This is a genomic window from Salinibacterium sp. NSLL17 (assembly GCF_015864935.1).
Lineage (GTDB): Bacteria > Actinomycetota > Actinomycetes > Actinomycetales > Microbacteriaceae > Rhodoglobus.
The window spans coordinates 171,049-227,601 of record NZ_JADYWH010000003.1 but is presented as its reverse complement, the minus strand read 5'-3'; the positions used below and the strand labels follow the sequence as shown (position 1 = coordinate 227,601).

Here is a 56,553-nt window from a genome sequence, read left to right as displayed (position 1 = left end):
AACTTCGCTCTCGCGTTGCCACGCGCCACCGCAAAATTTGTTGTGCCGTTCCAAATTCTTTTCACGACGGTGTTCAAGCCAGCTGTGAGCCTGCTCAACAACACCGCAAATGCGATCCTCCGCTCTGTGGGAATCGAACCGAAAGAAGAACTTTCGGGCGCACGCACGGCAGAGGAACTCACGTCGCTCGTTCGCCGTTCGGCTAGCCAAGGCAGCCTCGAAGCGGACACGGCCACCCTGCTCGCGCGCACCCTCGCCTTTGCCGATCACACGGCGCAAGACGTGATGACGCCGAGGCCGCGGGTGGACAGCATCGACCGCACCGACAGTGCGCAAGACGTCATTGACCTCGCTAAGCGCACAGGCTTCTCTCGCTTTCCCGTAATCGATGACAGCATCGACGATGTTGTGGGCTTTGTTCACATCAAGCAAGCTGTTGCGGTACCGCACAAGAAGCGTGCCGACGTGCCCGTCTCTGCGCTGCAAACCGAAGCGCTTCGGGTGCCAGAAACGATGCGACTGGATGCCCTCCTCTCCGAACTGCGCGGACGTGGCTACCAAATGGCTGTTGTCGTTGACGAATACGGTGGAACTGCCGGAGTCGCCACGCTCGAAGACCTCGTGGAAGAGCTCGTCGGCGAAGTGTCTGACGAGCACGACCGTTCGAAAGCAGATGTGGTGCGCTCGCGTGACTGGTTCACCTTCCCCGCAATTCTGCGCCCCGATGAGCTTCTTGAGCGCACGGGCGTTGAAGTTCCCGAAGAGGGACCATATGAAACGGTTGCGGGGTGGCTCATGAGCGAACTCGGCCGTGTGCCGCGCACCGGCGACACCATCTCCGCCGCCGGCGGAGTGTTCCGCATTGAACGACTGGAAGGTCGACGCATCGACCGCGTGAGGTTTACCCCCGATCCGATTGACGCCACAAGCGATGCCGAGGTGGTGCGCTAATGGACGTCTGGGGAATCATCTGGCTTTTCGTTCTGCTCATCATCAATGCCTTCTTCGTGGGGGCAGAGTTTGCCGTCATTTCGGCGCGACGCTCACAGATTGAGCCGCTTGCGGCATCCGGTTCACGTTCGGCAAAGACCGCGCTGTGGGCGATGGAACACGCGACGCTCATGCTCGCGGCGTGCCAACTGGGCATCACCGTGTGTTCGCTGCTGATCCTGAATGTGTCAGAACCGGCTATTCACCACTTGCTCGAGGTGCCGTTGGCGCTGACCGGGCTAAGCGAAGAACTGATCAGTACTGTGGCGTTTATTCTCGCGCTGATCATTGTCTCGTTCTTGCACGTCGTGCTCGGCGAAATGGTGCCCAAGAACTTGTCGTTCTCGATTCCCGATCGTGCGGTGCTCATCTTGGCGCCGCCGCTCGTGTTCATCGCGACAGTCTTCCGCCCCATCATCGTTGCCCTCAACGCGATCGCGAACGGCATCCTGCGACTCTTCAAGGTTGTGCCGAAGAACGAAGCGAACAGCGTATTCACTCTCGACGAGGTCGCCACGATTGTTGCCCAGTCGAAGCGAGAAGGCGTGCTGATGGATGCCGGTGGCACTCTCACCGGTGCGTTTGAGTTCACCTCCAAAAAGGTTCGGGATGTCGCAATCCCGATGTCGGGGCTCGTCACGCTGCCCGAAGCTGCCGCACCTGCCGATCTCGAAAAGGCGGTCGCGCAGCGTGGATTTTCGCGCTACATCCTGCTGAATGATGCGGGGGAGCCCACGGGCTACCTGCATTTGAAGGACGTCATCGACCTCGACGAGAGTGAATTCTCGGAGCCAGTGCCGCCTAAGCGGATTCGTCAGCTCATTTCGATGTACTGCGAGACTGACCTCGAAGATGCGCTGGCGACAATGCGTCGTTCGGGAGTGCACGTTGCTCGCAGCTTCGATGCCACCGGCGAGACAACGGGTGTGCTGTTCCTCGAAGACATCATTGAAGTGCTCGTCGGCGAAGTGCAAGACGCCACCCGGCGTCGCTAGCGGCGTTCTCAACTATCGTTGACATCCATGGAGACTGAGCTGATGTGGGGTGCTGCTGAGGCGGCACGTCACATCGCTCTGCCCCAAGACTCTGATGACAAGTACTCCCGCGGGGTGCTTGGGCTGATTACAGGGTCGGCGCAGTATCCGGGAGCCGCCGTTATCGGTGTCGAAGCCGCTGCTCGAACCGGAGTCGGAATGATCCGCTACCTCGGTGCTGAGCGTGCCGAGAACCTGATTTTGCAGCGTCGCCCCGAAGCGGTCATGGCTGACGGCCGGGTGCAGGCCTGGCTGATCGGGTCGGGCATGGACCATGCCGACCGTGAGCCGAATGCCGAGAAACGCATTGCCGCGGCGATCAGTCAGAACGTGCCCATTGTGCTCGACGGGGGAGCCCTTGACGTAGTGCACCGAGTGAACACCCCGACGGTGATCACCCCGCACTACCGTGAACTTTCCCGGCTGCTTGGCGAACCTGTCGACGATATCGCTGCGGCGCCGCGTGACTGGGCGCAATCCGCCGCGACCACACTCGGCTGCACCGTGCTGCTCAAGGGCCACACGACGTACATCTCCGACGGAACAACGACAGTCGCGGTTGCGGCTGCACCGGCCTGGTTGGCTACCGCTGGCGCCGGTGACGCTCTCGGCGGCATCCTCGGGGCTCTGGTCGCAACTCACAGTGACGCGGTGCTCGCCGATCCGGCACAGCTCGTGGGGCTCGCTGCCGCCGCGTCTTACGTTCACGGCCGCGCCGCGCAGGCCGCCAGCGCTGGCGGCCCGCTCACCATTCTCGACCTGTGTGCTCACGTTCCGCCGATCGTCGCGGAACTTGCGGCGATCGCTGGCGGCACTGCACCTGCTTCTGCAGCGGCGTGCTGAACCGCCACACCGTCAGCGCCTTCGCGCTCTGGCTTCTCTTTATCGCCGTGCATCTCGTGCTGGGGCTGCTCAACCTTCAGGGCCCCGGAAACCCCTTCGGGGACGTCACTATCGTGTACGCCGGCTGGGCGCAGCAGGCCTACGCCTCGGGCATCGTGGTGGGCGTCGATATGCCGTGGGTGTATCCGCTGCTCGCGATCGTGCCGATTCTCGCGTCTGTCACCTTCGGCATCGGTCACATTGGCGCGACCTGGCTGGCCCTCGTGATGCTCCTCAACCTCGTCGCGCTTGGTTTTCTCACCCGCTGGGGTCGCTCGCGCGCGGGAGTGATTATCGGATGGTGGTGGCTGGTTTTCTTGCTGGCGCTCGGCCCGATTGCGCTCGGTCGCATTGACGCGGTGACGGTAGCTGTCGCGCTTGTCGGAGTGCGGCTGCTGAGCAGGCACCCGCGAGCGGCAGGAATCGTGTTGGCGTGTGCCACCTGGATCAAGGTGTGGCCTGCAGCACTCCTGCTCGCGGCGTTCATCACGCTGCGCCATCGCTGGGCCATTGCGATCGCTGCCGCGGGAACGACTGCCACGGTCGTGGTGTTCGCGCTGTTGGCAGGCTCCGGGATGAACATCTTCAGCTTTGTCAGCGAGCAGACGGGCCGCGGCATCCAGATTGAATCTCCCGTCGCCGCGTTCTGGCTCTGGCAGGCCGTCGCCGGCGTGCCCAACACTTTCATCTACTACGACGCCTCGATTCTCACTTTTCAAGTGACCGGAGCTGGAGTGCAACTCGCGGCGGCCCTCATGACACCGCTGCTGGGAGTGGTCATTCTCGTGATCGCTGTGCTGGGCCTGAGAGCAACGCGCGCGGGCTCCTCAACTCTCGGCGTTCTTTCGATGGTGAGTCTCGCCCTCGTAACCGCGCTCATCGTGGTCAATAAGGTCGGTTCGCCTCAGTTTGTTGGTTGGCTCGCGGTACCGATCGTTCTTGGGCTGCTCACCGCTCGCGCCGAGGGGTCGCTTCGGTTCCAGATGCCCGCAGTGCTCGCCCTCATCATTGCCGCCCTTACCCAGCTGGTGTATCCGTACTTTTATGACCAGCTCTTGGCTGCCGACCCCATCATGGTTGCCATCCTGACAGTGCGAAACGTGCTCCTTCTCGCCCTGTTGGTGTGGGCAATCGTGCAGCTCATACGGCTCGGTTCTCGCTCGTCTGCGAGCGGGGAACACACGCCCCAGCTGTTCTTCTCAACCCCCTACAGCCCGCCCCTCGAACGCCCCACGGCAAAGGAGTCAGCATGATCGTCGCATTCTCAATCGCACCCAGTGGTGGTTCCGACGGAACCGATTCGGTCCACGATGCCGTAGCGGCCGCCGTAAAAGTGGTGCGCGACTCGGGGCTTCCGAACCAGACCGACTCGATGTTTACGACCATCGAGGGAGACTGGGACGAAGTCTTTGCCGTCATCAAGGCCGCGACAGAAGCTGTCGGGCAATTTGGTTCCCGTGTCTCGCTCGTGCTGAAGGCCGACATCCGCCCCGGTCGCACCGGGGAGATGACCGGCAAGGTTGAGCGCCTCGAGCAGGCGATCATCCGCGCTGAGAGCTAGTTGCTGAGCGCCAGTCGCTGAGCGCCAGCATCAGCATGTGCGCGAGCACGCAACGCGCGCAACCCGCACAACGCAATCGCCTTGTCCCACACGCAGTGGGACAGGGCGATTGCGTTTAAGCGTGGTGCCGAGCGGTGCAGCCTAGAGGTGGTGCATCGTGTCGGTCTCGATGAGGATGCCGTCTTCGAGGGCGCGCTTGCGCAGCGCTACCTTGGTGCCAACATCGAAGCCTGCGACGCGGTACTTCTCGCGAATGCGCTTGAGGTAGCTCTTGGCGGTCTCTTCAGAGATGCTGAGTTGGTAGGCGACCGACTTGACGGGCTCGCCGCCGCCGTAGAGCGCCATGACGCGACGTTCTTGGGCGCTGAGCTTGGGGGCTCCACCGATTTCGTCGGCGTTGATCGCCAAGTCGAGTTCGGCGGAAATGAACGACTCACCCTTGGATGCTGCGCGGATCGCTTCCACGATCATGTCAGCGTCTTCGCTCTTGACGAGGTAGCCGAGGGCACCAGCGGCGAGAGCTTCGCGAACCACGTTGGGCTCGGAATAGGTGCTCATGAGGACGACGCGCACGTTCATCGACTTGAGGGTGTTGATCTTGAGCGAGACCGGGATGTTGTCTTTGAGGTCGAGGTCGAGGAGCACAACGTCGACGGGGAACTCGGGGTGGATCGTGAGTTCGGGCCACGTCGGCACGGCAACAACCATGTCGATGTCGGCGGCGGCCTGGCGAATCCACTCGGTGAGCGCACCGAGCAACATTCGGTGGTCGTCAACGATGGCGAGCCGGATGCGCTTTGTTGGTTCAGTCACGATTAGGTCCTCTGGTCGTTCGTCTTATCTTACGAAAATTATTGGTCGGCGGGGTTCTCGACGAGGCATTCAATGTCGAGGCGCACGCTGGAGTTCTCGATGGAGTCGGTATAGGTTCCGACCTTTGCGACCGCTTCCCACGTGGAGGCGTCGACACGATTTCGTGCCACTCCGGTTGAGCTGATCGAAATTCCGACCGCCACTTTGTCTTCGAAACCGGGCGCCAAAACGGTAGTTGATGGCGCGATTGTGATGTGGACGGAGTTCTTGGCTCCGCGTTTGGTGGTGTCGGTCACAAAGAGCCACGCAGTGGACAGCAAGCCATCTCGCTGGGTGGGGTCGAGCAAACCGGCAAGGCTTCCCTTGTCGGTGAGTGTTACGGATTTGCCGAGCAGGTCAGACTCGGTGATCGCGTGATAAAGCCAGGTTTCGCGGCGGCCCTCAATGAGGTGCAGCCGCAATTCGGTGGCGAGGGATGCTGCGGTCGACGCAATTTTGGGTTGCAACGGCAGCTTGGTTGAACCGTTTGCCACGGAGTCGAGCAGCTTTTCAGCGGCGAGGTCGAGGCGGGCAAGTTCTTCGGATGCCATCATGCCGACGGCAAAGCGTGGGGCCGTGAGGGTGCTCTGTACGAGCACTCGGTCGAGCTCGACCTGCACGAGTTGGCGGAAGTTGACGATGAGAGTGAGCCCGATCACGGTGGGGAGCACGGCGAACGCCACGGTCGTAATCTGAGGAGCGATGTTGTCGTTGGTCAGGGGCACATTGACCACGATGGCGGCGACTAAGCCTGCGCCGACGGCAGACACGGCGATGATGATGTCGGCGCTGGGGCGAACCGTCAGCACAAGAAGCAGCGCCATTCCGGCCGCAACCGCGGAGGTCGCGTGGCCGCCGATGTTGTGCAGATCCCAGATGGCGAAGATGTCGAGCGCCATGACGGCGGCGAGACCCACAAGGAAGAGCACGAACATCCAGAGTGGAAGTTGGCCGCTCGTGAGCTGCACCACCGTTATGGTGCCGATGATGATGATGATCAGCAGCACCCACGCGATAGCCGCGGTGACAGGGTTGGGGTAGATGTCCCATTGGATCACGAGCCACACAAGACCGTAGATCGCGCGAAGGCTCACCAAAATGGCCGCTCCGACGCCGACGAAGCCCGTGCCGAGGCTAATGAGTCGGGGAGTGTCGTCGCCCGCGAGGCGCCGGACAGCGGCGCTCTTGGCATGGCGTGGTTTGCCGCCGACAATGACGCCGAGAGTGTTTTCTTCGGGGGGAGCGTAGGTCATCGGGGAACCTCCAAGACGACGGTCGTTCCGGAACCGGGCGTGGAGAACAGCCGTGCTTGCCCGCCGACTTCTTTCAACCGTGCGACGACGGACTCTTTGAAGCCGAGGCTTGCCGAATCTACATCGTCGAGGATGAAGCCGACACCGGAGTCGGTGATCATGGCGCGAACGGTGGTGTTGTCTTCGGTGATCGTGACGTGAGCTTCTGTAACGCCGGAATGGCGGCGAACGTTTTCGAGACACTCAGCGAGCGCGAGAAGGAAGGCATCGAGGACGTCGCTGGGGAGCAGAACTTGACCGGTGCCGTGCCAGCTGACTTCGAGGCCCATGCGGCCGAAGCGCTGCTTAACCGACTCGAGCGTGGTGCCGAGCACCGTCTCGCTCACAGGGGCGCTGAGGTTGTAGTCGCCGGATGCTTGCGGTGTGGGAGTGGCACCGAGACGCAGCTGACGCAAGAGGCGGGCATCGTCGCCCGCTTGCTGACGCATTGCCTCTGCTGAGACGCCGACACCGGAGTGGGCGAGCAGGGTGAGGGTGGCCAGAACGGTGTCGTGAAGTAGTCGAGCACCCTGGCGGCGCTGGGCTTCAGTCTCGCTTGCTTGGCGTTCTGCCCGGTGGGCGCGACCGATGCTGGCGATGCGGCGCACGGCTTGGGGGACGCCAGAGCTAATCCAGAAGCCGATGAGTGCCGCGAGGATCCAGCCGAAGATCACGAGGGCGAGAGTGCGCACGGGCGGTTGGAACGGCGCGAGCGAAATAATCGTGACGCTCGCGACGGCGAGAAAACTGACGAGCAATACGATGCGGCGCAGCAGCGTGGTCGTCAAAACGATGGCAAGACAGGCGAGAGATGCTGACGAGAGCTGGGCAACAGCAGAGAGCCCTGCTTGGCTCGGCCCGCCCGGCGTGCCCGCGATCAGAAGGATTGCGATGATGCCCACGACGAACGAGGGGATGACCCAGCCGATCGAGCGGCTGTTTCCCGTTTGGAACTGCAACACGGCCATGACCGCATAGAGCGGGAGGCACAGCAGCAGTGTCACTGTCGACACAGCCCCCGGGATGCTCAGGCACACGACCGAAACGATCAGAAAACTAAGACTCGCTACTCGCGCAGTGCGCTGAAGTAGGCGATCTCGTTCTTTTGTGGTGAGGTCCATTTGTGGCAATGTTTGCACACTCCGCCCCTCCATCGGGGGTGACGCACCGCCATTTGTCATGAGAAAGCGACATTTTTTCGCCCAACACGCTCGGTACGGGGTAATTCTCAGGAGATTTAGAGGGCGAGCAGGCGTTTTAGCTGGGCGCTCACGAGCGCATCTTCAATCAGGAAGCCGTCGTGACCGAAGGGCGAATGGATGACATGCGGCAGCGCTCCATCGATATTGCCTGGCAGGTGCTCGGCAATGATCTCTTGGCCGGACACGGGGAAGAGTCGATCGCTGTCGATGCCCAGCACGAGCGCGGGCATCGTGGCGCGCGCCAGCGCTTGAGCGACGGTGCCGCGACCGCGCGCAATGTCGTGGGAGCTCATTGCTTCGACGAGGGTGACGTAGCTGTTGGCATCGAAGCGGCGCGCGAATTTGTTGCCGTGAAAGTCGAGGTAGCTTTCGACGGCGTAGCGGCCGCCCTTGCCCCACGGGCTCACGTCGCTTTGCCACGTGCGGGCAAAGCGTTCATTGAGCTCGTCGGAAGAGCGGTAGTTGAGCAGTGCGAGGCGACGTGCCAGAGCGAGCCCGCGATGGGGCCCGTCGCCATCGGCGGCATCGTAGTAAGCACCATCAGCGAAGGCAGGGTCAGTACGCAACGACTCGACCTGAACTGAGTTGTGAGCGATCTGGTCGGCTGTGGAGACCGGCGGTGCGGCCAAGATGGCTACTTTGTCGAGGCGATCGGGATGCGCGACCGCCCATTCCAGCGCGTGCATGCCGCCCATCGAGCCACCGATTACCGCCGCCCACTTGTCGATGCCGAGGGCATCGCTCAGGGCGACCTGGGCGGCTACTTGGTCGCGGATCGTGATGAACGGGAAGCGGGCGCCGAACTCGGCTCCGTCGGGGGCATGGGATGCCGGACCGGTGCTGCCCTGACAGCCGCCCAAGATGTTGGGGGAGACGACGAACCAGCGGTCCGTGTCGATGGCTTTGCCTGGACCAACAAGATCGTTCCACCATCCGGCGGTAGCGTGTCCGTTTCCGGGGTTGCCCACAATGTGGCTGTCACCGGTGAGGGCGTGGGCGACGAGGATCGCGTTTGACGCGTCGTCGTTGAGAGTGCCGTGCGTTTCGTAAGCGATACGCGCTGAGGGAAGGCGGCGGCTGAACTCCAAAGCGAGATCGGTGACGGTGACGAACTGACGGTGACCTACCGGATCGCCCTCGCGCCACGCGCCCGTCGCCGGGGGCTTGCCGAGGAGCGAACGCACGTTTGCGTCAGTGATGAATGCCGAAGGAACAGTGTCTTCAGGTGTCTGCCAGTCCATGTCGTCTTAAGTATCGCGAACTATTCTGTGTGGCACGAAATTATTACGGAGCCGGTGGCTGCCGACCGCGTTAACGAGGCAGTGGCGGCAGCGCTCCGAAGAGCACTGCCGCCACTGGTGAAGCCAGCAGTCTTAGACGCGGGCGCGTGCCTCTGCGGCGGTAGCGCGTGCGGCATCAAAACCGGTTTGCAGGTCGGACTTGATGTCCTCGATGTTCTCGAGGCCCACCGAGAGTCGCACCAGTCCTGGTGTTACTCCGGCGGTCAACTGCTGCTCGGGGGAGAGCTGCGAGTGGGTCGTCGATGCGGGGTGAATGATGAGGCTGCGCACGTCACCGATGTTGGCGACGTGGCTGAAGAGCTCGACACTGTCCACGAACGAGCGGCCAGCATCCACTCCACCCTTGAGTTCGAAGGAGAGAACTCCACCGACACCCTTAGGCGCGTACTTGTTGGCGTTCGCGTACCACGGGCTCGAGGGCAGTCCGGCGTAGTAGACCGTGTCAACGTCGTCGTGGCTGTCGAGCCACTCGGCGATTGCTTGAGCGTTCTGCACGTGACGCTCAATGCGCAGGCTGAGTGTTTCGATGCCCTGGATGAGCGAGAAAGCGCTGTCGGGGGAGATGGCCGAGCCAAGGTCGCGCAGCAACTGAACGCGGGCCTTGATGATGTACGCGATGCCATCGCCAAGAACGCCGGTGTAGCTGGCGCCGTGGTACGACGGGTCAGGCTCGGTGAGACCGGGGAACTTGTCGACGTTCTTCGACCACTCGAACTTGCCGCCATCGACGATGACTCCACCCAGAACCGTGCCGTGGCCGCCCAAGAACTTGGTGGCCGAGTGAACGATGATGTCGGCGCCGTGCTCGAACGGACGAATCAGGTACGGAGTCGCGATGGTGTTGTCGACGATCAGCGGAACCCCAGCAGCGTGGGCGACGTCGGCGACGAGCTCGATGTCGAGCACGTTGATACGCGGGTTGCCGATGGTCTCCGCGAACAGGAGCTTGGTGTTGGGGCGGATAGCGGCAGCCCACTCGGCGGCGTCATCCTGATTCTCAACGAAGGTGGTCTCGATGCCGAGCTTCGCGAGCGTGTACTTGAAGAGGTTGTAGGTTCCGCCGTAGACGGACGACGACGAGACGATGTGGTCGCCAGCCTGCGCAATGTTGAGCACGGCGAAAGTCGTTGCCGACTGGCCGGAAGCGAGCAACAGCGCTGCGGTTCCGCCTTCGAGCGCGGCTACGCGCTGCTCGACGACATCCTGGGTGGGATTCTGGATGCGGGTGTAGATGTTGCCGAATTCGGCCAGCGCGAAGAGGCTCTTCGCGTGATCCGCGTTGTTGAACACATAAGCGGTCGTCTTGTAGATCGGTGTCGCCCGCGAGTTGGTCGTGGGGTCAGGCTGCGCGCCCGAGTGGATCTGCTTGGTTTCAAAGTTCCAGTCGCTCACGGCGGCCTCCTAGGTCGGTTGGTGGATCGGGATGTCCGCCACACTGTGAGCCTAAGCAGGCCCCGTGGGGTGGTCAATCACTCGTGAAATATGTCGTAACTCACCGTTTTTTAGTAGACAGATCTGTCTCTTTCGGTAATGGGGCGAATACCCAGTTGGGTTTGGGCTCAATAATGGGCCGGAAAATCTTCTTGATCAGCGGAGTCGACAGCACGAGCGCGATACCGATGGAGCCGAGCACCATGCTCACGAGCCACATAGCCGAGGACCGTTCATCCATCAGTAGTCCGCTTTCGCGCAGTGGATAGAGGACGAAGCTGTGCAGGAGGTAGACGTACATGGTGGCCTGGCCGGCATCCGTTATCCACGTGTGGCGGCGAGGCACCAGGGCGAAGAACGCTGCGCTCAGCAGGATAGCGAGCGCGATGAGGCCGAGCCGGACCGCACCAGCCCACCACTGGTCTTCGCCAAGGCCCTGGTAGGAGTCGTCGTAGAAGAACCAGAAGCGCAGATTGATCGTGCGCCACAGTTCAATGTTGCTGAGGATGATGGCGATCCACCCGAAGAAGATCGTGACGGCGAGTGCCCGAATGAGCCAGACCGAGCGTTCGGCGACCTTCCAACGCTCCATGAGCTTCCACTCATTGAGTTTCCACCCCAGCACGAAGAAGGGAAGGATGCCGATGGCGCGAGACAGCGAGAAGGTGCTGTCAACGTTGTCGAAGTACCCGACACCGACAGAGCCGATGATTGCCCACAGCAGTGGCCAGCGCAATAGTGCGAGGTACGGGAGCACCAGGCGGAAAATGCCGAGAGCGAGAAGGAACCAGAGCGTCCAGCTGGGCTTCGACGGGTTGAGGTCAGTCGTGCCCTCCGCGAAGAACTTCACGATCGACCAGATGGCTTCCATGATGAAGTACGGCAGCAGAATATCGGTGAGAACCCGACGCATCTGAAGCGCCGATGGCGGGCCTGGCTTGGAGAAATAGCCACTGATGATCGCGAAGGCGGGCATGTGGAACGCATAGATAAAGAGGTACAGCGCTAAGGCGTTGTTGGAGTCGTACGTGAGCCGCTGGATACCGTGGCCAATCACCACGAGGGTGACGGCGAGAAAGCGGGCGTTGTCCCAGTGGGGGAGTCGCACTTTGGGGGCGCGCGCAGGCGGCGAAGTGGTGAGAGAAGCTCCGGTCATTCGTCGAAGTGTAATCTGCGAGGCCGTGAGGTTCGTGTGCCTTTTCTCCAGTTGTGGGAACTAGATTGAACCGACCGTTCGCTGCAGGAACCCTTCGAGGAGACAAATGACTACCGTGCTCGTTACCGGCGCCTCGGGCTTCATCGCTAAACACATCGTCCGCGAGCTGCTGAAGCATGACTACTCGGTGAAAGCCGCAGTGCGCTCACACACGCGACAAGCTCAAGTCGAGGCGTTGTTTCCCGGTGCCGACCTAAGCTTTGTCTCCCTCGACCTGCTCTCCGACGAGGGCTGGGCCGAGGCGATGGTGGGGGTAGATGTGCTTCTCCACACCGCGTCACCCTTCCCGGTCGATGAGCCTAAGGACCCGCAGGAAATCATTCGCCCCGCTGTCGAGGGCACTCGGCGGGCGCTCGTCGCCGCGCAGGCCGCCGGCGTGCATCGTGTCGTCCTCACCTCCAGTTGCGCCGCAATCTATAAAGATTCAGCCAAGCCGCGAATGGATGTGTCGACGCCCGCGAATTGGACAGACCCGAAGCATCCCGACACCACCGCCTATGAGGCATCGAAGACCTTGGCGGAGCGAGCTGCGTGGGCATTCGTAGCCGAGCACCCCGAGATGCAACTCACGACGATCAACCCCGGTGCCGTCTTCGGCCCGCCCATGGATGAGCACTACGCCACCTCGTTGGCGTATGTTCAGCGATTCCTCGGTGGCGTCGACCCGGCGTACCCCAAATCGAACCTGCCCATCGTGGATGTTCGTGACGTTGCCCGCATGCACGTCACAGCAATCGACAGTGCGGTGGCGATCGGCAAGCGGTATCCCGCGAACGCAGGCGCGATGATGATCACCGAAGCCAGCACGGTGCTCAAGAATGCCTATCCGCAGCGCAAGATCACCACCCGTCAACTGCCCGACTGGCTGGTGAAAGTTGTTGCTCCCTTCAACCCCGCAGTGCGGGCGCTTGCCGGCTCCATCCAGCGCAACCTCGATGTTGATGGCTCAGATGCCCCGCGTGACTTGGGCTTTACCTATATTTCCTCCACCGATGCGATTCTGGCGTCGGCCGAATACCTCGTCGCGAACGAACACTAAAGCCTGCTTGCCTGCCGCGTGGGCGGCATCCGGTGGCTGGCCACTGCTCCAAGCCACTACCGTTAAAGCATGGCGATCAAGCGAGTAGTAGTTACCGGCGCAAGTTCAGGAATCGGCGAAGCGACTGCACGTCGTTTTGTGAAACATGGCTGGCAGGTGGTTGCTGTCGCGCGACGGGAGGAACGGCTTGCGGCGCTCGCGGCCGACACCGGCGTTGACACCTTCGTTGCCGACGTGACAAAACAGGATGACGTCGAGGCGCTCGCCGCCTACCTGCGTGAGCTTGGCCCGATCCACGCCCTCGTCAACAATGCCGGTGGTGCGCTCGGCGTCGCGAGTGTTGAAGAGAGCGACGCGGATGACTGGATCCGGATGTTCGACGTCAACGTCGTGGGAACCAAGCGAGTAACCAGTGCACTCTTGCCGCTGCTGCGCGAAGCGATCGTGGAGGGCGACACGGCGAGCATCCTCATGATTACGTCAATTGCCGCCACCGTGCCTTATGAAGGCGGCAGCGGCTACAACGCAGCCAAGTTTGCCCAGCACGCCCTCACCGCTGTGTTGCGGCTCGAGCTTGCGGGGGAGCCGATCCGGGTGATCGAGGTTGCTCCCGGCATGGTGAAGACAGAAGAGTTCGCGCTCGTTCGTTTCGGTGGCGATGCTGCCAAGGCCGACACCGTCTATGAGAATGTGCCCGACCCGCTGGTTGCCGATGACATTGCCGAGGCAATTGTGCACGCTCTTGAGCTGCCGCCGTTCGTCAACCTCGACCTCGTCACGATTAAGCCGGTTGCTCAGGCTGCACCCTTCAAAATGATCCGCGGTGAGCTGAAGGTTCGTTAGTCGTTGCTATTTCCGGGGGCTGTCGTAGGTTCGGCGCTCTCGGTCGCAGTGCCGTGTGTTCCTACTGTTGGCACGAGCTCGTCGATCTCATCCACCACGTCGGCGAACGCTAGCTTCGGCACCAAGAACAACAGCACGGCGGCGACGAGTGCACCAACCCCGCAGATCGTGAAGACCGTCAGGTAACCGAACAGGCTTGAGGCGGTTTCGGTGACGGCGGATGCAGCGCCGGCCAGAAGCACGATGGCGAAGATCGCCGACGCGAACGAGCCACCAATCGTCTTGGTCGTGTTAGTGAGAGCGGTCGCGATGCCCGTCTGGCCTCGCGGAGCAGCGGCTGCGGCCGCAGCGGGCAGTGCACCGACGAGTGCACCCGAGCCAAGACCCGCAATGCTCATGTTGAGGAAGACGCTCAGCACTGTCGCGTGGAACGGCAAGAACATCAGGTAGCCGGTTGCGACAAAGAAGGTGGCCACGATGAGCGCGACGCGCGGGCTCTTCCACTTCGACAGAATCGGGAAGAGAAGTGCTCCCACAATCATCGAAACGAGGTAGGCGCCGATGATGTACGAAATCTCATCGGATTCCATTCCGAGGCCGTACCCATTGATCGGGTCGGTGCCGGCGAAGGTCGCGAGCGGTGCCTGGGCGCCGAGCAAGCTGATGCCGACGAGCCCCGCCGTGAGTTGGATGGGCCACATGCTCGGGTCGCGCAGCATCCGAAGATCGATCGCTGGGTCTTTTTGGCGCAGTTCGTAGCGGCCCCACGGAATGAAGGTCGCGACACCGGCGAGCATGATGACGTACACCCACAGAGCCCCTGGTCCGTTGATGCGCAAGAACGTAAGCCCCGATGTGATGAGCAAGAGGCCGATCGTGAGGATTACGAAACCCCAGAAGTCGAGACTGCGGCCCGGGAGCGGTTTCGATTCGGGAACGCCGAACAGGATCACGAAGAAGACGATCGTTACGGCGATCGCGGGGATCATCAGAGTCTGTTGAACGTTTTCGCCGAAGGCTTTGAAGATGCGGCCGCCACCGAGGGCGCCCATGATTGCACCGGCTTCGAGGGCAACCACCAGGAATCCTGCGGCCCGACGGGTCTGTGATGCGCCCATGCCGGTGACGCGTCCACGGTCAAAGATCAGTGCGACTTCGAGCGGGAGCCAGACGACGTAGAAACCTTGCAGAGCCCACGCGATCAAGAAGCTCGTGAAATCACCGGTGAAGGCGAGCCACCAGGTTGCGCCGGCGGTGAGAACGGTCGAAATGAGCAGGATGCGCTTGTGGCCGTGCATGTCGCCGAGCTTCGCCAGAATCGGCACCACAATGGCGCTCAGCAGCAGCTGCGCAGCCTCGAACCAGTTGAAGTCTGCATCGCGGATGCCGAGGTGATCGACGATGTCAGGGATCAGTGGGATGTAGTACCCCTGAATGATTCCGCTCACCAGCTCGACAAAGAAGAGGTAGCCGATGAGGCCCATCGTGATGGCCCCGGATTTTCCGCGCAGGAATGACATGAACGGATGCTATCGGTAGACCGGGCGCGTATTAGCGTAGTGACATGGACTTGAGCAGTGTCGACCCCGGGTGGTCTCGCGAATTACACCCGTTAGGGGTACAACTGGATACTGTTCAGGCATTTCTTGACGACGAGACCGCCGCTGGCCGCGACTGGCTCCCGGAACCGGATGCCGTACTGCGGGCGTTCACAGCACCATTCGATGACGTGCGAGTGCTCGTCGTCGGCCAAGACCCGTATCCGACGCCGGGGCACGCCGTGGGGCTCGCATTCTCGGCCGACCGGGCGGTGCGACCGCTACCGCGGAGCCTCGCCAACATTTACAAGGAACTGCACGACGACCTCGGCATCTCGCCCGCGGCGCACCCTGACCTGAGTGCGTGGCAACGCCAAGGCGTGCTGCTGCTCAACAGGGTGCTGACGGTGCAGTCAGGGGAGACGGGCTCGCATCGTCGTCACGGCTGGGAAGAGATTACGGCCCACGCGATTCGGGCGCTCGCGGCGAGGCCGCAGCCACTTGTTGCGGTGCTGTGGGGCAAGGATGCGGCATCCGTTGCGCCGTTGCTGGGGGATACGCCGGTGATCGTGAGCGCGCACCCGAGCCCGCTGTCTGCCCGCCGCGGGTTCTTCGGCTCTAAGCCGTTTAGTCGAGTAAACGCTGCGCTCGAGGCGCAAGGGGCTGCGCCTATCGACTGGCGAATCGACCCGTCACCAGCCCCATAAAATGAGAGTCTCGTCACCCTCGGGGCGAGACAGTCTTCACCATTCGCATTCTTTGTCACGACACCTCGGGAGCACCCATGGCACACCACTTCAGAGACGCAATCGCGGCAGATGATGCGGCGCTCGCCGAAATCTATGGCCATTACGTGAGCACGACCGTTGTGACCTTCGACATCGTCGAGGTCACGCCCGAGATCATGACTGCCAAGCGAATCGGCGTCGAAGAGTCAGGGCTACCGTTCATCGTTGCGGTCGACGACACCGAGCAGGTGCTCGGCTATGCCGCCATGTTCCCGTGGCGCCCCAAGGCTGCCTACAAGCACACCGTCGAAGGGTCGATCTATTTGTCGCCGGCCGCCACCGGTCAGGGCGTGGGCGGCGCACTGCTCACCGAACTGCTCGATCGCGGACGGCAGATCGGTATCCGCGAAGTCATTGCCGTGATCTCGGATGAGGGCACCGAGGCTTCCGTGCACCTTCACCAGAAGCTGGGCTTCGAATCGATCGGGCACCTCAAGCGCGTTGGCTTCAAGTTCGATCGTTGGGTCGGCACCTTCCTGATGCAGAAGTCGATCGACGCGTAGCGCATCGCCCACGGACAAAAACTTCACGAACGCACGGATGCCCGGCCTCCCGCGAAGGGAGAGCCGGGCATCCGTGTCTCTGAGTTGTTTTAGCGACCGCAGCCTTAGAGCTACGCCGCGTTGCGCGGAGTTGCCCGCCGTAGCAGCACGAACCCAGCCACGCCGCTGATCGCGGTGAGTACGAGGCTCCAGGCGGCGACGCCGAGTACGCCGAGGTCAACGAACGTGTCGCCGACAGCAAACCACGAGTCGGTGAAGGTCACCAACGCAGCCAAGCCGACGAGGAGCGCCCCGACGATGATGAAAAACACGGTGACGCCTGTTGCCTTCCACCGCACCCAGACAGCAGCAATCGCTGACCCGAAGAAGAGGAAGAACAGGAACAGGACGAACGTGACGAAGATGCGTTCGGGCAGGTTGTCGCCGAAGTAGACGGGGGCGAACATCGTGCCGCCCATGCCCCAGCCGTTTGTTGCGTTTTCGATCACACCGAGAATGGCGAGGCCCGTCGTGTAAATCACGGCGAGAATCACAAAGGCGAGAGCGCTGCCGAGGTAGTAGTCACGACGAGTGACGCCATAGCCGAGTGCAAACGGGAACGTGATGCTGATCGCTTGAATCGCCACCACCATCATGTAAATGAAGATGAAGAAAGTGGATCCACCGAATTCTGTTCCCTGCAGTGCGCCTACTCTTTGCTCGGGGGAGAGAGCCGAGTAAATCAGCCACCAAATCGTGAGCGACCCCACAAAGATCACGCCGAGAATGATCCACGGCAAGCCGAGGGTCGTCCACGGGTTAGCGAAGTGCAGCTTGGCCACGCGCGTGATGCGCTTCAGGGGGCTTGCCGGCTGGGCGAGAGCCGTTGTTGTGGTCGTCATGCGCTGGCCTCGAATTCCTTGGTTTCGGTGCGGGTGAGTTGGATGATGAGCTGCTGCAGCGACACCGGTGACAGTTCCAGCCCGGCAGCGTGCGCGTCGCGGCGCTCGCTTTCGCTGAGTCCGGCAACGGTCACGGAGCTGAGCCCGCCGATGCCGTCGCGGTGCAGTACTTCGCGGTTGCCGATAAAAGTCTCGACGGCGGTCTTCATGCCGACAACGTTGGTGGCGCGATTGCGGAGAGTTTCGGCATCCTCGTTGATGAGGAGTTTGCCTTCGTCGATCACGAGAACGTGTTCGAGCAGGTTGCTGACTTCGTCAATGAGGTGAGTGGAGAGGATCACGGTGCGGGGGTGGGTGGCGTAGTCCTCAAGAAGGCGGTCGTAGAAGATTTGGCGAGCCACGGCATCCAACCCCAGGTAGGGCTCATCGAAGAAGGTGAGCGGTGCGCGTGAGGCGAGGCCGACGATGACGCCGATGGAGGAGAGCTGGCCGCGCGAGAGTTTCTTGATGCGGCGGTCGAGGGGGAGGCGGAAGTCGGCGATGAGGCGATCGGCAAAGTCTTGGTCCCAATTGGCGAAGAACCAGGGGGCAGTTTTGAAGACGTCTTTGGGGCGGAAGTCTTCGGGGTAGCGCTGGCTCTCTTTGATGAAGCAGGTGTTCTGCAGAACCTTGGCGTTCTCGACCGGGGGTTGGCCGAACAGTGAGATGGTGCCGCTGGAGGCGAACTCTTGGCCGGTGAGCAGCTGCATGAGCGTGGTCTTGCCGGCACCGTTGCGACCGAGGAGGCCGTAGATCTTGTTCTCTTCGACGGTGAAGCTCACGTCGTTGACGGCATTTACTCTGCCGAAGTGCTTGCTGAGGTTAGTTACCTCGATGGTGAAGGTCATGAGTTGTTCGCCTCCTTGGCGATCATCTGGGTGAGTTGGGCGGAGTCGATGCCGAGCTTTTCTGCTTCGGCCAAGAGGGGGCGAACGTACTCGCTGCTGAAGCTGTCGCGGCGGGCACCTTTGAGTTGTTCTTGAGCGCCGGCGGCGACGAACATTCCGATTCCTCGTTTCTTATAGAGAATTCCTGCATCGACGAGCACGTTCACGCCTTTGAGGGCGGTCGCGGGGTTGATGCGATAGAAGGCTGCGAACTCGTTGATCGAGGGAGCCTGGCCTTCTTCGGGCAGTGCGCCGGAGATGATGTCGTTCTCAATGTTCTCGGCGACCTGCGCGAAGAGGGGGCGAGAGTCATCCATCTGAGCCTCCTTTCTGAGTGCGGGCGGTGATCTAGCGGTGCCGCGGTCTTGCGGTCACAGCGCGGTGGCTAGTTGGTTAGTTGGTGATGTAACTAACCAACCAGCATCGCGGGTTGTTGTCAACCCCCTTAGGCTGAATCCGTGTCAGAACTTCATCGCCTCACCGCCCTTGAGCAGCTCCATCTCGTGCGATCGGGCGAGCTGAAGCCCAGCGAACTCGTGGAGTGCTACCTCGATCGCATCGAACGCCTCAACCCTGAGTTGGGCGCCTTTACGGTCGTGACTCCGGATGCTGCGCGCCAGCGTGCTGCGGAGCTTGAGGCCTCTGGCTCCCGTGCCTCCGCCCTCTGGGGTCTGCCCTCGGGCGAAAAAGACTTGTGGGCCCGCGCCGGAGTGCGCACCGCCTATGGATCGCGCGCCTTCGCTGACTTCGTCCCCGAGGTGTCGGACGAGATCGCCGACGTTCTCGATGCCGCCGGCGCGATCAGTCTCGGCAAGACCGCGACCCCCGAATTCGGCCTTCCCGCCTACACTGAGCCGCTCTCGGATGCTCCGGCCGTGAACCCCTGGGACACCTCGCTGGGCTCCGGCGGCAGCAGCGGGGGAGCGGCCGTCGCCGTTTCGGCGGGGCTCTTGCCTTTCGCGCCGGGCTCGGACGGCGGTGGCTCGATTCGCATCCCCGCCGCCGCGACCGGACTTGTCGGACTCAAGCCTTCGCGTGGTCGTGTGCCCGCGGGCAGCGGTTTCGGCAGTCTCGGCCAGCTTCCGGTGACCGGGCCGCTGGCTCGCACGGTGGCGGATGCTGCGTTGCTCCTCGATGGCATCGCTGGCCCCTCGCCCTTCTCGGTTGGTCCGCCAACGTGGGACGGCGGCGCGTTCCTCAACGCCGCGATCCGCGGCGAGGGCACCTTCAACATCGGCGTCATGACAACCTCGCCGTGGGATGACACCTACGAGATCAGCGTCTCGTCCGAAGCTCAGGATGCCCTCGCCCTCGCTCGCACCGCACTCGACCAGCTCGGCCACGGCAGTGAAGACTTCGCGCTCGACCCCTCACCCGAATTCGCCGAAGCCTTCACGGTGCTGTGGCAAGCAGGAGCCGCCGGAATCCCGCTCGATGGCGAGCAACTCGAGCTCGTGGAACCCCTCACGAAATGGCTCATCGAAAGCGGACGTCGGATGAGCGCGCGCGACGTGGGCGTCGCCATCGCGACGCTGTCTCGGTTCGAGCGCAGCGTCATCCGCCAGTTCTCGACCTACGATGCCGTGCTGACCCCGGCGATGGCCATGACGCCGCGCCCGCTCGGCTGGTTTTATGCCGAGGATGCCTTCGAGAACTTTGCGAAGCAAGTACAGTACACGCCCTGGACAAGCTTCGTCAACGTCTCAGGCCTGCCCGCAATCAGCCTCCCCGTGCACGAAACCGCGGAAGGGCTGCCGATGGGCGTGCAACTCATTGGCCGCCCCGGTCGCGAAGACGTGTTGCTCGCGATTGGTGCGCAGCTCGAGCGCCGCTTCCAGTGGGGCTCGCGGCATCCGGCGGCATTTGGGGCTTAGTCGAGTGGCCAAATTTGACTTCCGCGAGATCGCAGGGTGCCACCGAGCTTCACTGCTGCGTCGGCGTGCGCCGCGCACTTCAGACCATCGCCTCGAGACCTTCTAAGAGAACGAATTCTGTGCCGAGAGCTGGCGGGATAGTTGATTGAGCGCCGCGAGAACGGGCGACCCTGCGAATTGCGACTTTTGGCCAGTGTGCTCGAACGATAGGTGATTCGGGCGGGTAGCCTGTGGCCGCGCGTTCAGCAGCGCAGCCACAGGAGAACTATTCCAGGTCAATAGATCCGTATGCCACTAATGGTCTGGGTGGGGATGGACTTGGCCTGCCATTTGCTGAAGTAGGTAGTTCCATTTGAGCCTTGTACGTATCCGGCATTGTTTCCGGAGCTGATGGAGTAAACCCCGTATAGCGTGACTGATGCGTATCCGGCATTTGCCCAGCAGGTGGTGCTGGTCGATACAAGATTGAGGTATTGAGATCCGCAACTCCATCGGTTAATTGCATTAGCGGATGTGCTACCTCCAACTAAGAGCGCAGCTGTTATGCCGACGGTGGCAAGCATTGCAGGAATTTTTCTCGCAGTCTTATTCATTTTTACCCCGTAATTGGTCTTGTCATGAGAGAGCCACATGACATCTAGACCTGAATCTATCTCACAGAAACGACGTTGACAAGATCTCAGATTTGCCCATCACGAACGGAAGCGCTCGACCGAACGTCATTCTGTGTCGATCGACGGGTCCGAGATGCTATCGCGCCATGTTCGGAGTTCGGGTTCATGGCCGAGGATGTAGGTTTCGTCTTCGATGACCTGAGCATCTAGCACGGCAGCTATAAGGTTCGTTACGCGTTTGCATCGCAGGTCGGCCATTGCCACCGCGATCTGCCGAGGAGAAGGCTTAGTTTCCTGTACGTAGGAGAACAGAGGGTCGAGAGGTGTGGCGAACGTATACCCTTCGTTAGTCATACACGCACTCCAGCCAGCGATCGCTTGAACTACGTTCTCATTGTCGAAGACGGGCTTCGGGCCTCCGTCGGGCAGTGAGGCATAGCTAAAGCTGAGCAACGGGTCGTTGTCCCCCTGGATTAGATGGCCGCACTTCTTGGCGGAGACCTCCGGGAGATCGGCCACGTAGATCACAGGAGTCGGCTGCGGCCGTTGGTAGCCGAACTCTTCAGCCGAGGCAGGATCGAAAAAGCCCCATATATCTCCTCGTAACTTACGATCCTCTACACCACTCTTGATGAAGGCGCGCAGATCATCCGGGTCGCCGAAGGTGAACTGATGGTCGACGCCGGTCGATGCGAGGCAGTCGTTTACCGTCCCCTCAGCCTTCTCGATATCAGTGAGAATTTCATCCACAGTGAGCATGTACCCATCGATTGGGCGCGCTATGTCGCTCGGATGGGCTACAACCGGGCTGGATGAGTAGTTCTGCGGAACAGAGGCGCATCCGGTCACGGTGCTCATGATCAGGACAAATATAGAGACGGTGGCTCGTTGGCGAACGAGCAAGCACGACTTGATTAATACTTCCCTACTCACGTGCTTCTTTCTTTCGAGGTTAGATCTAGAGTGTCCTGTAGCACTTCATTCTGCAAGTATTTTTCATTTTTGATTCGGAGACAGATGACTTCTCGATCCACTAAGCGGAATTCGCCCACTTGGGGCTTCAACCGAATAGCAGCCGAAATCAGCTGGTTACTCGGCGCTTCGGGGATGGCGATATTGGTTTCGGCACATATAGCCCTATCGCCGGGGCGGGGGGAGATGATGTTTCTTGACGGGGATTCTATGATCGTCCCGCTTTTCTCCCGCTCACTGCTCGAGGGAACCGCAAGTGACTGGGCGATGTCGGCTGTTTTTTTCGTGCCCGAACTGGTTGCGTTCACAGCTCTGCTTGCAACGGGTTTAGAGATCCATGTCGTTCAGTTTCTCTCTGCTTTTCTAAATTTCATCGGTCTCTATGTAGTTTTTCGAACTTGTTCGTCATGGCTGTCTCCGAATTTTTGGCGTCAGTCCGGCGCAGCAATGGCAGGTTATCTGGCGGTCTGCGTTCTCGCGCTACTGGAGGGGGGAGGTGATCGGAATAGCTTCGAACTCGCTTCGCTGCTTGCGATGACTACGTACTACGCAGCAACTGTTCTGGGTTCAGTCCTTGCTGTTGGGCTGGTTCAGAAAATTGTCAGTAGCGTTCAGAGGCGCTCTGTTTTAGAAGTAGCCTTACTGCTGCTGGTCATCATCTCTGCGTTTTCTAATCCGATTTTTATCGCGTGGGCGATCTTTCCGCTCGTCTTCCTAATGGTGTACCTGAACATCCTGATGTCATGGCAGGCGTCAAGCCGGCGAGTCATCGTGATTCTGCTTGGTGGATCAATAGTCGGGTATGCGCTAAGGCTGCCTCTCGCGCCCTGGGTCGTTGCCGATAGTGAAAACTACTTCCGCCCGTCTCGGGCTCAGGAGTCTGTCTCCTATTACTGGAATCTACTAATGGATCGTGCGGTATCTGAGGGAGGTGTGGCGGCCATCACGCTGACCTTGGCTCTGATGATTCTCGGGGCGGTCTTGTCTGTGAAATTCGTGCGTAAACACGCGGTCGGGCCAGCGATCGTAGCCACTTACTCATGGCTCGCCCCGATTTCTACGACAATCGGGTTCGTGCTCTTGGGGACAGAAGCAGCTCGATACCTTCAAATGTGGGCCTTCGCGCCGGCGCTTTCACTGATCGTTTTAGTGAGCGAAGTCCTGCCTCATAGCCTCAGGAATGCCGCACGCAAACTCGCGCTCATTCCGGCAGCAGCCATAGGAATCATTGCTGTTTCCTTTGCCGGAATCGCTCTTCCCTCGGCTGTGACGGCCTTCACGACCTCCGATAGATCGCTTGCTTGCGCGGTGAATTGGGTGAATAATACCGAGCGGTCGGGGGCGGGGCAATTCTGGAGTGTCCGAGCGATCAAGACCTATGCCGATGATCCGAGTCAACTGCTCCAAACTGACGACCGGCTAAATGGGTACAGCTGGTTGGTGGATCGAAGAGATTTCTCGCAGCGCACTGTCTCCTTTCTCATAACTGACGCACAAAGTTCCCCGTTTGCGCTGCCGGCGGGTTACGAGAACTTGCCTTCATCGAACATTGACTGCGGGCGCTTCCAAATCACAGATTTCGGACACGCAAATATTCCAGTCGGCCCTCTTTGGCCATGAAGTGCGATAAGCATTCGAGGCAATAAAGCCACGCCCGCTGGAGGTGAGGGGCGCATTATGAAGAGCTGTGGCACCGACTCGATCCGGCACCTCAGCGGGCTGCCTTTGCATTGAGCACGCGGAGCCGGGCTTAGCAGGCGCCGAGCTCCAACGCTCGAGATACGCGAGCCAAGAATTTGGTGTCGGCTAGGCGTCCGCACCGCTGCCGCGGCCAAGAAAGTGGCTGGCGCGCCGAGCCCCAGAACTCTCTGCGCTGCCCCTAAAACCGCCACTGACCGCAGAAACCTTGACGGTTGATCGGGCGCGGTGTTGCGGCTGCTAGTCAGGTTGGGGCTATCGCGGAACTAAAGAGCTGTCTATATCTCACGGTCGGCGTCTGATAGCGATCAGTCGAACAGCATCATGTGCGCGGATTGGCGAAGAGTGCACTTCAGCTGCGCGGCCACGATCGTGGCAGGTATGCCCAGACAATCTGCGCAGCGATCAAAACCACGATCAGAAGTGCGCTGGCGGCCATGAGCCAGATCGACCAATCCCAGACTGTCGATATCCATTCAGTTGCGGGATGGCTCCAGTCGAGTCCTTGCGCGCGCAACCGAAGTGAATCCGAGGATGCCGAGATAGAACGCAAGGTTGATCCCCAAGCTCCAAAATGCGGCGATTATTGCTCGCTTCATGGAACCAGCGTAGGTTCCGAACCCCTTTTGAACAAGATGAATTCTCATAATCACGTATGGTGGCGCGAGGGAAACTGAAGCCGTAGCATGCAGCTTTCACCGACCGAGGACGTTCAGATGGACCGTTAAAAGTCGCGGCTTGGAGTCCGCCGAGAGGGCTTCGCGATTTAGGTAAGGCATGCCTATACTGGGATCAATGTTTCCCGAACTCTTCACACCGCAGATCGCCTGGAGTCCCCAGTCGGCTGACCGCGTGCTGCTCGCGGGAGACGAGACCTCGATTGACGCAATTTCGATGATCCTTGCGACATTGCCGGCCCGTTCACGCGGCCAAGTGTTCATCGAGGTTGACTCGGCTGACGACATCCAGCCGCTAACGGCTCCGGGTCGATTCAGCGTGTGCTGGCTTCTGCGCGAACGCGGCCAAAGCGTAGCCCGTTCGGTCGACGCGTGGCTCAGCGAAATGCTGCCGGTGAGCGCATTCGGTGAGAGCACCGTCTACGCGTGGGTTGCCCATCAGGGCCCCGCACGCCTGCTCAGCTCCAACTAGCTCGAACCCAAAATTTGCCGCTGAAGCAAAACAGCTGAAGGTGGAGAATATCTCAATTGTGCGTGTTTCCGGGTGCAACCATTCCCAGCCGCAGTAGTCTCTGGGCATGACGATGATTCCGGCCCCGACAGCGCGTGATCCCAAGCCAACTCCCGAGCGGATTCTTCAGCTTGCTAATCGGGTGCTCACGGGGGACATCATCCTGCCTGAGTTCCAGCGCCCTTTCGTCTGGAAGCGGAAACAGATTCTCGAACTGATGGACTCGATCTATAAGAACTACCCGATCGGGAGCCTTCTGGTGTGGGAATCGAAGCAGGATCTGGCGAGCAAGAGGTCGATCGCGGACTTGCAGGTTGCAGACCGAAGCGAAGGCTATCCGGTTAACTACTTGCTTGATGGGCAACAGCGCCTCTCCGCGATCTGTGGGGTGATCCATTGGGTGCCCGGAGATCCGCGAAGTGTGTGGAACGTTTATTTTGACTTGAAAACGAATAAATTTCAACACACCGATCGCGTCGATGACCTGCCGGTGCATCAGATCCCCTTGAGGAGAATGGCGAACGCTCCGGATTTCTACCGCCGACTGACTCCGATTGACGATGAAGCGATGCGTGCGCGTGCGGATCTACTTTTCACGCGCTTCTTGGAGTATCAAGTTCCCTTGGTCACTCTTGGGGATATGTCGATTGAGGATGTAGCTCCAGTCTTCGAGCGGATCAACTCGACTGGTACCCGACTGACCATATACGACTTGATGCGCGCGGCGACCTGGAGTCCGGAATTCGACCTCGGGGCAACGGTCGAGGGTATTAAGAGCGTTCTCCAGGCGAAAAAATACCACTCACTGGACGATAAGACTTTCTTGCGCACTCTTGGCGCGGCCGCGGGTGGGGATTTCTCTGCTCAAAGTATCGATGCTCTTCGAGATCTTCCTCTCGAAAAGCTAACCGCGGCAGCTGAGGCTATGAAGGCGGGTACGCTCAGGGCAGCTGATTTTCTTGCAACAGAGATCACCGCGCCGCGTGCAGAGGCAATTCCGTATTCCAATCAGTTCGCTGTGCTGAGCGAGGTTTTTCGGCTAGTTCCTACTCCGAGTACTTCTCAGCTCGCTGAAGTAAAGCGCTGGTTTTGGAAGACGACTTTGTCTAGCTACTTCAGCGGCTGGGACAGCGGGCAGATGACCCAAGACACACGAACGGTGAGAGAATTCGCAGCGGGCAGATCAGACTCGCTCGGGGATGGAGGAATCATGCCCAGTAACTCATTGTGGAAAATGAAACCGTTTCGCACTAACAGTGCGGCGTCGAAGATGCTCGCGTTGATGTTGGCGGAAGGCATGCCGCTTGATCTTGTAAACGGCCAGCGAATCGATGTTGATAAGTCGCTTGCATGGTCAAATGACAAGGAATATCACCATTTTTTCCCACAAGCCTTCTTAGCGCGCAAGGGCATCAAAGCAAGCCAGTCAAACGTCGTTGGGAATATTGTTCTACTCACGTCGATTAGCAATATAAAGATCAAGGACAAGGCTCCTAGCGAGTATCTCGCTGAAATTATTGCTGCCTCGGGCCGTGAAGCTCTTGTAGATCGGCTTCAATCGAACCTTGTCCCGGAGGATGCTCTAGATATGGCACTTCGAGATGACTACGAAGGCTTCCTCACGATCCGCAGCGAGTACCTTCATGCGCATGTAATGAACCTGACCGGATCGGTCGACGCTCGAAGCAGTACGCACGAGCTGCTGGACGATTCAATCGATGACAGTAACGACTGATTCGTTCGGCGTACGCCTGAATGTCCGCTAGTTTTTCGTGATGCCTTTCGGCGCACGCGATGATTTCGCGCGCACATAGCCACCCAACTCCAGCCCCGCCTCCACCTCAAAGCGGTTCGTCAGCGGGTTCTGCCCCGCCAGCAGATACAGCGGAATAAACCACAACCCGTACGTGCGCCACTGCTCGCGGTGCACAGCCTCATGCGCGAGCACGTTATCGCTCGCGTTGTCGCAGGTCAGATACACGGCGCCAATCGTGGTGCCGCCGCGACCAAAGGCCCAGCGAGGCACGTGCTCGGCAACGATAACGCCGCCTTGAGAACGCACCCGCAGTCCGCTCAACACGCCACCCCACAGCAGCCCGGATGCCGTAGCAAACCAGTAACCGGGTCGCGTAACAACGGGGTGCAGCAGCACTCGCTGAGCGCGCGGACTGTGTTCGGCGCGCGCCAAAGCGCGCCCGAGTCGCGTGCCCAGCGTTAGCGCTCGGCTCACGGGCGCCCGATGGTTTCGAGCAGTCGCAGCCACACCTCACTGATCGTGGGGTACGAGGGAACCGCGTGCCACAGGCGCGCGATGGGAACCTCGCCGACGATGGCGATGGTGGCCGAGTGCAGCAACTCCGCGACATCCTGACCCACAAAAGTCGCGCCGATAATGACCTGACGTTCGCGATCAATCACAAGTCGTGCGTGGCCTTCGTAGCCGTCAGCCTGCAGGCTCGCGCCGGCAACCCAACCAATGTTGTAGTCGACGACCTGAGCGTCAATGCCCTGCTTCTCGGCGTCGTGAGACATGACGCCCACCGAGGCGACTTCGGGATCGCTAAACGTGACTTGCGGCACAGCGCCGTGGTCGGCGGTCGCAACATGCGCACCCCAGGGGGCGTCATCCACGGTTTCGCCCTTAGCGCGGGCAGCAATCACGTCACCGGCAGCACGCGCTTGGTACTTGCCCTGATGGGTGAGCAGCGCGCGGTGGTTGACGTCACCCACGGCGTACAGCCAGTCGGTGTCGTGCACGAGCATCGTGTCGTCGACCGAGAGCCAGTCGCCTGGGGTGAGGCCGACTGTCTCGACACCGATGTCGTTCGTGCGCGCGGCGCGACCAGTAGCAATGAGAACTTCGGATGCCGTAAAAGTGGCATCGTCAGTAGTGATCACGACGCCGTCAGCGGTGCGTTCCACGCTCGTGGGGGAGGCCGCAACGATCGTGACGCCGCGCTCTTTGAGCGCCTTCTCCACCATCTCGCCGGCGAAGTCTTCCTGACCGTTGAGGAGTCCGCTGCGGGCAAACAGAGTGACCTCGGCACCGAGGTCGAGGTAGGCAGTAGCCATCTCGACGCCTACAACGCCGCCGCCGATGATGGCGAATGATTCGGGAACAACTTTCACCGAGGTCGCTTCACGCGGGGTCCACGGCTTTGCATCGATCAACCCGGGAATGTTGGGAAGCTTCGGGTCAGAGCCGGTCGCGACGACGACGGCATGATTCGCGGTGAGGGTCGTGACGGTTCCGTCGTCAGCAGTGACGGTGACCTTCTTCTCTCCGTCGAGGCGAGCGTGACCACGCTCGAGCCCGATTCCCGCTTTCTTCACCCACTTCACTTGACCTGCGTCATCCCAATTGCTGGTGAAGCTGTTGCGACGCGCGAGGAGAGCCTCGACGTTGATGCCACCGGTGACGGCTTCGGCGGCGCCCGGTAGCTTCTCGACAGCACGAAGTGCGAGACCGCTGCGGATGAGGGCCTTCGATGGCATGCAGGCCCAGTACGAGCACTCACCGCCCACGAGTTCGCTCTCGATCAGTACGACGCTGAGCCCGCCCTGAACGGCGCGATCTGCAATGTTTTCACCAACCGCTCCGGCTCCAATGACAATGACATCCCAGTTGTTCTCGGTCATTTCGAACTCCTTCGCGTTGGTGGTGCGCGTGTTGCCGGGGTTGGTTGCGCCGGCGATCCTACTTGCCGATGAACTCGGCGGTTGTGCGGGTCATAAAGGCTTCCATGCCAATTCTGGCATCTTTACTCTGGGCAACGGCTACGAGTGCGGGCTGAAGGCCAGCCTCAGCGGCTGCATCGCCCTCGCGGATCGCTAGGTTCGCATTAGCCAGCGCGGCTTGCACCGCGAGCGGGGCCTGGGCTGCGACGCGGTGCGCCAGTTCGAGGCCGCGCGCATACTGCTCACCGTGCGGAACAACCTCTTGCACCATCCCGATTCGGTACGCCTCGGCAGCATCGAAGCTGTCGCCGGTGAGAATCCAGCGCATCGCATTTGACCAGCCGACCTGGCGGGGGAAGCGGATGGTGGCTCCACCAAAGGGCAGGATGCCACGCGATACTTCGACCTGACCGAAGACGGTCGAATCAGCGGCGACGGCAATGTCGCTCGCGAGCAGCAGCTCGATACCGAGCGTGAGGCACGTGCCCTGCACCGAAATCACGACGGGCTTCGAGAGCTTTTCGCCCGACACCTGCCACGGGTTGATGCCGCCCTCGGGAACCATATCGAGCCCATCCGCTCCGATGCGGGGGCCGATGTCGGCAAGGTCGAGGCCGCCAGTGAAGTGGTCGCCGTGAGCAAAAACGAAACCTGCCCGCAGCTCGGGATCGCGCTCAAGCTCGCCATAGGCCAGCGCCAGTTGCTGCAACATCTCCATGTCGGCGGCATTGCGCTTGTCGGTGCGATTGAGTCCGATGAGCAAGACGTGACCGTCTCGCTCCACAGTGATTTTCGGCGTGCTGGTGTTGGCGTCAGTCATGTCTTCAGACTACGACTCACCGACTGTTCTGTCGCCGGATGCTGGCGATAAGCTCATACCCACACCAACTTTTCGGAGGCTCCTGTGTTGCGTTCCGCAATCCTCGTACTTACGCTCGCGTCGACGGCGCTCATCGCCGGCTGCTCGAGTGAGCCTCCGGTAGAAGTCCCCGCGAGTGAGATCGCCGCCACGGCAGCAGGCGCGCTCGAACAATCCACGGGAGAACTGCCCGAAATGGACTGCGGTGACGACAGCATCCCGCTCAAGAACGGCACCAAGCTCGATTGCGTTCTCACCGACACCACGCTCGGTGAAGACTTCGACAGCCGTGTCACCCTCAGTGATGTCGACGGCGCGAACTACTCGGTTTCTGTCGAGGTTTCTGAAGAACCACGCGAATGAGTGTTGGCGCTGCTCAGGGCGCCAATCAATCGCAAAATGGTCGGCAGATCATCCACGGCATGGGCTGCGGATGACGGAGCAAACTCGGTAATGCCCGCTCCCGCAAGCGGGAACTTCGCGAGCACCGCGCGAATGGCTTCGGTGAGCGCGGACGCTTCGAGCCCGAACGGCACGGGGGAGCCGAGCCCGGCTAGTGCGGCAGGATCGAGCACGTCGAGGTCGATGTGCAAGTAGACGCTGTCGGCACCGGTGGCGGTGATGGCCTCGAGCAACGCTTCCGTTGAGAAGGTGGCAGGGCCCAGCATCCGGATGTCGGACTGCGTGATGTATTCATCTTCAGCAGTGTCGATCGAGCGCACTCCGGCCAGAATGACCCGATCAGCGCGCACCGGATGCTCGGGAACAAGTTCTGCCGGCCCATCACCCAGCAGGGTGCGCAACACCATGCCAGTGAACGCGCCAGACGGGCTGGAAGCCGCGGTGTGCAGGTCGGGATGCGCGTCAAACCACACCACGGCCGGTTGCTGAGCACTCACATGCTCGATTGCGGCGAGTTCAACGCCACAGTCGCCACCAATCGTGAGGTGAGGTGTGTCATCGGCAGCGAGAGCGTTGCGGGTGCGATCACGCACGAGCAGCAGCGAACTGTAGCGGTGGATGCCCGTGCCCTGGTGGTCGCCCGCCTCAAGCGGGACATCGACGGAGCGAGTCGCTGCGGAGGGAAGATCTCCCCGAATCGACTCGGCTCCGTCGACCAGCTGCATGGCTCGAGAAGAACCCGAACCCTGCCACTGGGGCACGACAACATAAGTGAGTGCCATGGTGTGAACTTTCGTGCGGGCGAACTATTCGCCGGCGGTGAGTGCCTGGGCGCCGCCAGCCTTCAGGGCAGCGAGTCGTGCTTCGACTTCGGTGACCTTGCCGAGGTCTTCGAGACCTTCGAACTGAGCATCGAGGCTGGATGCTGCAAGCTCCTGCTGACCGAGAACCTTGGCTTCTTCGCGACGGATCTTGTCCTCGAAACGACCGAGGTCGCTCGTCGGGTCGAGGAGGTCGATCGACTTGAGGGCATCGTGAACCTGCGACTGAGCTTCGACAGTCTTGGAACGGGCGACGAGCTCGTCGCGCTTTGCGGTGAGCTCGCTCAGCTTGGCGCGCATTCCGTCGAGGCCGCTCTTGAGCTGGTCGACGACCTGCGTCTGGGCAGCGATCGTGGGGGCAGCGGCGCGAGCTTCGTTCTCGGCAGAAACCTGACGTCCGATGGCGATCTTGGCAAGGTTGTCGAACTTGTCGGCGTCAGCGGCATTGCCGGCGGCGCGAAGTTCGTCTCCCTTGACGCTGGCGGCAAGAGCCTTGCGGCCCCAGTCCGAAGCAGCGTTGCGGTCTTCAACGTGGTCCTGCTCCATGAGGCGCAAGTTGCCGATGGTCTGAGCGACGGCGCTCTCCGCATCCGCAATGGAGTTGGTGTAATCACGAACCAGCTGGTCGAGCATGAGCTGCGGGTCCTCAGCCTGATCGAGGATTGAATTGATGTTCGCCTTCACCATTTGTGAAATACGACCGAGAATCGACTGCTTTGCCATGCGAAGTGCCTTTCGTGAGTTTTCGAAGAAACCGTACTTAGAATCTACCGCCGCGACTGCGACCGCCACCACTGCGTCCAGAACTTCCACCGGAACGTCTACCGCCGCCACCCGAGAATCCGCCCGAGCGGGAGCCCCCGCCCCACGAACCGCCACTGGACGGTCGTGACGACCGCGACCCGAGGCTGCCACCGATCAAACCGCCGATGATGCCGCCCAAGAGGTCGCCACCACCGCTGCCGCCAACCGCGCCACCCAGGCCGCCAAGCATTCCCGAACCGGAACTGCTGCCCGTCGAGAATTGCGACACCTCACGCTGAGCGAGGTCATAGGCGCTTGCTGCCAACTGATCAGCCTGACGCGCATGCGTCAACGCCGTCACGGGATCGGAAGTCTGCAACGCCAACGCCTGCTTGAACTGACGGTCTGCTTCGCTGATTCTCGTTCGCGCCGTCGCCCCCACACCGCCGCGGCGGGTGGTGATGAACTGCGCCGTGGTCGTAATGCGGGACTGCGCTGCGGCCAAAGCCGCCGACAGCTGCGTAGCGGCGTGGGCGAAGGCAGCTTGCTGATCGCGCACGCCGACAAAAACTGTCTCGAGCGCCGCATTGGCATCACCCAAGATGCTGAGGCTCGCTACGGGGTTGTTCGTCGCGGACTGCGCCGTCGCGAGAGCCGCTTCGGCAGCCGCGATCGCCGGCTGCAACGCTCCGGCAGTGGCATCGCTGGGCAGCGCGCGAGCAGCAGCAATATCGCCCGTGGTGTCAGTGATCGTGGCCGCAAGCTGGGTCTCGGCAGACTCCAGCTCTGTCACCAAGGAATCAACGGCATCCATGAGTTGGATGGCCTGGCCAAGTTCTGCCTGAGCGGTGCGAACACCGACGGCGGCCTCGCTCGGCTTCTGGGCCTCGATGGCAGCGCTGGCGGCGGTGGAATCGGCAACGGCCGAGGCGAGCAAGGCGCGAGCGCGTTCACCATTGTCAGTCACGGCTTCGATAGCAACCGGCGCATAGCGACCTCGGAGCGCTTCGAGGGCGCTCTCGGTTGCGGGCAATCGCTCCGACGCCTTCGCGATCAGCGCGGACGTTTCGGCGAGGGCTGCGGGAGCATTCGTTTCGAGCTTGCGCAGCTCGTCGAACGCGGCCGCTTGAGCATCAAGCAAATCGTCTGCGCGCTCACACAGCTCGATAATCTCGATCGTCATCGCCCGCTTCTGCTCAGCAGTCTCGGGCTCACTGTCATCGAGCTTCTGACGGATGCGGAACGCCTGCGCCACCGCAGCGCTCGCCTCTTTCAGCGATGCTGCGAAGTTAGTCGTGGCCGCCGCGCCAAACTGAGCCTCAGCAAAACCGAGCTCTTGCTCGCTTGTCTTGAGAGCGTCATCCAGCTCGACCAGCGCACTGCCGGCCCGGCGGTCGAGTTCCTCTTGCGACACGCTCTCGACAGGGGCGCCAGCAGCGGCACCTGTGTTGCCGCGGCGGCGAACGCGGTAAAACACGTAAGCGCCGACACCGATCACGGCCACCCCGCCCACGATCGGCAACACCGAAATGCCGCCACTCGACGACTCGGTCGTGCCGGATTCCGTGCCTGTGCCGGAGTCGCTGCCTGTGCCGGAGCCCGCAGCAGAATCGCCGGCGAGTGAGTCAGCGCCCGCGATCGCAGCCTGACCCCAGTTATCGTCGCGCAGTTGCGACTCAATGGCGGCTTCCGCTGCATCCAACTCGGCATCGGTCAGGGGAGCATCGGCGGCAACGGACAGCGCGTACTGGCGCTGCGAGACGGCAACCGCGAGCAGCAAATCGTCATCACCGAGCCCGTTAGCTTCGGCTGTCGCATCCGCCCAATCAATGGGAGAAGCCGGGTTGGTGAACTCGTCGACATAGACAACAAAGAGTTGGATGCCGGCCCGGTCATACAACGAATCAAGCGCGTCGGTGACGTCGCCGCTATCGCCCGCAAGTACTCCCGCGGAATCGACGACATACGCGCCATCGAGGCTCACCGGGTCATCGGCCAGGGCAGGGGTTGCAGCGAGTAAAGCTAATGCCGCAGCGAGGGCGAAAACGGTGCCCAATCGTGCCTTCACAGGGTGCTCCTTCGTCGACAAAAGTGACACGGCGAGTCTAACGACAGGAACCTTGGGTTATTGCAGAACGATCGGCATCTGTTCGCTGCGCACCTCAGCGGCGGCGCCGTCGGCAGGGTCGGTGGGAACGAACGCGAGTGTGCTGCTGACCGCATACGTGCCGGGGTCAACCATTCCGCCCGTGTCGATCGTCGTGCAGTCGTAGATGGCGATTGCCACAGAGAACTCGATGCTTTGGCCAGGCTGCAAATTCACCGGCATGACCGAGAGAATCTGCGCATCGGGGCTGTGGGAAATCACGATGGAATCGTCGAGGAGATTCACGTCAGGCACCGACGCGGTTGTTCCCTGCACGGGGGCATCCGAGTCATTGGTCAGTCGTACCGTTCCGAAGGCGCTGCCCGACGCCACGACTTCTGCCGGTAGTTCGAGTTCGAGCGTCAAGCCGAAGGGCGACGCGGACTCCACCGGAATTGTTGCGCCGCACAGACCCACAACGCGAGAATCATCGGGCGCAGCCTGCGCTGCTCCCGTGTCAGCCGAATCTGCTGCAGACTCCGGCGCAGAGTCGTCCGCCAACATGCTCACCGCGGTATCGCTGCTCGAGAACAGAGGAATAACGTTGGCTCCTGTAAAGATCAGCGAACTCACTGCGAGAGCCCCCACCACGCCCACAGCCCACTGGCGCGGTCGACGACGTGACTTGCTTCGTGAAATTACAGCCGCAGTATCAATAGCTATGGCGGACGGTTCGCCCGACGTCAGGTGTGCGCGAAGCTCGTTTTCATCAACCACGGTGGCCTCCTACGGTGTCGGCAGCATCGCGATCAAGGCTCACAGCCATGCGGCCGAGTGCGTCGCTCAAATAACGTTTTACAGCCCCTGAGCTGATATCTAGCGTCGCAGCGATGTCGTCCACCTTGAGGTCTTCGTAGTAACGAAGCACAACACAGGCGCGCTCGCGGGGTCGCAACTTCATTAGTTGAGACTGCAAATCCAAGCGAGCCTCGGTGTCAGCATCCGCAGATTCGTGGATGTCGGGCTCTACCGTGAGGTGGGCAATCTTGCGCCAGCGGCTGATCTTTCGACCGCGGTCAAGGTAGGTGTTCAGAATCGCTCGACGCACATAGGCTTCGGCGCTGGCGATGCCAAAACCGTTGCGCAGGCGACCGAATGTTTTCACGAGGGCATCGTGCACAAGGTCGGAGGCATCGTCTCGGTTCCCCGAAATGAGGTACGCATAGCGCGTCAGTGCTTCGCCGCGCTCTTCGACGAGTTGAGTAACTACGTCTTCCCAGCGGGCAGGGGTGTTCTCGGTCTCAGTCACTGAGCCCCTCCTCGCCGTCGTCTCTATTGTGGCCGAGGAATGGCCAATAGTTAGCGCAATTGTGGTCACACTAATAAAGACGAACGGCGAGGCGGTTTCGTTGGTTAGCTCTGGAGACGCGTTTTCAGCTGCTCAAGTTGGCGAGAAACTGCGGCAGGAACACGGTCTCCGAATGTGGCGAAGAATTCTTCGGTGGCCTCGGCTTCGGCGATCCACGAGTCATTATCGATCGCGAAAAGCTGTTCCATGGTGTCATCGCCGAGTTCGAGGCCGTCGATGTTGAGGTCGCCTTCACGCGGCATCAACCCCAGAGCACTTTCGCGGGCGGCAACCGTTCCGTCAACGCGGTTGAGAATCCACTCGAGCACGCGTGAGTTTTCACCAAATCCTGGCCACAGGAAGGAACCATCGGCACCCTTGCGGAACCAGTTGACTTGGAAAATGCGTGGCACTGTGCCGGATCCGCGGAGATCCTGGCCGACCGAGAGCCAGTGGGCCCAATGGTCTGCCATGTTGTATCCACAGAAGGGCATCATGGCGAACGGATCTCTCCGTAGTTCACCAATGGTGCCTTCGGCAGCCGCCGTCCGCTCAGATGAGATAGTGGCGCCCAGGTAGACGCCATGCTCCCAATCTCGTGCCTCCACCACTAGCGGCACGTTGGTCGCGCGGCGACCGCCGAAGATTATGGCGTCGATAACGACGCCCTGTGGCGATTCCCAGTCATCTGCGATGCTGGGACATTGTGCTGCTGCCACAGTAAAACGTGAGTTCGGGTGAGCCGACGGGGTGCCAGATTCTGGCGTCCAGTCGTTACCCTGCCAATCGATAAGGTGCTCAGGCACCTCATCGCTCATGCCTTCCCACCACACGTCGCCGTTATCTTTCAGGCCGACGTTGGTGAAAACGGTGTTACCCCAGATGGTGTCCATCGCGGTTTCGTTGGTGGCGTAGCCGGTGCCCGGTGCCACTCCAAAGAAGCCAGCTTCAGGGTTGATGGCGCGTAGGCGGCCATCAGCTCCCTTGCCGAGCCACGCGATGTCGTCGCCAATCGTCTCGGCCTTCCAGCCGGGGATGGTCGGCTTGAGCATGGCCAAGTTGGTTTTGCCGCAGGCGCTGGGGAATGCTGCAGCGATGTGGAACACGCGACCGCGGGGGTTGGTGAGCTTGAGGAGCAACATGTGCTCAGCAAGCCAGCCCTCTTCGCGAGCGATCACCGAAGCGATGCGCAGTGCGAATGACTTCTTCGCGAGAATCGCGTTGCCGCCGTACGCGGAACCGAATGACCAGATTTCGCGAGTCTCGGGGAAGTGGCTGATGTATTTGGTCTGGTTGCAGGGCCACGGCACGTCAGCCTGGCCGGCATCCAGCGGTGCACCGACCGAGTGGATGGCGCGCACCCATTCAGTGGAGTCATCGATGGCATTGAGCACGGCGGTTCCCATTCGCGTCATGATGCCCATGCTCATGACGACGTAGGGGGAGTCCGTTACCTGCACGCCGATCTTGGCGAGCGGGGAACCGAGCGGGCCCATGGAGAAGGGAACGACGTACATCCGGCGACCGCGCATGCTGCCGGCAAAGAGGCCGTCAAGCGTGTTGCGCATATCTGCAGGCTCGGCCCAGTTGTTGGAGGGGCCAGCGTCTGCTTCGTCGGCGGAGCAAATGAAGGTTCGCGCTTCGACACGAGCGACATCACTCGGGTCGCTGCGGGCGAGGTAGCTGTGGGGGCGGTACTCGTCATTCAGGCGGGTGAGCGTTCCGGCAGCGACCATCTCGGCTGCGAGTTCGTCTGCTTCTTCGGGGCTTCCGTCGCACCAGACAATGTCGTCGGGTTGCGTGAGGGTGGCGATCTGTTCCACCCATGTAATAACGCTTTGGTTTGTTCCGTCGGGTGCGGAGAAGTGCGTCCTTGTCATCTCGGCGATGCTCATTTCTACCTTCCGCTGAAGAGTTGTAGTGCTGAAAAAACTGTTGTTATTCGATGATGACCCAGTTTTGCTGGTGATGTTGGCGAATCGAGTGGAAAGAATCACTATTCTTTAGTTATAGTGAACGTGTGAATGATCTTGTGACTCTCGGGCAACGCATCCGACATTTCCGCACAACCTCCGGCATGACCCTCGATCAGTTGGGAGACAAGGTCGGTGTGGCCGGTAGTCAGCTCTCGCTGATGGAGAACGGGCGACGAGAACCCCGACTCACTCTTCTGTCGGCGATTGCCGCAGCCACGGACATCCAACTTGCTGATCTCTTGGAGGAGTCGCCGCCTACCAAGCGCGCAGCCCTCGAAATTGAGCTGGATCGCTTGCAACGCAGCACTATCTACGCCTCGCTGGGGTTGCCCAAGATTCGCCCATCAAAGGGCATTCCCGATGAGACGCTTGAGGCAATCGTGGGTCTTCACCATGAACTTTCGACGCGATCACGCAAAGCAATTGCCACGCCAGAAGAGGCCCGTCGTGCCAACACCGAGTTGCGGATCCGCATGCGTGCCCTCGACAACTACTTGCCTGAGCTTGAAAAAGAAGCCGAAAAGTTGACGATTGCCGGAAATCACACCTCGGGTGCCCTGACTCACCGGGCCGTGAGCCTGATGGCAGAATCGCTCGGCTTTGAGCTCGTGCATGTGCACGACCTGCCGCATTCAGCACGCTCGGTAACGGACCTCAAACATGGGCGCATCTACTTGCCACCGGCATCCATTCCTGGCGGTCACGGCTTGCGCTCCATGGCGCTTCAAGCGATGGCGCACCGCGTTCTTGGGCACACCGAACCCACCAGCTATGCCGAGTTCTTGCACCAGCGTCTCGAAATTAACTACTTTGCGGCGGCAGTGCTCATGCCCCTCAAGCAGTCCGTTGCATTCTTGAGCGAAGCCAAGACGAATCGCAATATCGCTGTTGAAGATTTTCGGGATGCCTTTGGCGTCACCCACGAAGCGGCTGCGCTGCGCTTCACCAACTTGGCAACCTCGCACCTCGATCTCGAAACGCACTTCTTGCGCGTCGGTGACGATGGGGCTGTCTACAAGGCCTACGAAAATGATGGTCTGCGGCTGCCCGTTGACGTCACCGGTTCAGCGGAGGGCCAGTTCGTGTGCCGCAATTGGAGCGCGCGAACCGCGTTCACGCGCACCAACCGCACGACAGAGTTCTACCAATACACCGACACCCCAGAAGGCAGCTTCTTCGAGTCAGCCCAAACGGGAACCACGGATGCGGAAGAATTTTCCATCACCATCGGGGTGCCCTTCGCGCACTCCAAATGGTTCCGCGGCCGGGCTACGGACGTGCGCCAGTCGTCAACCTGCCCTGATGAGAGCTGCTGCCGCAAACCCGAAGACGAGTTGCGCGATCGCTGGTCAGGCAACGCCTGGTCGAGCGCCAAACTTCACGCCCACATTCTCTCGCCGCTGCCCTCGGGAACCTTCCCAGGAGTGGATGATCGCGAGCTCTACGAATTCTTGGAGTCGCACGCGAGTGACGCGCACTAGCGGCGCATCGCGAGGCTAGGCCCCTCGCGGTTAGCAGTCGAAGGAGATTGCTGAAACCGGCGCGGTGAGCGGATCCTTTTCGCGGATGACTGGTCCGCTGCTGTCAGCGACGGGGTAGCCTTCGCGCGCCCAGTATTCGAAGCCGCCGATCATTTCGCGCACTTCGTAGCCGAGTCGTGCGAACTCGAGGGCGGCTTTCGTGCCGCCATTGCAGCCCGGGCCCCAGCAATACACGACAACGGGCATATCGAGGGCGATCTCGTTGCCGGCCCGCGTGCTGATGTCCGCAGTTGGCATGTGCACGGCTCCGGCGGCGTGGCCCTGGTTCCAGGCGGCATCGCCTCGGGAATCGATCAATACGAAACGTTCCTGTGTCTCGAGGGCAGCTCCGACATCCGAGGGATCAGTTTCGAAGTCGAGCTTGCGTGAAAAGTGGGCGACTCGGTCAGCGGCAGTTGCGGGAGGCGTCATGGCAACAGATTAGTGGGCGGCGTCGGTCGCGTGGGGTAACTTCGGTTCGGCACGACACCAGCTATTTGAGGGAGCAATTGATTGCATGGCTAAGAAAACGGCAACCGCGGCACCGCTCATCGATGCTCTGCGGCTTGAGAACCTCGCTGAGGGCGAGGCCACGCTGCTGCGCGCACACGAAAGCTATGACGGCCAGCGATTTGCGGCATCCGATCTGAGCGAATACGACCTAGCGGGTTCTTCTTTTTCGGAGTGTGAATTTTCTGAGCTGGAGGCTAACGGCGTTGACCTTCGGGCGGCGACTTTTGTAGAGAGCCGGTTCGAGAAGCTCAACGCTCCCATCTTCACGGCACCGCGCTCGAATCTTCGCGATGTGAGCATCGAAGGGTCCCGCCTGGGCTCCGCTGAGTTTTATGAGTCCACGTGGAAGTCGGTTCGTTTTACGCACTGCCGCATTGGCTACCTAAATCTGCGCGGTGCCCACCTTCAGGATGTGCTGTTTGACGACTGCCTGATCGATGAACTCGATCTTGGTGCGGCAACAGCCAACCGAGTTTCATTCGCCCATACCCAGGTAAATACCCTCGATCTCACCCGCGCAACGCTGACGAATTTCGACCTGCGTGCCCTCGAGTTGCGCCACGTCACTGGAGTCGAGCATCTCAAGGGCGCCACCATCAACTCTTACCAACTGGCTGAGTTCGCCCCGATGCTTGCTGCCCACTTGGGTATCGTGCTCGAAGAATAGGGGCGCCCGGCGGGAGGCCGCAACGAACGCCCCTGACGAGTCGTGGAGCCGGCTCAGCAGCCTCCGCCGCTGGAGCTGCAGCACACGCCCGTTTCAGGCAGCATCAGGTTGACGCGACCAGCGCTCGCCGTATCGCCCGCGATCGCAGCGACCACGGAGCGCACTTGTTCGTACCCGGTAGCCATGAGGAATGTTGGCGCCCGGCCATAGCTCTTCATGCCGACCACGTAGACATTCTTCTCGGGATGGGCGAGCACGCTAGCGCCGTGTGGCTCGACGGTGCCACAGCTGTGCACGTTCGGGTCGATGAGAGGTGCAAGCGCGACGGGAGCCTCAAGCACGGGGTCGAAGCTGAGGTGCAGTTCACGCAGGATGCTGAGGTCAGGGCGAAAGCCGGTGGCGGCGGCGAGAGCATCCACGGTCACGGATTGTTCGCCATCGGGGTTACTGCTGATTACGCGCAGTCGACCATCGGGCTGAGGTGCAAGCTCGGTGATGGTGAAGTCAGTGAGCAGCGTAATGGCGCCGGATTCCACGGCACCCTTCAGTCGGGTCCCGAGTGCGCCACGGCCCGGCAACTCATCGGCAGTGCCACCGCCGTAGAGGCGGCGAGCGGAGCGCCCACGAATGGCCCACGTGATTTCTGTGCCGGGTGCGCTCTCACGTAACTCGGCAAGCGCAATCAGGGCGTTGGCGGCCGAGTGACCCATGCCAATCACGAGGGTGTGCTTGCCGGCGAAACGCGCACGATCGGTGCCGAGTACGTCGGGCAGCGGGCCCGCGAGCCACGCAGCGCTGTCGGTTTCGCCGGTCGCGGGGAGCCCAGAAGCACCAATGGGATTGTCGTGACCCCACGTGCCGGAGGCGTCGATAATCGCCGACGCGAGGATGTCGTACACGCCATCAGCGGAGTCAACGCGAACCAGCAGCGGGTGGCGCTCGCGGCCAATAGTTCTGGTGGAATCGATGCCCTGGCGCGACGTGCCAATCACGCGGCTGTTGTAGCGGATGAGCGGGGCAAGTTCGGAGGCTGCGGCGAGCGGCAGGAGATAGTCGTGAACGAGTTCGGAGCCGGTGGGTAGGGCTTCGGGGTCGGGGGAGACCCAGTCCGTTTTTTCGAGCAATTCACGGCCAACCGGGTCGATGCTGTAGCGCCAGGGGGAGAAAAGTGAGACGTGACCCCACTGGCTGATCGCGTCCCCGGCGTGTTCTCCAGCTTCGAGCACGATGGTGTCGATGCCGCGTTTGTTGAGGTTGGCGGCGGCGGCGAGCCCGATGGGGCCGGCTCCGATAACGACGACGGGTAGCAGGCGTGCGGGGGAAGGTGCGGCGGTCATTGCTCTCCTCATGTTGTTCGCCAGCAGCACTACTAGCGTTCGCTCACGATAACAGCAACTACTGTTGATAACAAAGAAACGATGTAGGATCGCTGTTATGAGCGAACGCGTCGAACTTCTGACAATTCAGAAGCCCACTTGGTCAGCCACAGCCGAGCGCGCCCAAAGTTTGGCGCCACTCCTGCGTGCCCTCGGCGATCCCAACCGGCTGCAGCTCGTGCTTCTGCTTACTGAACGCGCGCATACCGTGCGTGAACTCACGGATGCCACCGGCCTCAGTCAAACGCTCGTGAGTCACCACTTGGCGCCCCTGCGCGACAACGGCCTCGTCACGGTCACACCCCGCGGTCGTTCCAACGTCTATGAACTCTGCTGCGAAGCCTTTGCGGAGCCCGTCAAGATGCTCGCGTCTGTTGCGACAAGCACGGATGCCGGCGCTGAGGCCTGCTGCGTCGTTAACTAGCAGCCAAAAGCAATCAGCCATCGTGTGGCCAGAACAGCACGCAGCGAACGTGCGGTGAAAATAACAGTGCCCCCGGAGGGAATCGAACCCCCGACCTACGGTACCGGAAACCGGCGCTCTATCCCCTGAGCTACGAAGGCAAGGGCTCCATCTTAGCAAGCAATCGTTCCCACATTTAGCACGCTGTGGTGATGCCCGGTTCAGCTTCTCGTGACATTATCGGGGGATGCTGCGTACCGTGTCATCCCACCAAGAACTTGACCTTCGTGGTCGCACCGAAATGGTCTTTAGCATTGCGGTGTCTGCTCGCTGGACTACGGCATCCGAGTCCGTTGATTTTGTGTTGGATGGTGAGCCCCAGCAGCCAACAGAGTTGGTCGATGCGCGCGGAACCCGCCTGCACTCGCTGATTGCTGGCCCAGGGCGTCTTGTCGTGGACTACGCCGCCACCGTTGAGGAAACCCCCGAACCTGCGCCGGTCAACGAGATCGACCTGATCGAGTATTTGCGGCCGAGTCGGTATTGCGAATCCGATGTTCTGCTTCCGAGTGCTCGTTCGTTGTTCCCGAGCCAGACGGGTCACGAGTTGCTCCTGGCTGTGCGGGATTGGGTCGGGGCAAACATGCGGTACACGCCAGGCATCTCCTTGGCGACCGATGGTGCAGCCCATTCGATGTTGGCGCGCCAGGGCGTATGCCGCGACTACGCGCACCTCACTATTTCGATGCTGCGCGCCAAAGATGTGCCGGCGCGGTATACCTCGGTGTATGCGCCCGGGCTGAGCCCCATGGATTTCCATGCCGTCGCCGAGGCGTATGTAGACGGTGCTTGGTGGGTTGTGGATTCCACCGGGCTTGCTCCGCGTCAGTCACTCGTGCGCATTGCTACGGGCAGGGATGCAGCCGATACGGCCTTCCTCACCAATCACTGGGCTGACCTGTTCTTGCAGAAGCTTTCGATCACCGTGACGGCAGACACGCTGCCGGTAGACGATCACCGCTCGCCGGTTCAGCTTCCGTAAAGCCGCACAGCCACCACGGCGGTAGCTAGTTCAGCGCAGCTTCCACGTCAGCGACGAGGTCAGCGGCATCCGCAGCTTCGAAGAACGCTGGCGAACTGAGAGTTGCCCAGTAGGCTCCGGCGAATACTTGGGCTGTGCCGACGCCTCCCGAGACAGCGAAGTAGCCATCGAAGCTGCTTGTGGACGCGCCAGAGTTCGACTTGAGCGAGTCGTACTTTGCAGGAGTCGGTTGCGCAACCGACACGTCAATGGTGACTCCGCTGGTGGAGTTTTCCCATCGGCAGATGGTGCCCCGGGATTCAAAGGCTGTTTCCGCCGTGGAGCCTGCGGGCGGAGTAAAGCTGTTCAGCAGCAAGAAGTTCGAGTTGAAGTCATACATAGCTTGCGGCGAGATGAGCTCTGTACACGCAATGTCAACGGGCGTTGCCTCCGGATCGGGGGAGGTTGTCGCGGTCGGTTCGGCCTCGGGCGTTGCGGTGCTGTCGGGGTCGATCGTGCGAGTGGGGTTCGGCCCGACCGGGTCTGGCTCGGTGGGAACGCACGCGCTCAAGAGGAGAGCCGATGCACTCAGTGCGATCACTGCAGGAATAACGCGAAGTCGAGAAGCCATGGTTCCATTCTGGTGACCTCTGACACCAACGAAGTGCAGTGACCCGGCATTGTCGCGAACTGCGCCAGAAGCTCAGTCGCCACCCAGTACTCTTAAGGGGTGAATCCTGCTGATCTTTCTGCCACCTTGCTCTCTGTCGTCTCCCGCATTGCGGCTGACCGCGGCACGCCCGATTTGGGCCTGACCGTGAGTGACCTGGTGTTAGAGCGACCGCGCAATCGCGATCACGGTGATTGGGCATCCAATATCGCTATGAAGTTGGCGAAGCCGCTGGGCGCCAACCCCCGTGAGCTCGCGATTGAAATCGCCGAGCAGGCGCGTGCGATCGACGGCATCGCCTCGGTAGATGTTGCGGGCCCCGGCTTCATTAACATCACCCTGGATGCCGCTGCCGCGGGTGCGCTCGCGAAGACCATCGTTGAGCAGGGCGAGGCCTACGGTCGCAATGATTCCCTCGCGGGTCAGACCATTAACTTGGAGTTTGTTTCGGCCAACCCCACCGGCCCGTTGCACATTGGTCACACTCGGTGGGCTGCTCTGGGCGATTCGCTTGCGCGCGTGCTCAAGTCCGCTGGTGCTGAACTGGTGAGCGAGTTCTACATCAACGATGCCGGCAACCAGATGGACAACTTTGGGGCATCGATTCTGGCGTCGGCGAAGGGTGAGCCCACTCCGGAGAACGGCTACCCGGGTGCTTATGTTGCCGAGCTCGCTCAGCGAGTGCTCGCCTCGAACCCCGAAATTCTTGAACTCGACCACGATGAAGCCATCGCTGTTGCGCGCGAGCGTGGCTATGAGCTTCAGCTCGGCGAAATCAAGAAGTCGCTCGCGGCGTTCAACGTGCACTTCGATGTCTGGTTCAGCGAGCGTGACCTTCACGCGGTGAAGGACGACGGCAAGAGCGCTATCGATACTGCTGTTGAGCGCTTGCGGGCTCAGGGCCATGTCGCCGACAGCGACGACGCGGTGTGGGTCAAGACCACCGACTTTGGCGACGACAAAGATCGCGTGATCAAGCGCGGCAACGGCATTTACACCTACTTCGCCGCCGATGCGGCCTACTACCTCAGCAAGGGCGACCGTGGCTACGCCCACAAGATCTACCTGCTCGGTGCCGACCACCACGGTTACGTTCACCGTCTCAAGGCGCTCGCGGGCGCTGCCGGTGACGACCCCAACAAAGACATCGAGGTGCTCATCGGGCAACTCGTCAGCATCAACGGTGCTCGCCTCTCGAAGCGTGCCGGCAACATTATCGAGCTCGACGATCTTCGCGAATGGCTCGGAACGGATGCCCTGCGCTACTCGCTCGCGCGCTACCCCGCTGATTCGCCGCTCACCCTTGACCCCGAGATTCTGCAAAAGCGCACGAACGACAACCCCGTCTTCTACGTTCAGTACGCTCACGCGCGCACTCACAGCGTCGCGCGCAATGCGGGGGAGTCGGGAGTGGATCGCAGCGTCTTCGATGCTTCGTTGCTCACGAACGAAACCGAGAGCATCCTTCTCGGCGTTCTTGCTGAGTTCCCGCGCATTGTGGCTCAGGCCGCAGAGTTGCGTGAACCGCACCGCATCGCGCGCTTCGCGGAAGAACTCGCCGGCAGCTACCACCGCTGGTACGACCAGTGCCGCGTCACGCCGATGAACGATGAAGAAGTCACCGACGTTCACCGCACGCGCCTCTGGGTCAACGATGCTGTCGGTCAAGTGCTGCGCAACAGTCTCTGGATGCTCGGAGTCAGCGCCCCGGAGCGGATGTAGCGTCCGTGGCTTCCGACGATCAGCCCACCATTGAGTTGCGCCTCGATGGCGCCGCGGATTCTGCCCCTGAGGCAGCCACCGGCTACGCCGTTGCGAAGCGCAAGCGACGCAGCTGGATTGGTTGGGTTGTCGCCGGGGTCATTCTCCTCATCCTGATCGTCGGTGTTGTCCTCGTAGAGACTGTCGGGCGCACCGCAGCGGTCCGCATCGCCCAAGACGAGATTGCCTCGTCGCTCGGCTTGGAATCCAGTGAGGGCGTTGCTGTCGATTTAGGCTCGGGCTCGCTGATCCTCCAGGCGCTCACGGGCGGTCTCGATGTGGTGACGATCGACATCGATCGGTTTGAGGTAAACGGCCTCGAGTCATCTGTGCGGGTCGTTGCTACCGGGGTTCCCGTGGTGTCGTCGCAGCCGATCGACACAGTCTCGATGGATGTCGCGATCACCGGCGCAGAGGTATCGAAGCTTGCGGCAACGCTGAGCGGTACCGGGCTCGACTCGATTGAACTCGAAGGCAGCGCCATCCGGGTATCGACGGTCTTTAAGCTCCTGTTCTTTGAGATCCCCGTTGCCCTCGATCTGGTGCCGGTTGCCGCGGGGGACTCGATCGCCTTCGAACCAGAATCGGTCATCTTGGGCGACGAGCAGATTTCGGTTGCCGATTTGCGACAGAATCCGCTCGTTTCGGGTCTGGCGGGCAGCCTGCTCAGCTCTCAAGAGTTCTGCGTTGCGTCCTCGTTGCCGACGGCGCTAACGATCGATTCGGTTGCGGTAGCCAACGACAACCTGGTCATCCAACTCAATGCCGATGGCATCGCGCTCGATGATGCCGCGTGGAAGCAATACGGCACGTGTCCAGCGCCGTAACCCGATTCAACGCTAGCGGCGCCAGCCGTTAGAGTGGTCAGCATCCCCAACGCCCGTGCGGACACAATCCGCCGTTTTCCGTCTACATCTCTGTGAGGTGCGACTGTGTTCGCGAACCCGCTGGCGCCCGAGTGGCTCGAAGCTCCTGCCGAAGCAAATTCTTTGCCGTCGACCGTCTGGTCACGCACTGCAGCGCGCGCTGCAAACGGTGAATTGACGATTGCTGGCGTTACCGCTGGCGATCTCGTCTCCCGCTTCGGCACCCCCGTGTACGTCGTCGACGAAGCGGATGCCATTGCTCGCGCGACCGAGATCAAGGCCGCCTTCGATACCGAGTTCGCTCGCATTGGCTCCGCAGCCAAGGTGTATTACGCGGGCAAGGCGTTCCTGTGCACAGAGGTGGTTCGCTGGATGACGGCCGCCGGCCTCAACATCGATGTCGCCAGCGCTGGTGAGATGGCGGTTGCACTCGCGGCCGGCGTCGATGCGTCGCGTTTGGGATTCCACGGCAACAACAAAAGTCTTTCCGAGATCGACCGTGCCGTGCGCGCGGGCATCGGCCCCATCGTTATCGACAGCGTCGTCGAAATCGGTCGGGTTGCTGAAGCCGCCACACGGCACGGTCGAACCCAGCGGGTGCGTTTGCGCATCAACAGCGGGGTTCACGCATCGACCCACGAGTACTTGGCGACGGCGCGGGAGGACCAGAAGTTTGGTGTCCCGCTCGCTGAGGCTGAAGCGCTTGTGGAGCAGATCCGCTCGCATCCTTCGTTGGATTTTGTGGGAATCCATTCGCATATTGGTTCGCAAATTTTTGATACGGCGGGCTTTGCTGAGGCGGCACGTCGTTTGCTTGAGTTGCATGCGCGTTTGTCGGTGGTTGCTCCGGTGCCCGAGCTCAATTTGGGTGGCGGTTTTGGCATCGCGTATACCTCGGTTGATCAGGCTTTGCCGGTGGCTGAGCTTGCTGCGTCGCTGGCTACGATTGTTGAGGCTGAGTGCGCTCGGCTCGAGATCCCGGTGCCGATCATTGCGATTGAGCCCGGCCGGTCGATCATTGGCCCGTCGACAACCACGCTGTACACAGTGGGCACGATTAAGGATGTGCTCGTTGATGGCGTCGCCGTGCGCAAGTACGTCAGCGTTGATGGCGGCATGAGCGACAACATTCGCCCCGCTCTTTATGAGGCCGACTATTCGGCTCGCATCGCCAATCGGGTTTCGGATGCTGCCCCTGAGCTTGCACGCATTGTGGGCAAGCACTGTGAGGCCGGCGACATTGTGGTGCGCGCCGAATATGTGCCCGGTGACGTTGCGATCGATGATGTGATTGCCGTGCCTGCGACCGGTGCCTACGGTTGGGCGATGTCCAACAACTACAACTATCTTGCGCGCCCGCCCGTCGTTGCGGTGCGCGATGGCCACGCCCGCATCATTGTGCGCGGCGAAACCGAAGACGACCTACTCAGCCGCGACGCGGGAATTAAACCATCGGGAGACTCTGAATGATCGAATACCGCAACCTTCGCGTCGCAGTTTTGGGCGGAGGGAGTGTCGGATCGCAGGTCACCGCACTGTTGCTTGAACACGCTGATGAACTCGCTGCCCGTGCCGGAGCCGGACTCGAAGTCGTCGGCGTCGCCGTTCGTGACCTCGATGCTCCCCGCGACACCAGCATCCCGAAAGAACTTCTGACGACCGATGCAGAGTCGCTCATCGTCGGAGCGGACATCGTGATTGAGCTGATTGGCGGCCTCGAGCCCGCGCGCACCTGGATCCTCAAGGCTCTGCACTCGGGTGCCGACGTCATCACCGCCAACAAGGCGCTTCTTGCTCACCACGGCGCTGAACTCTTCGAAGAGGCCGCCCAGGTCGGCGCGCAGCTTTACTACGAAGCTGCCGTTGCTGGCGCGATCCCCATCATTCGTCCGCTGCGCGACAGCCTCGCTGGCGACCGCGTCAAGCGCATCCTCGGCATCGTCAACGGCACCACGAACTACATTCTTGACCGCATGGATGCCACGGGCGACAGCTTCGACGACGCCCTCGCCGAGGCGACTCGACTGGGGTATGCCGAAGCCGACCCCACGGCAGATATCGAAGGCTATGACGCCGCCCAGAAAGCATCCCTGCTCTCGAGCCTCGCGTTCCACACTCGCGTTCCGCTGGAATCGGTTTACCGTGAGGGAATCACGGGCGTCACCGCCGAGCAGGTCGTTGCGGCCCGCAAGGCTGGCTATGTCGTCAAACTGCTGGCCATTTGCGAACGCATCCTCAACGCTGACGGCACCACCGCTGGTGTCAGCTCTCGCGTGCATCCCGCACTTGTTCCGCTGACTCACCCGCTCGCTGCGGTGCATGGCGCGAACAACGCTGTGTTTGTTGAGGCCGAAGCTGCGGGCAGCCTCATGTTCTATGGCGCTGGTGCTGGCGGAATCGAAACCGCATCCGCTGTGCTCGGTGACGTCGTATCTGCTGCTCGCCGCCACGTCATTGGTGGCCCAGGCGTTGCCGAGTCGACGCACGCTAATCTCCCCATTTTGCCGATCTCTCGCGTCACGACGCGCTACCAGATCACCTTGACGGTGGTTGATGAGCCCGGTGTGCTCGCCACAATTGCTGCTGTCTTTAGCGACAACGGTGTCTCTGTCGAGGCGGTTAATCAGACTGTCGGCGCGGTAACTGAGGGAGTGCCGAGCGCTACCCTTATTACGGTTACGCACGAAGCGACCGATGAATCGCTAGCCGCCACGGTGGCAGCACTGACCGAGAACTCGGTTGTGCGCGATGTTGTGTCTGTGTTGAGAGTCGAAGGACTGTAGCCAATGGGCAGTGAATTCAAGAACCAGCAGCGGGAAAGTCTTCTTCACGAGCACGCCGACCGTTTCGGTGTGACAACGGCGGCCTCGAAGGCACAGCTCAGCGACGTCAGTGCCCGTTTTCTGGGGCTGGCGAAGGCATGACCTCGCTGGTCGGTCGCAGTGTCGTCGTGCGTGTGCCGGCGACTTCGGCCAACCTTGGCCCGGGGTTCGACACGCTTGGGCTTGCGCTGTCGCATTATGACGAGCTGATCGTCACTGCGGTCGAGGGCGCGGGCGTCACGATTGATGTCACGGGTGTTGGTGCCGGAATTGTCGCAACAGATGAGTCAAACCTCGTCATTCAGGCGATCCAGCACTGTTTTACGCACTTCGGGCAGACCATGCCGGCACTGCACGTGTCGGCGACCAATGTCATCCCGCACGGTGGGGGACTTGGTTCGTCTGCTGCGGCAATCGTTTCGGGCGTCATGGCGGCCAAGGGGCTGCTTGAGGGCATCGTCGAGATGGATGCCGCAATCCTCCTCGTGCTCGCCACAGAACTTGAGGGGCACCCCGATAACGTCGCGCCTGCCCTCTTGGGTGGGCTCACGATCGCGTGGACCACCGACTCGGGGCCGCAGGCCAAGAAGCTGATGGTGCACCGTGGAGTGTCACCTCTTGTTCTCGTGCCCGACTTCCGGGTCTCGACGGCGCATGCGCGCAGTTTGCAACCGGATGCCGTGCCCTACGCCGACGCTGTCTACAACGTCTCGCGGGCTGCGCTCCTCATTGCGGCACTCACGCAGAGCCCTGAAGTGTTGCTCGAAGCCACCGGCGATCGCCTGCATCAGGACTACCGCGCTGCAGCGATGCCGCAGACCACAGAGCTGATCCGGATGCTGCGCTCGCACGGCCATGCTGCGGTTGTTTCCGGTGCCGGGCCCTCGGTTCTGGTGCTGGCTGATGACCCCGCGAGGCGTCTCGAGACCGCGGCTCTCGTGCAGGAGCACGCCGCAACGCCGTGGGAAAGCCTCCTCTTAGCCGTGGACTTCAAAGGTGCTACAGTGAATGAGCACCAGGTAGAAGCTTCGGCGTAGTCGTAGCCTCCCGGTCGCACTTCACCCGTCGTATCCCCGAATTTAGATTCCTGCGCATCCGCGCAGACATCGGTGAGCGACTAGCTCTCCACCAAGGAAATCAATCTTGGCTGGGGAAAGGAACCCCAAGTAGTGACTGACGTCAACAACCACGCATCAAGCGTGGATTCCCGTGCCGCGCTGAGCGCGTTGCGACTGCCCGAGCTTCAAGCTATGGCAGCCGAACGCGGCATCACCGGTACTTCCAAACTTCGCAAAGGAGATCTCGTGGACGCAATTAACGAGAAGAACAACAGCAACACCGCATCAACCCCACCCGCAGAGGCTGCAGCAGCTCCGGTCCGCAAGCGCGCTTCGCGCCGTGTCACGAGCACTGACGGTGCCGCCATCGCTGGTACCGAAAGCCCCGCTGGCGCTCCTCAGGTAGACAAGAACGCTTCATCGTCGAAGGATTCAGCTGCTCAGGCACCTGCCGCCGACAGTGCAGCAGACAAGCCGAAGACGGCTCCTCGCAAGAAGAAGACTGACGCTGCAGTTGCTCCTGAATCGGATGCCGCAGCCAGCACCACCGCATCTACCAGCGCAGCAGCATCCACCGATGCTCCCGCAGCCGATGCAGCTCCTAAGCGCAACCGTCGCAGCTCCAGCCGTAGCGCTGCAGCAGCGGACGCTTCGAGCGACGACAGCGCAGCTTCGGCCGACGCAACGTCGACCGACAACGACACCAAGGCTGCCAAGGGCGGCAACAAGAACGACAACCGTAAGAGCGACAACAAGGGTGACAAGGGCAGCAACAACGCCGACAACTCTGACAAGAACTCCGACGACAAGAACAGCAACGCTGATAAGAACAGCAACGCTGACAAGAACAACAACGCTGACAAGAACAACGGTTCTGACAGCAACGACGACAACGACTCCGACAATGAATCGGGTTCGGGCCGTAACCGCAACCGCAACCGCAGCCGCAATGGCAGCAGCCAAAACGGCGAAGGTTCGGGCCGTCAGAACAACAACCGCCGCCAGAACAACAACGGCGACGGCAACAACGCTGAGGGCAACAACGGCGGAAACCGCAATGGCAACAACGGCGGAAACAGCCGCAACAACGATGACTCGCGCGGCGGTGACGTTGACTCCGAGCGCGGTGGACGCGGTCGCTACCGTGACCGCAAGCGTGGCCGTGGAAACATGGGCGACGACTTCGAGCCCGAGATCACCGACGATGACGTACTGATTCCGGTTGCCGGCATCCTCGACGTGCTCGACAACTACGCTTTCGTGCGCACCACTGGTTACCTTCCCGGTAACAGTGACGTGTACGTGTCGCTTGGCCAGGTCAAGAAGTACAACCTCCGCAAGGGTGACGCCGTTGTTGGCGCTATTCGCCAGCCGCGTGAGGGCGACAACAGCCAGGGCCGCCAGAAGTACAACGCGATCGTGCGCATCGACTCGATCAACGGTCTTCCCGTTGAAGAGGCGGCGAACCGTGTTGAATTCGGCAAGCTCACCCCGCTCTACCCGCAGGATCGTCTGCGTCTCGAGACTGAGCCGTCGATGCTGTCGACGCGCATGATCGACCTTGCTGCTCCGATCGGCAAGGGCCAGCGCGGACTGATCGTCTCGCCGCCTAAGGCAGGCAAGACGCAGATTCTTCAGGCCATCGCAAACGCGATCTCCAAGAACAACCCCGAGGTTCACCTCATGGTCGTTCTCGTTGACGAGCGCCCAGAAGAAGTTACGGACATGCAGCGCACCGTCAAGGGCGAAGTTATTGCTTCGACCTTCGACCGTCCCGCTGAAGACCACACCACGGTTGCCGAATTGGCTATCGAGCGCGCTAAGCGTCTCGTCGAGCTCGGTCACGACGTAGTCGTACTGCTCGACTCGATCACGCGCCTCGGTCGTGCCTACAACCTGACTGCACCGGCCTCAGGCCGCGTTCTTTCCGGTGGCGTCGACTCTGCAGCGCTGTACCCGCCGAAGCGTTTCTTCGGCGCGGCTCGCAACGTTGAAGAGGGCGGCTCGCTCACCATCATCGCTACCGCGCTCGTCGAGACCGGTTCGAAGATGGACGAGGTTATCTTCGAAGAGTTCAAGGGCACCGGCAACATGGAACTGCGTCTGTCGCGCCAGCTGGCTGACAAGCGCATCTTCCCCGCGGTCGACTTCAATGCATCCGGAACACGTCGCGAAGAGATGCTTCTCGGTGCCGACGAAGTCAAGGTCACTTGGAACTTGCGTCGCGCCCTTGCTGGTCTCGACCAGCAGGCTGCGCTCGAGATCGTGTTGAATAAGCTGAAGGAGACGCAGTCGAACGTTGAGTTCCTCATGCAGATCCAGAAGTCACTTCCTTCCACTAACGGCACAAAAGAGGACTAACTATGTTCGAGTCAGTACAGTCGCTGCTGACCGAGCATGGGGAGCTCGAAGGTCAGCTAGCTGACCCCGAGCTCCACTCAGACCCGGTCCGCTCGAAGAAAGTCAACCGACGTTACGCCGAGTTGTCGCGCATTGTTGCGGCGTACCATAACTGGCGTCAGTTGACGGATGACCTTGCGGCAGCCACCGAAATGGCTGACGAAGATGAGTCGTTCGCTGCAGAGATCCCCGGGCTCACCGAGACTCTCGAGGCTGCTCAAGAGAAGCTTCGTCGCATTCTGATTCCGCGTGACCCCAACGATTCCCGTGACGTGATTATGGAAATCAAGATGGGGGAGGGCGGCGCCGAATCGGCGCTCTTCGCTGGCGACCTGCTGCGCATGTACTTGCACTATGCAGAGTCAAAGAAGTGGAAGACAGAGATCATCGAGCAGACCTCGAGCGACCTCGGCGGCATCAAAGATGTTCAGTTGGCTGTCAAGGGCAACTCGAGCGATCCCGCTGAGGGAGTCTGGGCGCACTTGAAGTACGAGGGGGGAGTGCACCGCGTTCAGCGTGTGCCCGCCACCGAGTCTCAAGGCCGCATCCACACCTCCGCTGCTGGTGTGCTCGTGTTCCCTGAGGTTGACGAGCCTGAAGAGGTGGAGATCAGCCAGAACGATCTCAAGATCGATGTTTACCGTTCCTCGGGTCCCGGTGGCCAGTCGGTGAACACCACTGACTCCGCTGTTCGTATTACTCACCTTCCGACCGGTATCGTCGTGGCTATGCAGAACGAGAAATCGCAACTGCAAAACCGCGAAGCCGGTATGCGAGTGCTGCGCGCGCGCATCTTGGCTCGTTATCAAGAAGAAGCGGATGCCGAGGCGAGCGAGTACCGCAAGAGCCAGATCCGCACGATGGATCGCTCCGAGCGCATTCGCACGTATAACTTCCCTGAGAACCGGATTGCGGATCACCGCACCGGATATAAGGCCTACAACCTTGATCAGGCGATCAATGGCGCACTCGAGCCTGTGATCCAGTCGTGCATCATGGCTGATGAAGAGGCACGATTGGCTGCTGTAGGAAACGACTCCTGAGCGAGGCAGTGACTGCCGAGCACAACATCAGTGTCGCTGACCTTGTAGGCAGCGGCACTGAGTCGTTGAGTGCTGCGGGAGTTCCTTCTCCTGGCGTTGATGCTGAGCTGCTGGTTGCGCATGTGCTCGAGTTGAGCCGTGGCGAGTTGCGGGTTCGCCTGGTCACCGGTGCGCTGGTGTCGGCTGCGGCAGAAGCTACCGTTCGCGAACTCTTTGTCCGCCGTGCTGCGCGCGAGCCGTTGCAGCACATCACGGGCATCGCGCCCTTCCGCAATCTCGAATTGCGCGTTGGTCCCGGCGTCTTTGTGCCGCGGCCCGAAACGGAAACTGTCGTGCAGTTCGCGATCGATGCCCTCAACGCGAGCGCAACTCCCGAGCCGATCGGTGTCGATCTCGGCACCGGCAGCGGCGCGATTGCGCTCTCGATGGCCACCGAGGTGCCGCGCGCTCGTATTTATGCGGTCGAGCTGTCACCGGACGCGATACCGTACACAAGCGAGAATTTTCGTCGCTATGGCACAGACAATGCGACACTCATCAACGCCGACTTGGGGGACGCTTTCCCTGAACTCGACGGCACCGTTGACGTGGTCATTTCGAACCCGCCTTACATTCCCGCGGCCGCAATCCCGCGCGATATCGAAGTGCAACTTCACGACCCTGCTCTGGCGCTCTACGGCGGAGAAGACGGCATGGATGTCGTACGCCGCGTCTCAACGACGGCTCGCCGTCTGTTGCACCAGGGCGGCACTCTCGTGCTCGAGCACGGCGAAGAGCAAGCTCCGGCATTGGCCGCGCTGCTCACGGCGGACGGCTGGAACGCCGTAGCTCACCACAAAGACCTCCTCGGCCGCGACCGCGCCACTACAGCGCTGCTGTAACGACGGGGTTTCGCCGGGTCTAGTGCCCGCAGCGCGAGTGCAAAGGCGCTCTAGGCCCGAGCGGCCGCAAACTCTTCAATCGCCTGGTGCAGTTCTGCTCCGCTGCGAAAATGGTGGCCGGTGATGCCGAGAGATTCGGCGCCCGCAATATTCTCGGCCATGTCGTCAGCGAAGAACGCGTTGTGGGCATCCACGCCATAGGCCTTCAGGGTTCGCTCGAACACGACCGGATCCGGCTTGCGAGCACCGTAGAAGCTCGACGTGCGCAAGTGGGTGCCGAAAATATCCACGAGCTCGGGGGCGACCACGGGCAGGTTGTCTCCGAGCAGTGACCCGTTGTTGGTGAGCAGGGTCGCCTGACCCAGTTCTGACGCGCGTCGGGCGGCCGCGAGCGAATCAGGCCAGGCCGTCATCGCAGTGGACCGAATCTCTAGCCAGCGCTCGACATCCACGCTCCGGCCGATCGCTTCTTCAAAGGCCGCGAGGTATTCTTCGCCGGTCGGATACAGGCCTGCTTCGGCACCAAATTCGCCATCGTCGTGCCACCAGAGGCGTCGCAATTCGAGAAAACTGCGGCCGGTCAGTTCGCTGAGAGCAGCCATTCGTGCACGCCAGTCGTACTCATAGAGCACGTCATCCATGTCAAAGATGAAAAGCAGCGTCATTGTTGGCCATCGCTATCTGTTAGTCGTGATCAGTCTTTCACTGTTTCGCCCGGTACCATGTTGGGGACATGGATGACCTTTTTGATTGTGCCGACGAAGCACAGCTCCTGACCGGCATGCGACTCGCTCGCGTGGCTATTGGCCGCGGCGATCTCGTCGTGATCCCCACTGACACTGTTTACGGGGTGGCTGCTGATGCATTCCAGCCCGAGGCGGTGCAGAAGCTGATTGATGCCAAGGGGCGCACGAGGCAGTCGCCTCCACCGGTGCTGATCCCGGGCATCCCGACCCTTGATGCGCTTGCCGCTCAGGTTCCTGACGAAGTGCGCACTCTGGTAGCCGAGTTTTGGCCCGGTGGCCTCACGATCATTCTTCCGGCGCAGCCTTCGCTGATCTGGGATCTGGGCGAGACCCAGGGCACGGTTGCTTTGCGCATGCCATCCAGCCGGATTGCTCTCGAACTGCTGTCGGAGACGGGCCCGCTTGCGGTCTCGAGCGCCAACAGCACGGGTCTGCCGGCGGCACGCTCGGCGGCGGCGGCAAAAGAGATGCTGGGGGAGTCGGTTTCGGTGTACCTCGACGATGGCGAGGGTGGCGAACTCGCTTCGACGATTGTGGATGCCACGGGTTTGCTTGTCGACGGCGGCAAGCTGCGCATCGTGCGTGAAGGCGTCATTTCGGCCGACGCCATACGCGAGCTGATCGGGGCCGATCGGTGCGAATAGTTTTTTACTTCCTCATTGCGGGTATCGCCGCAATGGTCACCTACGGCCTCGCGCTGTTGGTGCTCAAGCTGAGCCTCAAGTACAAGTTGTATCCGCAGGTTCGCCAGCGTGACGTCCACACGACGCCCACACCGCGCTTGGGCGGAGTTGCGATGTTCATTGGCATCGTTGTGGCATTTGCTGTTGCGTCCTCGCTGGGCAATTTCTCGCTGATCTTCAACGAGCCGGGCAAGGTTTTCGGTCTCCTCGGCGCAGCGCTCATCATCGTCGTTATTGGTGTCGCCGATGATGTGTGGGACCTTGACTGGTTGACCAAACTGGCCGGGCAGATCATCGCGGCCGGTGTTCTCGCGTGGCAGGGAGTCCAGCTCTCGACGCTGCCGATCGGTGGGCAAACCATCGTCTCGCCCTATGTGTCGTTGATCCTCACCATCTTCGCCGTCGTGCTCGTGATGAACGCCGTCAACTTCATTGATGGTCTTGATGGTCTCGTCGCCGGGGTGGCGGTCATCGCCAACAGCGTCTTCTTCATCTACGCGTACCTCTTGCAGGGCCAAGCGCAGACGGAATACTTCAACTTGGCGTCCCTCACAACCGCGATCTTGATCGGTGCGTGCGTCGGGTTCCTGCCCATCAACTTCCATCCCGCGAAGATGTTCATGGGCGATGCTGGGGCGCTGCTGGTTGGCCTTCTCATGGCGGCATCCGCCATTTCGGTCACCGGTCAAGTGGATGCTGGCTATCTGGCTCAGCCAGACAAGTTCACCCTTGATTTCTTGCCGGCCTTCATCCCCATCCTGTTGCCCATCGCAGTGCTCATCATCCCGTTGCTTGACTTCGGGATGGCGGTCACCCGTCGTCTTCGCGCTGGCAAGTCTCCCTTCACGGCGGACCGCAAACATCTGCACCACCGTCTGCTGGACATGGGCCACTCCCACCTGCACGCTGTTCTCATCCTCTACAGCTGGACGTTTGTGGCCTCGGTCGGCGTTCTCGCCTTCACGTTCGTGCCGTGGCGGTGGGCGGCGCTCATGTTCGTCGTCGGCCTCGCTGGCTGTGCGGCTCTCACGCTGGCGCCTCTCAGCCGACGCAAGTCGCGTGAGGCTGCTGCCCAGCGCCTCGCGGCCGAGCAAGAATCTCTCGACGATGCACGATATGACGGTCTGGATGCCGCCTCCAACGACAGTTCGACCCAGCACAAGACAAAGGAACCCACCGAATGAAGTCCTCCGCAATTCTCGGCCGCGCGATCGCCTACGGGGCAATCTTGACCGTCAGCATCGCTGTGGTCGGCTCCATCGTGGGGTACCTCGTCGCAGACACCTCCGGGCTGATCAGTGCTTTGATCGGCGCTGGGCTCACCGCCCTCTTTATGGCGCTTACTGCCGGCACCATTGTGATCGCGTCGCGGGCAACCGGGGGCGATTCATCGAGCACCATTTTCTTCGCCATCGTTCTGGGCGCGTGGCTGATCAAGTTTGTCCTGTTCATCGCCATCTTGGTTGCGCTGCGCGGCCAGCCGTTCTTGGAGCCTGTCGTATTCTTCTTCTCGATCCTCGCGGCGGTGCTCGGTAGCCTCATCGTCGACGTGCTGGCGTTCGTTCGGGCGCGCGAAAGTTACGT

Annotated in this window: 56 protein-coding genes and 1 tRNA gene (2 of these 57 cut by a window edge); 30 read left to right on the top strand and 27 right to left on the bottom strand. The window is 61.1% G+C overall.

Annotation, left to right across the window (positions count from 1 at the left end):
• The 5 genes in view from I6E51_RS13985 to I6E51_RS13965 are tightly spaced (at most 27 nt apart) and all read left to right on the top strand, a layout consistent with a single transcriptional unit that may run on beyond the window.
• Nucleotides 1-951, top strand: the 3' portion of a protein-coding gene (locus tag I6E51_RS13985) for a hemolysin family protein (RefSeq protein ID WP_197110699.1). 372 nt of this gene lie to the left of the window's left edge; 951 of the gene's 1,323 nt are visible here — the last part of the coding sequence; its start codon lies beyond the left edge, outside the window; it ends in the stop codon at nt 949-951.
• Nucleotides 951-1,985, top strand: a complete 1,035-nt coding sequence (locus I6E51_RS13980) for a hemolysin family protein (protein WP_197108990.1) — start codon at nt 951-953, stop codon at nt 1,983-1,985. Before I6E51_RS13985 ends, I6E51_RS13980 begins: the two co-directional genes overlap by 1 nt.
• Before the next feature lie 27 nt (nt 1,986-2,012).
• Nucleotides 2,013-2,867: an ADP/ATP-dependent (S)-NAD(P)H-hydrate dehydratase gene (locus tag I6E51_RS13975; protein ID WP_197110698.1), complete on the top strand. Its 855-nt coding sequence runs from the start codon at nt 2,013-2,015 to the stop codon at nt 2,865-2,867.
• The gene (locus tag I6E51_RS13970; RefSeq protein ID WP_197110697.1) at nt 2,861-4,159 is read left to right on the top strand and encodes a glycosyltransferase 87 family protein; all 1,299 of its coding nucleotides are present in this window, start codon (nt 2,861-2,863) and stop codon (nt 4,157-4,159) included. The genes I6E51_RS13975 and I6E51_RS13970 overlap by 7 nt, the downstream gene beginning before the upstream one ends.
• The gene (locus tag I6E51_RS13965) at nt 4,156-4,467 is read left to right on the top strand and encodes an MTH1187 family thiamine-binding protein (RefSeq protein ID WP_197110696.1); all 312 of its coding nucleotides are present in this window, start codon (nt 4,156-4,158) and stop codon (nt 4,465-4,467) included. The genes I6E51_RS13970 and I6E51_RS13965 overlap by 4 nt, the downstream gene beginning before the upstream one ends.
• 141 nt (nt 4,468-4,608) lie before the next feature.
• Here the strand turns inward: I6E51_RS13965 and I6E51_RS13960 are convergent, their stop codons facing one another.
• From I6E51_RS13960 to I6E51_RS13935, 6 genes are all read right to left on the bottom strand, one after another.
• A complete protein-coding gene (locus tag I6E51_RS13960) occupies nt 4,609-5,280 on the bottom strand; it encodes a response regulator transcription factor (RefSeq protein ID WP_197108987.1) in 672 nt (223 codons plus the stop codon).
• 38 nt (nt 5,281-5,318) lie between these two features.
• Nucleotides 5,319-6,572, bottom strand: a complete 1,254-nt coding sequence (locus I6E51_RS13955; protein ID WP_197110695.1) for a hypothetical protein — start codon at nt 6,570-6,572, stop codon at nt 5,319-5,321.
• A complete protein-coding gene (locus tag I6E51_RS13950) occupies nt 6,569-7,732 on the bottom strand; it encodes a sensor histidine kinase (protein WP_197110694.1) in 1,164 nt (387 codons plus the stop codon). The genes I6E51_RS13955 and I6E51_RS13950 overlap by 4 nt, the downstream gene beginning before the upstream one ends.
• A gap of 116 nt (nt 7,733-7,848) precedes the next feature.
• Nucleotides 7,849-9,054, bottom strand: coding sequence for a homoserine O-acetyltransferase (locus I6E51_RS13945; RefSeq protein ID WP_197110693.1), 1,206 nt, complete (start codon nt 9,052-9,054; stop codon nt 7,849-7,851).
• Between the two features lie 132 nt (nt 9,055-9,186).
• The gene (locus I6E51_RS13940) at nt 9,187-10,506 is read right to left on the bottom strand and encodes a bifunctional o-acetylhomoserine/o-acetylserine sulfhydrylase (RefSeq protein WP_197110692.1); all 1,320 of its coding nucleotides are present in this window, start codon (nt 10,504-10,506) and stop codon (nt 9,187-9,189) included.
• 100 nt (nt 10,507-10,606) lie between these two features.
• The gene (locus I6E51_RS13935; RefSeq protein WP_197108982.1) at nt 10,607-11,701 is read right to left on the bottom strand and encodes an acyltransferase family protein; all 1,095 of its coding nucleotides are present in this window, start codon (nt 11,699-11,701) and stop codon (nt 10,607-10,609) included.
• Nucleotides 11,702-11,807: 106 nt separating this feature from the next.
• Here I6E51_RS13935 and I6E51_RS13930 point away from each other — a divergent pair, with 106 nt between their 5' ends.
• Nucleotides 11,808-12,800, top strand: a complete 993-nt coding sequence (locus I6E51_RS13930; RefSeq protein WP_197110691.1) for an NAD-dependent epimerase/dehydratase family protein — start codon at nt 11,808-11,810, stop codon at nt 12,798-12,800.
• Between the two features lie 69 nt (nt 12,801-12,869).
• Entirely contained in the window at nt 12,870-13,643 is a 774-nt protein-coding gene (locus I6E51_RS13925; protein WP_197110690.1) for an SDR family oxidoreductase, read from the top strand.
• On the opposite strand, the gene I6E51_RS13920 is transcribed toward I6E51_RS13925, so the two are convergent.
• Nucleotides 13,640-15,163 carry an MFS transporter gene (locus tag I6E51_RS13920; protein WP_231600169.1) on the bottom strand — a complete coding sequence of 508 codons (1,524 nt, stop codon included), beginning with the start codon at nt 15,161-15,163 and terminating at the stop codon, nt 13,640-13,642. The genes I6E51_RS13925 and I6E51_RS13920 overlap by 4 nt on opposite strands.
• Nucleotides 15,164-15,207: 44 nt before the next feature.
• On the opposite strand from I6E51_RS13920, the gene I6E51_RS13915 reads away from it, so the two are divergent.
• On the top strand, nt 15,208-15,888 hold the full coding sequence (locus I6E51_RS13915) for a uracil-DNA glycosylase (RefSeq protein ID WP_197110689.1): 681 nt from the start codon (nt 15,208-15,210) through the stop codon (nt 15,886-15,888).
• A gap of 77 nt (nt 15,889-15,965) precedes the next feature.
• The gene (locus I6E51_RS13910; protein WP_197110688.1) at nt 15,966-16,472 is read left to right on the top strand and encodes a GNAT family N-acetyltransferase; all 507 of its coding nucleotides are present in this window, start codon (nt 15,966-15,968) and stop codon (nt 16,470-16,472) included.
• A 110-nt stretch (nt 16,473-16,582) separates the two neighbouring features.
• On the opposite strand, the gene I6E51_RS13905 is transcribed toward I6E51_RS13910, so the two are convergent.
• From I6E51_RS13905 to I6E51_RS13895, 3 genes are read right to left on the bottom strand one after another with little or no spacing between them, the layout of a single operon-like run.
• Nucleotides 16,583-17,353, bottom strand: coding sequence for an ABC transporter permease (locus I6E51_RS13905; RefSeq protein WP_197110687.1), 771 nt, complete (start codon nt 17,351-17,353; stop codon nt 16,583-16,585).
• On the bottom strand, nt 17,350-18,240 hold the full coding sequence (locus tag I6E51_RS13900) for an ABC transporter ATP-binding protein (RefSeq protein WP_197110686.1): 891 nt from the start codon (nt 18,238-18,240) through the stop codon (nt 17,350-17,352). The genes I6E51_RS13905 and I6E51_RS13900 overlap by 4 nt, the downstream gene beginning before the upstream one ends.
• Nucleotides 18,237-18,596, bottom strand: a complete 360-nt coding sequence (locus tag I6E51_RS13895) for a GntR family transcriptional regulator (protein WP_197110685.1) — start codon at nt 18,594-18,596, stop codon at nt 18,237-18,239. Before I6E51_RS13895 ends, I6E51_RS13900 begins: the two co-directional genes overlap by 4 nt.
• 141 nt (nt 18,597-18,737) lie before the next feature.
• Here I6E51_RS13895 and I6E51_RS13890 point away from each other — a divergent pair, with 141 nt between their 5' ends.
• On the top strand, nt 18,738-20,153 hold the full coding sequence (locus I6E51_RS13890; RefSeq protein WP_197110684.1) for an amidase: 1,416 nt from the start codon (nt 18,738-18,740) through the stop codon (nt 20,151-20,153).
• A 275-nt stretch (nt 20,154-20,428) separates the two neighbouring features.
• Here I6E51_RS13890 and I6E51_RS14650 read toward each other — a convergent pair whose 3' ends face one another.
• Nucleotides 20,429-20,716 (bottom strand): beta/gamma crystallin domain-containing protein, encoded by a 288-nt coding sequence (locus tag I6E51_RS14650; RefSeq protein WP_368855207.1) that lies wholly within the window; start codon nt 20,714-20,716, stop codon nt 20,429-20,431.
• A gap of 156 nt (nt 20,717-20,872) precedes the next feature.
• On the bottom strand, nt 20,873-21,625 hold the full coding sequence (locus I6E51_RS13880; RefSeq protein WP_197110682.1) for a hypothetical protein: 753 nt from the start codon (nt 21,623-21,625) through the stop codon (nt 20,873-20,875).
• Between the two features lie 300 nt (nt 21,626-21,925).
• Here I6E51_RS13880 and I6E51_RS13875 point away from each other — a divergent pair, with 300 nt between their 5' ends.
• A complete protein-coding gene (locus I6E51_RS13875; protein WP_231600168.1) occupies nt 21,926-23,359 on the top strand; it encodes a hypothetical protein in 1,434 nt (477 codons plus the stop codon).
• 554 nt (nt 23,360-23,913) lie between these two features.
• Here the strand turns inward: I6E51_RS13875 and I6E51_RS14465 are convergent.
• Nucleotides 23,914-24,036, bottom strand: coding sequence for a hypothetical protein (locus tag I6E51_RS14465; protein ID WP_255528634.1), 123 nt, complete (start codon nt 24,034-24,036; stop codon nt 23,914-23,916).
• A gap of 196 nt (nt 24,037-24,232) precedes the next feature.
• Between I6E51_RS14465 and I6E51_RS13870 the strand changes: the two genes are divergently transcribed.
• Together I6E51_RS13870 and I6E51_RS13865 are read left to right on the top strand one after the other, a co-directional pair.
• A complete protein-coding gene (locus I6E51_RS13870; protein ID WP_197110680.1) occupies nt 24,233-24,586 on the top strand; it encodes a siderophore-interacting protein in 354 nt (117 codons plus the stop codon).
• Between the two features lie 106 nt (nt 24,587-24,692).
• The gene (locus I6E51_RS13865; RefSeq protein WP_197110679.1) at nt 24,693-26,360 is read left to right on the top strand and encodes a DUF262 domain-containing protein; all 1,668 of its coding nucleotides are present in this window, start codon (nt 24,693-24,695) and stop codon (nt 26,358-26,360) included.
• A 27-nt stretch (nt 26,361-26,387) separates the two neighbouring features.
• Here the strand turns inward: I6E51_RS13865 and I6E51_RS13860 are convergent, their stop codons facing one another.
• The 3 genes from I6E51_RS13860 to I6E51_RS13850 are packed head-to-tail and all read right to left on the bottom strand — an operon-like array spanning nt 26,388 to nt 29,123.
• Entirely contained in the window at nt 26,388-26,855 is a 468-nt protein-coding gene (locus I6E51_RS13860) for a hypothetical protein (RefSeq protein WP_307784015.1), read from the bottom strand.
• Nucleotides 26,852-28,264: an NAD(P)/FAD-dependent oxidoreductase gene (locus tag I6E51_RS13855; RefSeq protein WP_197110678.1), complete on the bottom strand. Its 1,413-nt coding sequence runs from the start codon at nt 28,262-28,264 to the stop codon at nt 26,852-26,854. Before I6E51_RS13855 ends, I6E51_RS13860 begins: the two co-directional genes overlap by 4 nt.
• A 58-nt stretch (nt 28,265-28,322) precedes the next feature.
• On the bottom strand, nt 28,323-29,123 hold the full coding sequence (locus I6E51_RS13850) for a crotonase/enoyl-CoA hydratase family protein (protein ID WP_197110677.1): 801 nt from the start codon (nt 29,121-29,123) through the stop codon (nt 28,323-28,325).
• A gap of 84 nt (nt 29,124-29,207) precedes the next feature.
• Here I6E51_RS13850 and I6E51_RS13845 point away from each other — a divergent pair, with 84 nt between their 5' ends.
• Nucleotides 29,208-29,525, top strand: a complete 318-nt coding sequence (locus I6E51_RS13845) for a DUF4333 domain-containing protein (protein ID WP_197110676.1) — start codon at nt 29,208-29,210, stop codon at nt 29,523-29,525.
• On the opposite strand, the gene I6E51_RS13840 is transcribed toward I6E51_RS13845, so the two are convergent.
• The 6 genes from I6E51_RS13840 to I6E51_RS13815 all read right to left on the bottom strand — a co-directional run bounded on the left by I6E51_RS13840 (nt 29,483) and on the right by I6E51_RS13815 (nt 36,443).
• A complete protein-coding gene (locus I6E51_RS13840) occupies nt 29,483-30,346 on the bottom strand; it encodes an arginase family protein (protein ID WP_197108970.1) in 864 nt (287 codons plus the stop codon). The two genes, I6E51_RS13845 and I6E51_RS13840, sit on opposite strands and share 43 nt — an antisense overlap.
• Before the next feature lie 24 nt (nt 30,347-30,370).
• Nucleotides 30,371-31,108 (bottom strand): PspA/IM30 family protein, encoded by a 738-nt coding sequence (locus tag I6E51_RS13835; protein WP_197108969.1) that lies wholly within the window; start codon nt 31,106-31,108, stop codon nt 30,371-30,373.
• A gap of 37 nt (nt 31,109-31,145) precedes the next feature.
• The gene (locus tag I6E51_RS14460; protein WP_197110675.1) at nt 31,146-33,197 is read right to left on the bottom strand and encodes a TPM domain-containing protein; all 2,052 of its coding nucleotides are present in this window, start codon (nt 33,195-33,197) and stop codon (nt 31,146-31,148) included.
• A 57-nt stretch (nt 33,198-33,254) separates the two neighbouring features.
• Nucleotides 33,255-33,992, bottom strand: coding sequence for a hypothetical protein (locus tag I6E51_RS13825; protein ID WP_197110674.1), 738 nt, complete (start codon nt 33,990-33,992; stop codon nt 33,255-33,257).
• Complete coding sequence (locus I6E51_RS13820) at nt 33,985-34,524, bottom strand: sigma-70 family RNA polymerase sigma factor (protein ID WP_197108966.1); 540 nt, start codon at nt 34,522-34,524, stop codon at nt 33,985-33,987. Before I6E51_RS13820 ends, I6E51_RS13825 begins: the two co-directional genes overlap by 8 nt.
• 104 nt (nt 34,525-34,628) lie before the next feature.
• A complete protein-coding gene (locus I6E51_RS13815; protein ID WP_231600167.1) occupies nt 34,629-36,443 on the bottom strand; it encodes a phosphoenolpyruvate carboxykinase (GTP) in 1,815 nt (604 codons plus the stop codon).
• Between the two features lie 140 nt (nt 36,444-36,583).
• Here I6E51_RS13815 and I6E51_RS13810 point away from each other — a divergent pair, with 140 nt between their 5' ends.
• Nucleotides 36,584-38,020: a helix-turn-helix domain-containing protein gene (locus I6E51_RS13810; protein ID WP_197108964.1), complete on the top strand. Its 1,437-nt coding sequence runs from the start codon at nt 36,584-36,586 to the stop codon at nt 38,018-38,020.
• Between the two features lie 30 nt (nt 38,021-38,050).
• Here the strand turns inward: I6E51_RS13810 and I6E51_RS13805 are convergent, their stop codons facing one another.
• Nucleotides 38,051-38,491 (bottom strand): rhodanese-like domain-containing protein, encoded by a 441-nt coding sequence (locus I6E51_RS13805; protein ID WP_197110673.1) that lies wholly within the window; start codon nt 38,489-38,491, stop codon nt 38,051-38,053.
• Nucleotides 38,492-38,576: 85 nt separating this feature from the next.
• Here I6E51_RS13805 and I6E51_RS13800 point away from each other — a divergent pair, with 85 nt between their 5' ends.
• Entirely contained in the window at nt 38,577-39,239 is a 663-nt protein-coding gene (locus I6E51_RS13800) for a pentapeptide repeat-containing protein (protein WP_197110672.1), read from the top strand.
• Between the two features lie 53 nt (nt 39,240-39,292).
• Here I6E51_RS13800 and I6E51_RS13795 read toward each other — a convergent pair whose 3' ends face one another.
• Nucleotides 39,293-40,576 carry an FAD-dependent oxidoreductase gene (locus I6E51_RS13795; RefSeq protein ID WP_197108961.1) on the bottom strand — a complete coding sequence of 428 codons (1,284 nt, stop codon included), beginning with the start codon at nt 40,574-40,576 and terminating at the stop codon, nt 39,293-39,295.
• 97 nt (nt 40,577-40,673) lie between these two features.
• Between I6E51_RS13795 and I6E51_RS13790 the strand changes: the two genes are divergently transcribed.
• Nucleotides 40,674-41,039 carry a helix-turn-helix transcriptional regulator gene (locus I6E51_RS13790; protein WP_197108960.1) on the top strand — a complete coding sequence of 122 codons (366 nt, stop codon included), beginning with the start codon at nt 40,674-40,676 and terminating at the stop codon, nt 41,037-41,039.
• A 67-nt stretch (nt 41,040-41,106) separates the two neighbouring features.
• On the opposite strand, the gene I6E51_RS13785 is transcribed toward I6E51_RS13790, so the two are convergent.
• A tRNA-Arg gene (locus tag I6E51_RS13785) sits at nt 41,107-41,179 on the bottom strand.
• A gap of 86 nt (nt 41,180-41,265) precedes the next feature.
• On the opposite strand from I6E51_RS13785, the gene I6E51_RS13780 reads away from it, so the two are divergent.
• Entirely contained in the window at nt 41,266-42,060 is a 795-nt protein-coding gene (locus tag I6E51_RS13780; protein WP_197110671.1) for a transglutaminase family protein, read from the top strand.
• 25 nt (nt 42,061-42,085) lie between these two features.
• On the opposite strand, the gene I6E51_RS13775 is transcribed toward I6E51_RS13780, so the two are convergent.
• Nucleotides 42,086-42,670 carry an arginyl-tRNA synthetase gene (locus tag I6E51_RS13775; RefSeq protein WP_197108958.1) on the bottom strand — a complete coding sequence of 195 codons (585 nt, stop codon included), beginning with the start codon at nt 42,668-42,670 and terminating at the stop codon, nt 42,086-42,088.
• 99 nt (nt 42,671-42,769) lie between these two features.
• Between I6E51_RS13775 and I6E51_RS13770 the strand changes: the two genes are divergently transcribed.
• The 9 genes from I6E51_RS13770 (at nt 42,770) to prmC (ending at nt 53,540) form a co-directional block, all read left to right on the top strand.
• Entirely contained in the window at nt 42,770-44,431 is a 1,662-nt protein-coding gene (locus I6E51_RS13770; protein WP_197110670.1) for an arginine--tRNA ligase, read from the top strand.
• Between the two features lie 5 nt (nt 44,432-44,436).
• A complete protein-coding gene (locus I6E51_RS13765) occupies nt 44,437-45,297 on the top strand; it encodes a DUF2993 domain-containing protein (RefSeq protein WP_307784012.1) in 861 nt (286 codons plus the stop codon).
• A 105-nt stretch (nt 45,298-45,402) separates the two neighbouring features.
• Nucleotides 45,403-46,806, top strand: a complete 1,404-nt coding sequence (lysA, locus tag I6E51_RS13760) for a diaminopimelate decarboxylase (protein ID WP_197108956.1) — start codon at nt 45,403-45,405, stop codon at nt 46,804-46,806.
• Nucleotides 46,803-48,119, top strand: a complete 1,317-nt coding sequence (locus I6E51_RS13755) for a homoserine dehydrogenase (RefSeq protein WP_197108955.1) — start codon at nt 46,803-46,805, stop codon at nt 48,117-48,119. Before lysA ends, I6E51_RS13755 begins: the two co-directional genes overlap by 4 nt.
• Before the next feature lie 3 nt (nt 48,120-48,122).
• Entirely contained in the window at nt 48,123-48,260 is a 138-nt protein-coding gene (locus tag I6E51_RS13750; RefSeq protein ID WP_197110669.1) for a hypothetical protein, read from the top strand.
• Nucleotides 48,257-49,195 (top strand): homoserine kinase, encoded by a 939-nt coding sequence (gene thrB / locus I6E51_RS13745; protein WP_197110668.1) that lies wholly within the window; start codon nt 48,257-48,259, stop codon nt 49,193-49,195. The genes I6E51_RS13750 and thrB overlap by 4 nt, the downstream gene beginning before the upstream one ends.
• Nucleotides 49,196-49,327: 132 nt before the next feature.
• Nucleotides 49,328-51,577, top strand: a complete 2,250-nt coding sequence (gene rho, locus I6E51_RS13740) for a transcription termination factor Rho (RefSeq protein WP_197110667.1) — start codon at nt 49,328-49,330, stop codon at nt 51,575-51,577.
• Between the two features lie 2 nt (nt 51,578-51,579).
• A complete protein-coding gene (gene prfA, locus I6E51_RS13735; protein WP_197108951.1) occupies nt 51,580-52,659 on the top strand; it encodes a peptide chain release factor 1 in 1,080 nt (359 codons plus the stop codon).
• A gap of 8 nt (nt 52,660-52,667) precedes the next feature.
• Complete coding sequence (gene prmC, locus I6E51_RS13730; protein WP_197110666.1) at nt 52,668-53,540, top strand: peptide chain release factor N(5)-glutamine methyltransferase; 873 nt, start codon at nt 52,668-52,670, stop codon at nt 53,538-53,540.
• Nucleotides 53,541-53,590: 50 nt separating this feature from the next.
• Here prmC and I6E51_RS13725 read toward each other — a convergent pair whose 3' ends face one another.
• Nucleotides 53,591-54,205 carry an HAD family hydrolase gene (locus I6E51_RS13725; protein WP_197108949.1) on the bottom strand — a complete coding sequence of 205 codons (615 nt, stop codon included), beginning with the start codon at nt 54,203-54,205 and terminating at the stop codon, nt 53,591-53,593.
• Nucleotides 54,206-54,273: 68 nt separating this feature from the next.
• On the opposite strand from I6E51_RS13725, the gene I6E51_RS13720 reads away from it, so the two are divergent.
• The 3 genes in view from I6E51_RS13720 to I6E51_RS13710 are tightly spaced (each overlapping or abutting the next) and all read left to right on the top strand, a layout consistent with a single transcriptional unit that may run on beyond the window.
• A complete protein-coding gene (locus tag I6E51_RS13720; protein ID WP_197108948.1) occupies nt 54,274-54,930 on the top strand; it encodes an L-threonylcarbamoyladenylate synthase in 657 nt (218 codons plus the stop codon).
• On the top strand, nt 54,927-56,153 hold the full coding sequence (locus I6E51_RS13715) for an MraY family glycosyltransferase (protein ID WP_307784021.1): 1,227 nt from the start codon (nt 54,927-54,929) through the stop codon (nt 56,151-56,153). The genes I6E51_RS13720 and I6E51_RS13715 overlap by 4 nt, the downstream gene beginning before the upstream one ends.
• Nucleotides 56,150-56,553, top strand: the 5' portion of a protein-coding gene (locus I6E51_RS13710; RefSeq protein ID WP_197110665.1) for a hypothetical protein. It continues 46 nt past the right edge of the window; the window shows 404 of its 450 coding nt (coding positions 1-404); its start codon is at nt 56,150-56,152; its stop codon lies beyond the right edge, outside the window. The genes I6E51_RS13715 and I6E51_RS13710 overlap by 4 nt, the downstream gene beginning before the upstream one ends.

Bases quoted from the DNA above. Each gene is read 5' to 3' on its own strand.
- I6E51_RS13955 (WP_197110695.1), bottom strand. From the start codon at position 6,572: ATGACCTACGCTCCCCCCGAAGAAAACACTCTCGGCGTCATTGTCGGC.
- I6E51_RS13950 (WP_197110694.1), bottom strand. From the start codon at position 7,732: ATGGACCTCACCACAAAAGAACGAGATCGCCTACTTCAGCGCACTGCG.
- I6E51_RS13900 (WP_197110686.1), bottom strand. From the start codon at position 18,240: ATGACCTTCACCATCGAGGTAACTAACCTCAGCAAGCACTTCGGCAGA.
- I6E51_RS13920 (WP_231600169.1), bottom strand. From the start codon at position 15,163: ATGTCATTCCTGCGCGGAAAATCCGGGGCCATCACGATGGGCCTCATC.
- I6E51_RS13775 (WP_197108958.1), bottom strand. From the start codon at position 42,670: ATGGCTTCTCGACTTCGCGTTATTCCTGCAGTGATCGCACTGAGTGCA.
- I6E51_RS14465 (WP_255528634.1), bottom strand. From the start codon at position 24,036: ATGAAGCGAGCAATAATCGCCGCATTTTGGAGCTTGGGGATCAACCTT.
- I6E51_RS13930 (WP_197110691.1), top strand. From the start codon at position 11,808: ATGACTACCGTGCTCGTTACCGGCGCCTCGGGCTTCATCGCTAAACAC.
- thrB (WP_197110668.1), top strand. From the start codon at position 48,257: ATGACCTCGCTGGTCGGTCGCAGTGTCGTCGTGCGTGTGCCGGCGACT.
- I6E51_RS13840 (WP_197108970.1), bottom strand. From the start codon at position 30,346: ATGGCACTCACTTATGTTGTCGTGCCCCAGTGGCAGGGTTCGGGTTCT.
- I6E51_RS13795 (WP_197108961.1), bottom strand. From the start codon at position 40,576: ATGACCGCCGCACCTTCCCCCGCACGCCTGCTACCCGTCGTCGTTATC.
- I6E51_RS13935 (WP_197108982.1), bottom strand. From the start codon at position 11,701: ATGACCGGAGCTTCTCTCACCACTTCGCCGCCTGCGCGCGCCCCCAAA.
- I6E51_RS13880 (WP_197110682.1), bottom strand. From the start codon at position 21,625: ATGAGCACCGTGACCGGATGCGCCTCTGTTCCGCAGAACTACTCATCC.
- I6E51_RS13875 (WP_231600168.1), top strand. From the start codon at position 21,926: ATGATGTTTCTTGACGGGGATTCTATGATCGTCCCGCTTTTCTCCCGC.
- I6E51_RS13755 (WP_197108955.1), top strand. From the start codon at position 46,803: ATGATCGAATACCGCAACCTTCGCGTCGCAGTTTTGGGCGGAGGGAGT.
- I6E51_RS13975 (WP_197110698.1), top strand. From the start codon at position 2,013: ATGGAGACTGAGCTGATGTGGGGTGCTGCTGAGGCGGCACGTCACATC.
- I6E51_RS13910 (WP_197110688.1), top strand. From the start codon at position 15,966: ATGGCACACCACTTCAGAGACGCAATCGCGGCAGATGATGCGGCGCTC.
- I6E51_RS13870 (WP_197110680.1), top strand. From the start codon at position 24,233: ATGTTTCCCGAACTCTTCACACCGCAGATCGCCTGGAGTCCCCAGTCG.
- I6E51_RS13895 (WP_197110685.1), bottom strand. From the start codon at position 18,596: ATGGATGACTCTCGCCCCCTCTTCGCGCAGGTCGCCGAGAACATTGAG.
- I6E51_RS13965 (WP_197110696.1), top strand. From the start codon at position 4,156: ATGATCGTCGCATTCTCAATCGCACCCAGTGGTGGTTCCGACGGAACC.
- I6E51_RS13835 (WP_197108969.1), bottom strand. From the start codon at position 31,108: ATGGCAAAGCAGTCGATTCTCGGTCGTATTTCACAAATGGTGAAGGCG.
- I6E51_RS14650 (WP_368855207.1), bottom strand. From the start codon at position 20,716: ATGCTTGCCACCGTCGGCATAACAGCTGCGCTCTTAGTTGGAGGTAGC.
- I6E51_RS13855 (WP_197110678.1), bottom strand. From the start codon at position 28,264: ATGACCGAGAACAACTGGGATGTCATTGTCATTGGAGCCGGAGCGGTT.
- I6E51_RS13945 (WP_197110693.1), bottom strand. From the start codon at position 9,054: ATGGACTGGCAGACACCTGAAGACACTGTTCCTTCGGCATTCATCACT.
- I6E51_RS13850 (WP_197110677.1), bottom strand. From the start codon at position 29,123: ATGACTGACGCCAACACCAGCACGCCGAAAATCACTGTGGAGCGAGAC.
- prfA (WP_197108951.1), top strand. From the start codon at position 51,580: ATGTTCGAGTCAGTACAGTCGCTGCTGACCGAGCATGGGGAGCTCGAA.
- I6E51_RS13905 (WP_197110687.1), bottom strand. From the start codon at position 17,353: ATGACGACCACAACAACGGCTCTCGCCCAGCCGGCAAGCCCCCTGAAG.
- I6E51_RS13980 (WP_197108990.1), top strand. From the start codon at position 951: ATGGACGTCTGGGGAATCATCTGGCTTTTCGTTCTGCTCATCATCAAT.
- I6E51_RS13750 (WP_197110669.1), top strand. From the start codon at position 48,123: ATGGGCAGTGAATTCAAGAACCAGCAGCGGGAAAGTCTTCTTCACGAG.
- I6E51_RS13915 (WP_197110689.1), top strand. From the start codon at position 15,208: ATGGACTTGAGCAGTGTCGACCCCGGGTGGTCTCGCGAATTACACCCG.
- I6E51_RS13815 (WP_231600167.1), bottom strand. From the start codon at position 36,443: ATGACAAGGACGCACTTCTCCGCACCCGACGGAACAAACCAAAGCGTT.
- I6E51_RS13865 (WP_197110679.1), top strand. From the start codon at position 24,693: ATGACGATGATTCCGGCCCCGACAGCGCGTGATCCCAAGCCAACTCCC.
- I6E51_RS13725 (WP_197108949.1), bottom strand. From the start codon at position 54,205: ATGACGCTGCTTTTCATCTTTGACATGGATGACGTGCTCTATGAGTAC.
- I6E51_RS13790 (WP_197108960.1), top strand. From the start codon at position 40,674: ATGAGCGAACGCGTCGAACTTCTGACAATTCAGAAGCCCACTTGGTCA.
- I6E51_RS13720 (WP_197108948.1), top strand. From the start codon at position 54,274: ATGGATGACCTTTTTGATTGTGCCGACGAAGCACAGCTCCTGACCGGC.
- I6E51_RS13800 (WP_197110672.1), top strand. From the start codon at position 38,577: ATGGCTAAGAAAACGGCAACCGCGGCACCGCTCATCGATGCTCTGCGG.
- I6E51_RS13805 (WP_197110673.1), bottom strand. From the start codon at position 38,491: ATGACGCCTCCCGCAACTGCCGCTGACCGAGTCGCCCACTTTTCACGC.
- I6E51_RS13780 (WP_197110671.1), top strand. From the start codon at position 41,266: ATGCTGCGTACCGTGTCATCCCACCAAGAACTTGACCTTCGTGGTCGC.
- I6E51_RS13925 (WP_197110690.1), top strand. From the start codon at position 12,870: ATGGCGATCAAGCGAGTAGTAGTTACCGGCGCAAGTTCAGGAATCGGC.